Consider the following 56,607-nt stretch of genomic DNA (forward strand, 5'->3'; position numbering starts at 1 on the left):
GCCGGCGACCAAGAACCCACCATCAGCGAATCGCTGTCCGCCGACGACTTCGTCACCGCCCTACAGGCCGCGCAGCAGTCGCGGGTCGCGGTCGCGCGGCAGACCGATCGCCGGCGCGACGTGCTTACCCGCGCCGACCGGCGACGCGATCAGCAGATCGCCATCGATCACGACCGGGTGACCGCCGCGCGTCGGGCGGCCCGAGGCGCCTTCCAGGAGGCGCTCGCGAGCATGCGCCGGCGCGAGCGGGCGATCGCCACCGACGCGATCGAGGCCCTGACGCACCGGGCCACCGGCGTCCGCGACGCGGCGGTGACGTCGGCACGGCGGGCGGCGCAGGCAGAGCGCGCGCGGCTCGAGCAGGAGCTCGCCCACCGGCTGGCCCTGATCGAGCAGGCCCGCGAGTCGGCCCGCCGGACGCGGGACGCCGGCCTCCTCGCGATCGGCGACGCCGACCGGATCGCCAACCATCCGCGGGTGCGGTCCGTCGAGCGGACGTTCCGGCGCGCCGTCGACACCGCGATCGAGGCGGCGGCAGCGGCCCGCCGCGATGCCGCGCGCGAGCTGATCCGGGTCGCCGCCGACGAGCAGCGGGCGATCGCCGACGCCGACCTGGCGCGGGACCGGACGATCGCGCTGCAGCGCACGCCCCACGAGCACCGACAGCGCCGTGAGGTGACCCGGCTCGCGCGGCTCGCGGTGGAGCAGCGCGCGCACGCCGACCGCGTCGACCCGACCGCCGCTCTGCAGCGCCTGGACCAGGCGTCCGAGCGCCGCCTCGCGCACATCAACGAACGCTCCCTGCGCGAACGGATCGCGGCCACCGACCGCCGGGACGCGCGGCTCGCCGCGATCGAGCGCGCCGCCCGGGACCGCTGGTCGACCGCCGACCGCGGGTACCGCCGGAGCATCCAGCCGCAGACCAGCCGCAGCGAGCTCGACCGCCGGCTGCGGCTCTGGAGGCTGCTGCAGACCGGCGTCACCGTCACCGCTCAGCACGACTGGTGCATCTGGGATCCGGGTGCCGTCTGCACGTGCTCACGATCGGCGCCGACCGACTGCCCCCGCACTCCGGTGCCGCCGAGCACCCCCGCGCAGCCCCCGCGGCCCGCCGAACCGGGGCGGCGGATCCCGGACGGGTGCGCGTGGACGGGTCCGTCGTCCCCGCGCGCAGCAGCAGGCCACAGCGCTGGCCGGCGACCAACGCCTCGGTGATCGAGTTGGACGCGAGCCGGTTGGCGCCGTGCACCCCCGTCCGCGCGACCTCGCCGACGGCGTACAGGCCGGGCACGCTGGTGCGCCCCGTGAGGTCGGCGGCCACGCCGCCGCAGTGGTAGTGCGCGCCGGGCCGGACCGGGATCGGCTCGGTCACCGGATCCACCCCACGGTCGCGGCACATCCGCAGCACCGTCGGGAAGTGCCGCCGCCAGACCGGCTCCGAGAGCATCGTGCCGTCGAGGTAGACGTGCGAGACAGCGTGCCGCTGCAGGTGGTCGTGCAGCGCCGCGGACACGACGTCGCGGGGCGCGAGGTCGGCGGACGGGTGCACGCCCGGCATGACGCGGCGACCGTCCTGGCCGACGAGGACCGCGCCCTCGCCGCGCAGCGCCTCGGTGATCAGCACCGCCGCATCCCCCGGCACCGCGGCGGCGGCGAGCAGGGTGGGGTGGAACTGCATGAACTCGATGTCCCGCAGGACGGCGCCGGCGCGGGCGGCCAGCGCGAGGCCGTCCCCGGTGGCGGTGACGGGGTTGGTGGTGGCCGACCACAGCCGCCCGATGCCCCCGGTCGCGAGCACCAGCGCGCCGGCGGGCAGCGCGCCAGGGCGGCCCGCCGCGTCCATCACGCGGACGCCGGTCATCGACCCGCGGTCGTCGTGCAGCGCGTCGAGCGCCCAGGTGTGCTCGAGGACGGTGAGCTGCCCCGCGTCGGCGCGGCGCCGCACCGCCCGGGCCAGGACCCGCGCGACCTCGGCGCCGCTGGCGTCTCCGCCACAGTGCACGATGCGCCGGGTCCGGTGGCCGCCCTCCAGGCCGAGGTCGAGCTCGCCGTCCCCGGTGCGGTCGAAGCGCGCGCCCAGGCGCACCAGCCGCTCGATGGCGGCCGGTGCGGCCTCGACGAGGTCGCGGACCGTCCGTTCGTCGCACAGCCCACCGCCCGCGCGCACGGTGTCCTCGACGTGGCCGATGAAGGAGTCGTCCGCGGCGCTGACCGCGGCGAGCCCGCCCTGTGCCCAGGCCGTGGCGCCGTCGCCGAGCGTCCCCTTGGTGACCACGGTGACCGGCCGGTTACCGGCGAGGACGAGTGCGGTGCTCAGGCCGGCGGCACCGCTGCCGACGACCACCACCGGCGAGCGGTTCACTCCCCGCCTGCCGGGTTGCCGATCGCGATCATCCGCTCGACCGCGCGGCGGGCGCGATGCGCGATCGCGGGCTCGACCGTGACCTGTTCCCGCTCCTCGCGCAGCGCGCGCAGCAGCTTCGGCGGGGTGATCATCTTCATGTAGTGGCACGCGGCCTGCGGGTTCACCGGCACGAACTGCGTGCCGCTGTTGACCTTGCGCAGCTGGTGCAGCATGCCGACCTCGGTGGCGACGAGGACCGTCGTGGCCTGTGATGTGCGGGCCGCGTCCAGCATGCCGCCGGTCGACAGCACGCGGGTGCGCTCCGCGGGCAGCTCGCCGGTCGACGCCAGCCACAGCGCCGAGGTCGTGCAGCCGCACTCGGGATGCACGTAGAGCTCGGCGTCGGCGCTCGCGCGGACGGCGGCGGTGAGGTCGGCCGGCGAGATCCCGGCGTGCACGTGGCACTCGCCCATCCACACGTGCATGTTCTCCCGCCCGGTCCGGCGCTTGACGTGCGCGCCGAGGAACATGTCGGGGCCGAACAGGATCTCGGTGTCCGCCGGGATCGACTGCACGACCTCGACGGCGTTCGCGGAGGTGCAGCAGATGTCCGTCTCGGCCTTCACCTCGGCGGTCGTGTTGACGTACGAGACGACCACGGCGCCCGGGTGCTCGGCCTTCCAGGCCCGCAGCTGCGCACCGGTGATGCTGTCCGCGAGCGAGCACCCGGCGGCCGCGTCCGGGATCAGCACCCGCTTGCCGGGCGAGAGGATGCTCGCCGTCTCGGCCATGAAGTGGACGCCGGCGAAGACGATCGTCGAATGCGGGACGGTGACCGCCAGCCGCGACAGGCCGAGGGAGTCCCCGACGTGGTCGGCGACGTCCTGGATCTGCGGGATCTGGTAGTTGTGCGCCAGGATCACCGCGTCCTTCCGGTCGGCGAGCTCGCGCACCTCGGCGCGCCAGTCCGCCCACTGCCCGGTGGTCCAGCCGGTCCACCCGTCGTCCGCTCGCTCTGTCATCGGAGCACCTCCCTCAGGTTTTCGCCTACCAGGCGAAAACATGCTGGCACGTTAGCATCCACGAGTGCCCGAAAGCCGGCAGGTCCCGCTCTACCGCAACGAGGCGGTCGCTGTCGTCTTTCGCGTGCGACCGGACCGGCCCGGCCCCGGCGGCCTCGAGGTGCTCGCCTGGCGACGGGAGCGCGCGCCGTACGACGGGCACTGGGCACTGCCCAGCGGCCCCCTGCTCGCGGACGAGACGATCGGCGAGTGCGTCGCCCGCCACCTGGCCGTCCGGGTCGACCTGACCCGCATCGCGCACCTCGAGCAGCTGGAGACCCGCAGCGACCCGGGGCGCGATCCCGCCCAGCGGACGGTCGCCACGGCCTACCTCGGGCTGGTCCCCATGACCGCCGCCACCGCGCTGCCGAGCCACGCCGACTGGCTCCCGGTCGGCGACCTGCCGCGGATGGCGTTCGACCACGCCTCGCTGGTCCGCTCCGGGCACGAGCGGCTGCGCGCGAAGATCTCCTACACGAACCTCGGGTTCGCGCTGGCCCCGGAGACGTTCACGATGGCGACGCTGAGCGCGGTGTACGGCGCCGTGCTGGGATACCGTCCGTCGACGACGAACCTGCAGCGGGTGCTCACGCGACGCGGCCAGCTCGTGCGGGCCGGCACCACGTCGCCGGGCTCGGGAAAGGGTGGCCGCCCCGCGCACCTCTACCGGTTCACCGAGCGGGTCGCCACCGTCACCGACCCGTTCGCCGTGCTGCGTCCCCGCCAGTGAGGCGTCGGCGCCGCTACTGCACGAACGGCTCGCCGGCCGCTCGGTCGACGTAGCAGTCGAACGTGCCGGTGAACGCGAACGCGACGGGCGTCGCCGCCTTCGCGGGCTTGCCGGCCGCCGGGAACGCCGCGCTCACCGCCTGCTGGCACAGCTGCGGAGTCTGGCCCGACGTGAAGGCGTCGTAGCCGGCCTTCGCTGCGTCGGCCGCCTGCTGCGTCAGCACGACGGTCACCAGGGACTGCGCGTTCACCTGCGGGTTGTCGCACGGCATCGGCAGATAGCCCTCGGAGGTCGCGTTCAGACAGGCGATCTGGTCGTCGGCGACGGTGCTCAGGTCGACCGCGGGCTTCTCGATCGGCACCGGGGCGGCGAACCGGTTGGCGATGTCGCACCTGATCCAGCGAGCGCCGCCGGCCCACTCCTCGCCGGTCGGCAGCCAGGCGTACGGGCGCAGGTTCGAGGACTTGTAGGCGAGCTCGACGTCGCCGCTGCCGGTGTCGACGGTGCCCGAGGCGAACGCCTTCGCGTGGGCGGCGGCGCAGGCCGGCGTCACGACCGATCGCCAGATCTGCTCGTGTCCGGGGTCGATCGCCTGCCCGGTCTCGGCGAGCGCGGCGACGCTGCCGAGCTGCTGGGTCGGGATGCCCACCACGCCGGCGGTGATCGCGTTGTGCTCGGTCGAGCAGTCCACCGACTGCTGGTCGGTCGAGGTGAGCGCCAGCGCGTCGTCGAGCTGCTCGGCGGTCATGCTCCAGCACAGCCCGGTCTTGGGCAACGTGGCGTTCCCGGCGTCCGGACCGGTGATGTCGTCCGCCTTCGGGATCACATCACTGGTGGCGGACGCCGACCCGGACGTCCGCGCCGGGGCGTCGTCGTCGACGCCCCGGTCGTCGGTGCACGCCGCCGCCGTGAGCAACGTCAGCAGCGCGATGAGCGTTCGAGCGGTACGCACGATGCCGGCTCCCCCTGGTCGATTCAGCCCGCGAACGCCTCGGCGGCGAGCTCGGCGATGGTGCGCACCTCGCGGCCGGCGAGCTGCGTGATCTGCGTCTGGCACGAGAAGCCGTCGGCGACCACGATCGCGTCGGGCTCGGCGGCCAGCATCGGCAGCAGCCGGTCCTCCGCGATCTTCTTGGACAGGTCGGCATGCTTGGCGTTGAAGCCGAACGAGCCCGCGAGGCCGCAGCAGCCGGAGTCGAGCACCTTGACGTCGTACCCGAGCGCGCCCAGGATCTCGACGTCCTTCTGGTAGCCGCCGTTGGCGTTCTGGTGGCAGTGCACCTGCAGGAGCACCCGCTTGCCGGCTCCCGCGCTCGGCACGACGGACTGCTTGGCCGCGAGCCATTCCGGCAGCGAGCAGGCGATCTCGCTGAGCACCTTCGCGCGCTCGTCGTCGGGGAACAGCCCGAGCAGCTCGTCCCGGAAGGTCGCCAGGCAGGACGGCTCGAGGACGACGACCGGCGTGCGCGCCTCGATCGCGGGCCGCAGCGCGCGCATGGTCTTCTCGAGGTTGCGCTTGGCCGAGTCGAGCATGCCGTAGTCGTACAGCGGACGCCCGCAGCACAGGTCCTCCTGCGGCACGACCACCTTGCCGCCCGCAGCCTGCATCACCCGCACGGCGGCGATCCCGGCCTCCGGACCGAGGTAGTTGGTGAACGTGTCGACCCAGAGGACGACGTCGCCGGCGGCGGCCGGCACGTTCTGCTTGAGCCACTTGCGCAGCGTCTGCTTCGCGAACACCGGCGCGGGCCGCGAGGTGGTCACGCCGGCGGCCGCCTTCAGGGGCTTGCCCACCGGCGAGGCGAGCACGCCGTTGGCCAGCGACGGCAGCTTGGAGGCGAACTTCGCGCCGTAGCGGATCATGCCGAGCGAGTACGCCTCCCGCGGGCGCGCCCGGCCCTTGTAGTAGTGCGAGAGGAACTCTGACTTGAAGGTCGCCATGTCGACGTTGGTCGGGCAGTCGGTCTTGCATCCCTTGCAGGACAGGCAGAGATCGAGGGCTTCCTTCACGTCCTCGTTGCGCCAGGTGGCCTCCGTGATCTCGCCGCGGAACATCTCCTGGAAGAGCTTCGCCCGCCCTCGGGTGGAGTGCTTCTCGTCGCGGGTCGCGCGGTACGACGGGCACATCGTGTTCGTGTCGGTGCGCCGGCATCGCCCGACGCCGACGCACCTGTCGGCCGCCTCCTGCAGAGAGTACCCCTCGTCGCCGAAGAAGAACGTCGTCCTCGTCAGTGGGTTGTGCGGGCGATCCGGCCCGTGCTTGAGGTTGGTGTCCAGCGGGAACGGGTCGATGAGCTTGCCCGGGTTCATCCGCCCGCGCGGGTCCCAGGCCTGCTTGAACTCCTTGAAGCCCTGCATCAGCCGCGGCGAGAACATCTTGCTCCACAGCTCGGCACGCCCCTGGCCGTCGCCGTGCTCGCCGGAGATCGAGCCGCCCAGCTCGGCGACCAGCGCGGCGCCCCGCTCGAGGTACTCGCGGTAGTCGCGCAGGCCCTCGATCGTCCCGGTGTTGAAGTTGGAACGGGTGTGCATGCAGCCATCGCCGAGATGCCCGTACCAGCAGCCGTGGTAGCCGTAGTCGTCCCAGATCGCCGTCATGCGGCGCAAGTACTCGCCGAGCTTCTCCGGCGGCAGCGCGGCGTCCTCCCAGCCCTCCACGAGCGGTTCCTCGCCGGGCGGGCGGGCGGTCGCACCGAGGCCCGACTCGCGCACCGCCCACATGGCCTTCTGCTCGGCCGGAGTGCGGCACACCAGCACGCTCGGGCTGCCGGGGGCGGCGGCGATCGCCTCGTCGACCATCGCGTCGACGTCTTCCTCGTCGAACGAGCCGAACTCGGCGAGCACCCAGCCCTTCCCCGGCGGCAGCGTCGCGAGCGACTTCGCGTGCATGTTCCGCTTGCGCATGTAGATCGTCAGCTGCTCGTCGACGCCCTCGCACCCGATGATGCCGCGCATCCGGCGGAACTCCGGGGCGTGGTCGGCGGCCTCGAAGATGTCGTCGTAGCCCAGCACGACCAGCCGGCGATGCTTGGGCCACGGCACCAGCTTCAGGGTCGCCTCGGTCACGACGACGAGCGTCGACTCGCTGCCGACCAGCGCCTTCGCGATGTGCGGGCCGCCGTCCTCGCTCAACGAGTCGAGGTTGAAGCCGCTGACCCTGCGCGGGATGTCCGGGAACTCGGCGCGGACCGCGTCGGCGTACCGGTCGCGGATGGCGCTGATCTGCGCGTAGATCTCCCCGGTGCGACCGGGCGTGCCGGCCAGCTCGGTGAGCTGCTCGTCGGTGATCTTGCCGACCTCGAACTCGTGCCCGTCGTAGGTGAGCACCTTCATGGAGATCATGTTGTCGACGGTCTTCCCGGCGTACACCGAATGGGTGCCGCAGGAGTTGTTGCCGATCATCCCGCCGATGGTGCAGTAGGCGTGCGTCGCGGGGTCCGGCGCGAAGGTGAGATCGTGCTGCTCGGTGACCGCGCGCAGGTCGTCGAGGACGATACCCGGCTGGACCCGCACCCAGCCCTCCTCGACGTTCAGCTCGAGGATGGCGTTCATGTGGCGGGAGAAGTCGATGACCAGCGCGACGTTGCAGGTCTGTCCCGCGAGGGCGGTCCCGCCGCCACGCGAGACGACGGCCGCGTCGACCGCGCGGGCGCACTCGAGCGCGAACGCGACGTCCCCCGCGGTGCGTGGGAAGACCACGCCGAGCGGGGTCTGCCGATAGTTGGACGAGTCGCTCGCGTAGGCCGCGCGCGTACCGCTGCCGAACTCGATGTCACCGCTGAATCCCTTGCGCAGCAGGGACTCCAGCTTCAGGCGACCGGTCTCGTCGACGGTGCTGCGATCGATCTTCGTGCCGGGCATCCCCGGCATTCCCAGCTCGACGGTCATGCCGCTCCTCCTTGTCCGAGACCCCGGGCGCTGGCGACCTGCCAGAGCGTGACCGAGGCCGCGACCGACGCGTTCAGCGACTCGGTGCTGCCCGACATCGGGATCGAGACGATCTGGTCACACTTCTCGGCGACCAGCCGTGAGAGCCCCTTGCCCTCCGAGCCCACGACGATGCACAGCGGATCGCCCGTGACGTCGAGGTCCTGCAGCTCGACGTCGCCGTCGGCGGCGAGGCCGACGACGAAGACCCCCGACTTCTGCAGCGCCAGCAGCGTGCGCGAGAGGTTGGTGACCTGGGCGATCGGCAGCCGGGCCGCCGCGCCGGCCGACGTACGCCAGGCGGTGGCCGTCATGCCCGCGGCGCGGCGCTCGGGCACGATCACGCCGTGCGCGCCGAAGGCCGCGGCCGACCGGACGACGGCGCCGAGATTGCGGGGATCCTGGACCCCGTCGAGCGCGACCAGCAGCGGCACCAGGCCGGCGTCGACCGCCGCCGCGACCATGTCGGCGGGGTCGGTGTAGCGGAACGGCGGCACGGCGATGCCGATGCCCTGGTGCAGCGCCCCGCCGGTCAGCCTGTCCAGCTCGCTGCGGCTGACCTCCTGGATCGGGGTGTTGGTGTCGGAACAGATCTTGATCGCCTCGCGCACGCGGTCGTCGATCTCCGTGCGTTCGGCGATGTAGAGGGCGGTCACCGGGATCTCGGCGCGCAGCGCCTCGACGACCGGGTTGCGGCCCACGAGCAGCTCGGGGCCGCCGCTGGTCTTGCGCCCGGTGGTCTGCTTGCCCGCGACCCGCTTCACCGCCTGCGACCGGCGGTAGGCCTTGTGGTTGGGACGGTCCTCGGCGCGCGGCGTGGGGCCGCGACCCTCGAGCCCCTTGCGGCGCTGGCCGCCCGATCCGACGACCTGGCCCTTCTTGGTGCCGCTCTTGCGCATAGCGCCCTTGCGCTGTGAGTTGCCAGCCATCACATGCTCCACTTCGGTCCGTCGGGAGTGTCCTCGATGGAGATGCCCCGCGCGGCGAGCGTGTCGCGGATCTCGTCGGCGCGCGCGAAGTCCCTGGCCTTGCGGGCGGCGGTGCGCTGCGCGAGGAGGTCGTCGACCGCCCAGCCGAGGTCGGCGCTCGACCCGTCGGCCCAGTGCGGGTCGAGCGGGTCCAGCCCGAGGACGTCGAGCATCGCGCGGACCTGCATCGCCAGGGCCGCGGCCTTGTCCTTCTCGCCGGCGCCGAGCGCCGAGTTGCCCTGCCGCACGGCGTCGTAGACGACGGCGAGCGCGCCGGAGACGCCGATGTCGTCGTTCATCGCCTCGACGTACGCGGCCGGCAGCTCGACGTCGCCGACGTCGCCGCTGACCCCGGAGCGCTCGATGAAGCCCTCGATCCGGCCGTACGCCGCCCGAGCCTCGCCCAGCGACGAGTCGCTGAAGTCGACGGTGGAGCGGTAGTGCACGGTGGCCAGGTAGAAGCGCAGGTCGACCGGGCGCGCGGTCTTGGTCAGCTCGTCGATGGACAGCGTGTTGCCCAGCGACTTGGACATCTTCTCGCCGGCGAGGGTGACCCAGGCGTTGTGCATCCAGTACTGGGCGAAGTCGTCGCCGGCGGCGCACGACTGCGCGATCTCGTTCTCGTGGTGCGGGAAGCGCAGGTCGATCCCGCCACCGTGGATGTCGAAGCGCGGGCCGAGGTAGCGCCGGGCCATTGCCGAGCACTCGAGGTGCCACCCGGGACGGCCGCGGCCCCACGGGGTCGGCCAGGACGCGCTCTCCGGCTCGGAGCTCTTGTAGCCCTTCCACAGCGCGAAGTCGCGCGGATCGCGCTTCTTGGCCTCGGCGGCCGCGTCGGTATCGCCGGCCGGCTGCAGCTCGTCGACCTTGGTGCCGGTGAGCTCGCCGTACCGCGGCCAGGAGTGCACGTCGAAGTACACGTCCCCGCCCGAGGCGTACGCGTGCCCGCGCTCGATGAGCTGCCCGATGAGATCGATCATCTCGGTGATGTGGCCGGTGGCGCGCGGCTCGTAGGACGGCGGGAGCACGCCGAGGGTGTTGTACGCGTCGGTGGCCACGAGCTCGTAGCGGTAGGCCCACTTCCACCAGTCGACGTCGTGCTCGGCGGCCTTGATGAGGATCTTGTCGTCGATGTCGGTGACGTTGCGGATCATGGTCACGTCGTACCCGCTGCGCGTCAGCCAGCGGCGCACGACGTCGAACGCGACGGCGACCCGCATGTGCCCGATGTGCGGCGGGCCCTGCACGGTGATGCCGCAGACGTACATCGAGACCTCGCCGGCGCGGTCGGGCACGAAATCGCGGACCGCACGGGTCCGGCTGTCATAAAGGCGAAGGCTCACTCGGTCGATCTTACGGGTGGGCCTTGTATCCTGTTGGGTGCACAGGGACCCCTGGCGCGACCTGATGGGCGGGTAGGCGCGCCGCGCACTGGCCGCTATCCCCATCGAGGTCCTCATGTCCGCTGTCGCCGCCTACCGCCGGCTGTTCGCCATCTCCGGGATGTCGTACGTCGTCGTCGCCTTCCTCGGGCGGCTGCCGCTGGCGATGAGCCAGATCGGCACCCTGCTGCTCGTGCAGGATGCGACCGGGTCGTACGGCGCGGGCGGGTTCTGCGCCGGGGCGCTGGCCGTGGCCAACGCGACCGGGGCGCCGTACTTCGGGGCGCTCGCCGATCGGATCGGGCAACGTCCCGTGGTGCTCGGCCAGTCGCTGCTCGGGGCAGCCGGATTCGCCGGCGAGGTGGCGCTCGTGTGGGCCGGCGCGTCGTGGCCGTGGCTCGCCGTCGTCGCCGCCGCCGCCGGGCTCGCTTGCCCGCAGATCGGGCCGCTCGCGCGGGTGCGCTGGCGGCCGCTCACCGAGGGGACGCCGGATCAGGGCCGACTGGTCAGCACCGCGTTCTCGTACGAGGGCGCCGCCGACGAGGCGACGTTCGTGTTCGGCCCGGCCCTGGTCGGCGTCTGCATCGCGGTCGTCTCGCCGCGCTTCGCGATGCTGCTCGCCGCCGTGATCCTGGCCGTGTTCGGTACCGCGTTCGCGGTCCACCGCTCGGCCAGGCTCGTCGGGGCCCGCTCGCACGGCACCGGCAGCACCGGCCGGCTGCTGACCGCGGGCCTCGCCGTCCTGTCGCTCGCGCAGCTCGCCATCGGCATGCTGTTCGGCTCGGTGCAGACCGGCAACTCGGTGATCGCCACCGCCGCCGGGCAGGCCGGCATGACCGGGCTCCTGCACGCGTTGTTCGGCGTGGGGAGCGTCATCGCCGGTATCGCGGTCGCGGCGCTGCCAGAGGCGCTCCCACTGGTACGGCGGATGCGGATCTTCGCCGTCGCGCTGCTGGTGCTGTCGCTGCCGCTGCTGCTGGTCGACTCCATCGCGTGGACGGTGCCGGCGCTGATGGTGCTCGGCTGCGCCGTGGCGCCCTACATGATCACCACCTTCTCGCTCGCCGAGCGGATCACCGCCCCGGCCCGCACCGGCGCCGCGATGACGCTGCTCGCCGCTGCCACCGGCCTCGGCTATGCGATCGGGGCGGCCATCGCGGGGCGCCTCGCCGACGCCGGCGGCGCCACGCCGGCGTACGCCGTCACGGTCGCCGCCTGCGCGCTGGCGGTCGCGATCGCGACGCTCGCCGGACCGCGGATCCTCCCACGGGAGGAGGCGGACCGCCCGCGCGGATGAGGTACCGCCGGACGCGGCCGACGAGCATCGGGGTATGACGAAACGAACCGCGCTCGCGTCCTTCCTACTCCTCGGAGCCCTCACCGTCCTCGCCCTCTGGGGCGACCCGTTCGCACTGCAGCTGGTCGGCTATCTGCCGATGCTGCTGATCGGCTGGATCGCCGGCAGCGACGACGTGCCCAGCGCGTCGACCATCCTGAGCGACTGGGCGTTGTGGCGCTCGGTGCTCGTGCTGCTGGGCGCCTCGGCCCTGCTGTGGGGAGCGCGGCGGGCGTGGCCGCGCCGACAGCTGCTCGGGGAGGTGCCCCCGCCGCGGCTGCACCGGCTGCTGAGGTGGTCGGTCGCGGTCGCCGCGGCCTGCCCTCTGCTGTACGCCGGCACCCGCCTCGCGTGGGTGCTCGGCATTCCGCTCGGCCTCGACCGCGCCTTTCTGGCGCAGATCCAGGGAATCGTCCTGAACGGCCTCGGGCTGGGGCTGTTCGCGCTGCTGGGGGCGGTGCTCACGATCGGCCTCGCCCGCCCGTGGGGATCGCGGTTCCCGGGCTGGTTCCCGTTCATCGGTGGCCGAGCGGTGCCGGTCGGCCTGGCGCGCAACAGCGCTCTCGTGGTGGCGTTCCTCGTCGCGGCCGCCGGGGCGTACTTCGTCCGGGTGATGCTGCAGGGCGAGGGGATCCCGATGGCGCCGCGGGGCGCGGAGAGCCAGTGGGGGGCCTGGTTGCCGGAGATGGTGTGGCCGTTGTGGGCGGGCGCCCTCGCCGTCGCGGCGCTCGCGTACGCCGAGCGGCGCCGCCGCGCCGATAAGGTCGGTGCGTGACGACCGTGCCGCGCATCTCGCCCGTCGCCGTGGACCTGTGCGTCGCCGCGGTGCTCGCGGCGGTGCTGCTGCCCAGCGGCTGGCGGATGGCCGGCTCGCTGGGCGGGGGCGCCTCGGCGTGGGCGCTCGCCGCGTTGGTCACGCTGCACCTCCTGCCGCCGGCCGGACGGCGCGCGCCCGAGGCCACCTTCGCCGTGGCGTGTGCCGCCGCCGCGGTGCTCGCCCTGCTGCCGGTCTCCCGGTACCAGGGGCAGCCGGTGCCGATGGTGCTCGCGCCGAGCATGATCTGCTTCTTCGTCGCGCTGTACTGGTGCGCGCGGGAGCGTTCGGCAGCCGTCGGGCGGGTGGCGCTCGCCGTCGCGCTGGTGGGCGGCGCCGGCGTGCTGGCGCGACTGGTGCTGACCGACGGCTGGTGGGGCGAGCTGCCGGTCGACGCCGCCGGCTGGGTGCTGCTCGCGCTGGTCCCGTCCGCCGGGTCCGTCGCGGCGTGGGCCATCGGCCGGCTACATCGCCGGGCCCTGGACGATCGCGCGGCAGCGCTCACCCGCGCTGCCGAGGACGAGCGGGCCCGGATCGCCGGGGACATGCACGACGTCGTCTCGCACTCGCTGGCGGTGATCGTCGCCCAGGCCGAGGGCGGGCGGATGACGACGCCCGACCGCAGCGCCCGGGAGGTACTGCAGGTCATCGGGGACACCGGCCGGGCGGCGCTCGCCGACATGCGCTCGATGCTCGGCGTGCTGCGCGAGACGCCGGCATCGAGGGCCGACCCCCAGCCGGGGGTGCCCGACCTCCGGGCGCTCGCGGAGCGGTCCGGGGCGAGCTTCACCGAGTCCGGGCACGCCCGGGCCATCCCTGCCGGGGTCGGCCTGGCCGCGTACCGGATCACCCAGGAGGCGCTGACGAATGCGCTCAAGCACGGCGTCGGCCCGGCGACGGTGCGGCTCTCGTGGGAGGCCGGCCTCAGCATCACGGTCGCCAATCCGGCAGCTGCCACCGGTGGTGACGGGTCCGGGAGCGGACTGCAGAGCATGCGGCAGCGGGCCGAGTCGGTGGGCGGCACCGTCGAGGCCGGACGCCGCGGTACGGAGTGGGTGGTGCGGGCAGTGCTCCCGGTGAGGGGCCGATGATCCGGGTGGCGCTGGTCGACGACCAGCCGCTGCTGCGCAGCGGGGTCGCGATGGCACTGGGCTCGCAGGCCGACCTCGAGGTCGCGTGGCAGGCGGACGACGGAGCCCAAGCCCTCGAGCACCAGCGGTGCGACCCGGTCGACGTCGTGGTGATGGACGTGCGGATGCCGGTGCTCGATGGCATCGCCGCCACCGAACGGATCTGTGCGGGGTGGCCGGGCACCCGGGTACTGGTGCTGACGACCTTCGACCTCGATGAGCACGCGCTCGCCGCGCTGCGCGCGGGCGCCAGCGGCTTCCTGCTCAAGGACGCTCCCGCCGAGCAGCTCATCACCGCCGTCCGGCACGTCGCGGCCGGAGACGCCGTGCTGGCCCCGGCGATGACCGCGCGCCTGCTGCGGCAGTTCGTGGCGGCGGCGCCCAGGACGGGCACGGCCGCGCTCGCCTCGCTGACCGCGCGCGAGCGGGAGATCACCCGGCTGATCGCGCAGGGGCTGACCAACCCGGAGATCGCCGCGTCGCTCTACCTCTCGCTGACCACGGTCAAGACGCACGTCCGCGCGATCCTGCGCAAGCTGCGCGCCCGTGACCGGGTGCAGATCGTCATCGCCGCCTACGAGGGCGGACTAGCGGATCAGCAGCGGTAGCGAACGCGGTCCGCGGATCTGGCCGAGGCTCCAGGTGGTCTGGTCCCCCTCCTTGGGCAGCGAGAAGTCCGGGAAGCGGTTCACGAACTCCTCGATCGCCACCCGCAGCTCGAGCCGGGCGAGGTTCGAGCCCAGGCAGCGGTGGATGCCGAGGCCGAACGCCGAGTGCCGGTTGACCCGGCGGTCGATGATGAACTTGTCGGCGTTCTCGATGAACTCCGGGTCGCGATTGGCGGCCGGGAACGGCAGCAGGACGAAGTCCTCCTCCTTCATGGGGCAGCCGCCGATCTCGACGTCCTTGGCGACCAGGCGCGCCATGGTCACCGGCGCGTAGGCGCGCAGGAACTCCTCGAGCGCGAAGATCATCACGTCCGGGTCGTTGCGCAGCCGCTCGACGTCCGCCGGGTTCTGGGCGAGGTGCCACAGCGATGCGCCGATGGCGCTCCACGTGGTGTCGATGCCCGCGATCAGCAGCAGCAGCATCGCGCCGCGCACGGTCTCGTGCGGCAGCTTCTGCCCGCCGATCTCCGCCTCGAGCAGGTACGATGTGAGATCGTCCCGCGGGTTCTGCTTGTGGTCCTCGATCTGCGCGTCGAGGTAGGCGTTGAACTCCAGACCGACCGCCAGCTTCTCCTCCGGCGAGCCGTCGATGTTCTCGATCACGTGGTGGATGAAGTAGCGGAACTTGTCGTCGTCGCCGGGCGGGAAGCCCAGCATCCGGGAGATGACGGCCGGCGGGATGTGCTGCGCGTACTGGGTGGCCGCGTCGATCACGGTCTCCCCCGGGACGATCTCGCCAAGGTCGTCGAGCCGCTGGCGGCAGATCGCGCGGATCTCGCCCTCGAGCGGGTCGATCTTGTTGGGCCGGAACTGCGAGAGCAGCAGCTTGCGCGCGTGCTGGTGGTACGGCGGGTCGCTGGTGATCGGCGGGGCCTGGCCGACCGGGCTCATCTCCGGGTCGGCGCGACCGTTGACGACGATGACCTGGCGGCTCGTGAAGTTCTCGGTGTCGTAGGCGATCTTGCGGACGTCCTCGTGGCGGGTGGGCAGCCACGTGCCGCCGTACCGCTCGCTGTGCGCCACCGGGCACCGCTCGCGCAGGTCGTCCCAGATCTCGTGCGCGTGCTTGTTGTACTCGGGGTCGGCGTGGTCGAAGTCGGTCGCCCAGTCGGCGACGGGGATGCCGTGGCTCGACGGGTACATCTTGTAGATGCCCTCGGCCATCTCGACGCCGTCGGCGGCCAGCAGCGGCTCGCCGCGTCGCGCGCCGGCATGTTCCTGGGCGTGATCGGTGGTCATCGGTCAGTCCTCCTCGAGCGACAGCGCGAACTCGGGGCAGTTGTCGACCGCCAGCTGCGCCTTGCCGCGCAGCTCCTCGGGGACCGTGCCGTCCCCCTTGATCACCGCATAGCCCTCGTCGTCCACGTCGACGAGCTCGGGGGCGAGCACCTTGCAGCGGTTGTGGCCCTGGCAGACCTCGTTGTCAACTTTGAGTCGCATGACCAACACGCTAGACCGCGGTGACCACGATCACAAGAAGATGCCCACCGAACCCGCGTTTTCGCGGGCCGGTGGGCATCTCGGGTCGGCGCTTCTAGCTGCCGGTCCACTTCGGAGCGCGCTTCTCGGCGAACGCGGTGGCGCCCTCGATGGCGTCCGAGCTCTTGAAGACGGGATCGATGATGCCCGCCTGCCAGGCGAGCAGGTCCTTGTCCATCCACTTGATCGAGCCGCTGACCAGCTGCTTCGAGGCCTTCACGGCCAGCGGGCCGTTGGTGGCGATCTTCTTCGCCAGCGCGAGCGCCTCGTCGAGCGCCTTGCCCTCGTCGGCGATGCGGGTGACCAGGCCCAGCTGCTGGGCGCGCTCGGCCGGGATGAAGTCACCGGTCAGCGCCAGCTCCATCGCGGCGCCATACGGCATGGTCTTGGCGAGCTTGAGCACGCCGCCGGCCGCGGCGACCAGGCCGCGCTTGACCTCGGGGATGCCAAACTGCGCGGTCTTCGCGGCGACGATGATGTCGGCGGCGAGTGCCAGCTCGCAGCCGCCGGCGAGCGCGTAGCCCTCGACCGCCGCGATCAGCGGCTTGGCGATCTCGGCCTCGGTCACGCCGGCGAAGCCGCGGCCCGGGATCGAGGGGCGCTTGCCCTGCGCGAAGGCCTTGAGGTCCATGCCCGAGCAGAAGGTGCCACCGGCGCCGGTGATGATCAGCGCGACGACCGAGTCGTCGGCCTCCAGCTTGTCGACCGCCGCCGCGACGCCCTCGGCCACCTCGAGGTTGACGGCGTTCTTGGCCTCCGGACGGTTGATCGTGATGACGCCGACGCCATCGGTGATGTCTACCTTGACGATTTCTTCCGACATGGGCACTCCCGAGATAGTTAGCAGGACGAACTCTTCCCTGCACGATAGCCGGTCACCGCCCGACTTGACCAAGGTGTCAACTCTTCGGGTAGACGAGTGCGACGGCATGCGCCATCCGGCCCTCGCCGCGGCCTGGATAGCCGAGCCCGTCGGTGGTGGCGGCGGCCACCGAGACCGGCGCGCCGACGACCTCGCCCAGGAGCTGCTGGGCCTCGTCACGCCGCGCACCGATCTTGGGCGTCGCGCACACCACCTGAACGGCGGCGTTGCCGATCTCGAACCCCGCGGCGCGCACCAGCCGGGCGGTCTCGGCCAGCAGCGCGACGCCGGCCGCGCCGCCCCACTCGGGGCGGTCGGTGCCGAACACCGCCCCGAGGTCGCCCAGCTGGGCGGCGCTCAGCAAGGCGTTGCACAGGGCGTGGCACGCGACGTCGGCGTCGGAGTGGCCGGCGCAGCCGTCCACGCCGTCCCACTTCAGGCCGGCGAGCCAGCACTCGCGACCGGCCTCGATCGCGTGGATGTCGGTGCCGGTGCCGACCCGGGGAATGAGCATGCTGCCCAGCGTAGGGGCCGGAGGCCGGGGCTACCCTCGGCAGGCTATGAGTCAGACAGTCGCAGTGGTGCTCGCCGGGGGCCGCGGCCGCCGGGTCGGCGCCGATCGCAACAAGGTGCTGCTGGAGGTCGCCGGGCGGCCGGTGATCGCGTGGTCGATCGCGGCGTTCGCCGGGCATCCGGCGATCGACCGTGTCGTCCTCGTCGGCCACCGCGACGACCTGGCGGAGCTGGCGGCGATCGCGGCACCGTACGGCGTGCGCGACGTGATCGAGGGCGGCGCCGAGCGGGCGGACAGCGAGCGCTGCGCACTCGAGCTGCTGCGGACCGAGATCGTCGCGGCGACCGTGGGTGTCGTGCTCATCCACGACGGCGCCCGGCCCTGCGTGTCGCCGGGGCTGATCGCCGCCGCGGCCCGCACCGCGGGCACGAGCGGCGTCGTCCCGACCCTCGAGGCGCCGCCGCTGGTGCTCGACGACGGCGCGCGGATCACCGCCGCCCCGGGCCACCTGATGCGCGCGCAGACACCGCAGGGCGGACCGGGCGCCCAGCTGCTGGCGGCGTACGACGAGGCGCGGCGCACCGGGTTCACCGGCACCGACACGGCGTCGTATCTCGAGCACGCCGGACACGCGGTGCGGGCGATCCCCGGCGAGCCGGCGAACCTGAAGGTGACGTACGCGGCCGATCTCGCTACAGCCGCTGCAGCTCTCGGCCGCTAGCGACGGTCCGGCGCAACAGGTCGTCGGGATCGCTTGCGGCGCAGGCGATCTCGACATCGACCACCACCGGGAACGTCACGATCGACAGCGTCCCGCGGGGCACCGTTCCGCGGACGAGGTCGTCGTCGCCGACGTCCTTGACCGTCTCGGGCATCGGCGCCGTGGTGACCCAGACGCCCTCCCTGGCCACTATCCGCTCGAGCCCGCGCGGCTCGACGCCAATCGCCACCTGTCCCGAGAACGCGAGAAGGTCGCCCGCGGCGCGCAGCCGGTGGGCGACCTTCACGTCTGCGGTGGCGTACCAGAGGTCAGACCACTGCATAGGAAATCATCGATGCTACGAGGCGAGGACCTCATCGAGCAGGACCTCAGCCTTGTCCTCCGAGGTGGCCTCTGCGAGCGCGAGCTCGGAGACCAGGATCTGGCGAGCCTTCGCCAGCATCCGCTTCTCGCCGGCGGACAGGCCGCGCTCCTTGTCGCGCCGCCACAGGTCGCGAACGACCTCGGCGACCTTGTTGACGTCGCCCGACGCCAGCTTCTCGACATTGGCCTTGTAGCGCCGGGACCAGTTCGTCGGCTCCTCGGTGTGCGGGGCACGCAGGACCTCGAACACCCGATCGAGCCCCTCCTGCCCGACGACATCGCGAACGCCGACGATCTCGGCATTGTCTGCAGGGACTCGGACAGTCAGGTCGCCCTGCTGAACCTTGAGAACCAGATAGGTCTTCTCTTCGCCCTTGATGGTGCGCTTCTCAATCGCTTCGATCAGTGCTGCCCCGTGGTGAGGGTAGACGACGGTTTCACCGACGTTGAATTCCATATTCGTTGATCTCCTATCGGGTTGTGTCAATTCTAACACGCCACGTACGACGAGAAAAATTGGGCCGATTGACGTTTCCGCAGGTCAACAGGGATATTTGTCGGTGAGCAGGGTTTGACATCCGGCGCAAAATTTGCTCAGCACTGCTAACGACCCGTGCCGGTGACATCTTCGTGAGCCCGTCGCACTAATCTATCCGCAGGCAATTGCACCCACTTCGAGGAGATCTGTCGTGAGCCTCAACGCCGCATCGCGTCGCCCCGTACGCCGTACCCGACTGGCCGCCGCCGCGATCGTCCTGCCGCTGGCTTTCGGCGCCGTGCTGACCGGTTGCTCGGCCGGTCAGATCACCCAGACCGCCGAGAAGCGCCCCGGCGTCGCCGGCTCCCAGGCGAAGGTGGGCGATCTGAAGGTGCTCAACGCGTTCTTCGCCGCGCCCGAGCAGGGCAAGTACGAGTCCGGCGACACCGCGGAGCTCGAGATGCTCGTGACCAGCATGGGCGCGGGCGACGAGCTCACCTCCGTCAGCGTCGACGGCAAGGACGCCACCATCTCCGAGAGCCGCGGCTCGTCCTCTTCCTCCTCGGGGTCCGCCGGCGCCTCGTCGTCGGCCTCCGCCTCGTCCTCGAGCGCTCCCGCGTCCGGCTCCGCCGGCGCCTCGTCCTCGTCCTCCGCCTCGTCCGGCTCCGCCTCGTCCGGCTCTGCCTCCTCCGGCTCCGCGTCCTCCGGGTCGTCGAGCGCCTCGATCAAGATCCCGGCCGACGGCAGCGCCTACTTCTCCAGCTCCGACAAGGGCGTGGCCACCATCGAGGTCACCATGCCGAAGCAGGTCTACCCGGCGACGCTGATCCCGGTGAAGCTCACCTTCAAGAACGCCGGCGAGCTGACCTTCGACGTGCCCGTCGCGACCTCCCTCGACGAGGTGCCCCGCGACAAGGACCAGAACTACTCGCCCAGCGAGGGTGCAGAGCACGGCTAGGCCGGCCGGGAAACCTGTCCGGCCCGTCGGGCAGAGTTGACCGCATGGCTGGAAAGACCAAGCAGAGCTACCGGTGCACCGAGTGCGGCAACGAGACGCTGCGCTGGGTGGGTCGCTGTCCGGAATGCCAGGCGTGGGGAACGGTCGAGGAGTCCGGTGGCGCCGTCGCGCTGCGCAAGGTGAGCGCGGGGCCGGTGACGTCCGCCGCCCGCCCGATCGCCCAGGTCGATCTCGACGCCGCGCGGGCCCGACCCACCGGCGTCGACGAGCTCGACCGGGTGCTCGGTGGTGGGCTGGTCCCCGGCTCGGTCGTACTGCTCGCCGGTGAGCCGGGTGTCGGCAAGTCGACCCTGCTGCTCGAGGTGGCCAGCCAGTTCGCCGCGGCCGACCGGACGGCGTTGATCGTCACCGGCGAGGAGTCGGCCTCGCAGGTCCGGCTGCGTGCCGAGCGCACCGGCTCGCTCGCCGAACGCCTCTACCTCGCCGCCGAGACCGACCTCTCCGCGCTGATCGGGCACGTCGACGCCGTCCAGCCGGGGCTTCTGGTGGTCGACTCGATCCAGACGCTCGCCTCCGCCGCCGTCGACGGCTCCGCGGGTGGCGTCACGCAGGTGCGGGCCGTCGCGGCCGCCGTCATCGCGCTCGCCAAGGAGCGCGGCATCGCCACCGTCATCGTCGGGCACGTCACCAAGGACGGCTCGATCGCCGGCCCGCGGCTGCTCGAGCACCTGGTCGACGTGGTGCTGCACTTCGAGGGCGACCGACACTCGACGCTGCGCATCGTCCGGGCGATCAAGAACCGGTTCGGTGCGTCCGACGAGGTCGGCTGCTTCGAGATGGTGGACGACGGCATCCGCGGGCTGCCCGACCCCTCGGGCCTGTTCATCAGCGACCGCAAGGAGGCGGTGGCCGGCACCTGCATCACCATCACCGTCGAGGGCCGGCGTCCGATACCGGCCGAGATCCAGGCGCTCGCGACCAAGAGCCCGCTCGCGTCACCACGCCGCTCCGTCAGCGGGCTGGACGGCGCCCGGGTCGCGATGGGGCTGGCGGTGCTGGCCAAGAACGGCGTGAGCTTCTCCGACCACGATGTATTCGCCGCGACCGTCGGTGGCATGAAGATCACCGAGCCCGCCGTCGACCTTGCCGTCGCCCTCGCGCTCGCCTCGGCGTCGGCGAACAAGCCGCTGCCCAAGGCGTTCGCGGCGATCGGGGAGGTGAGCCTCGCCGGTGACATCCGCCGCGTGACCGGCATGGCACGGCGGCTCGCCGAGGCGGCGCGCATGGGGTTCACGACGGTCGTCGTCCCGCCGGATCCCGGCAAGGTCCCGCCGGGTCTGCAGATCGTCGAGGCGCACAACCTGCTCGAAGCACTTCTGGCGGTCGGTCTTCCCCCGGACCGGACGGGGGTCGATACGATGAACCGGCCACCAGCATCCGTCACGCCCTTGCAGCGCCCGTAGCGATAGGACCCAATGCTCCGCTCGATCCTCGCCACCATGGCGCCCGGCACCGCACTGCGCGAAGGCCTCGACCGCATCCTCCGCGGGCGCACCGGCGGGCTGATCGTGATCGGCTGGAACCGCTCGGTCGAGGCGCTGTGCACCGGCGGCTTCCCCATCGACGTCGAGTTCTCGGCGACCGGGCTCCGTGAGCTGTGCAAGATGGACGGCGCGGTCGTGCTCAATGCGGACGGCACGCGCATCATGCGGGCCGGGGTGCATCTGATGCCGGACGCGGCCGTGCACACCGACGAGTCCGGGACGCGGCACCGCACCGCGCAGCGCGTCGCCAACCAGACCGGGTTCCCGGTGATCGCCGTCAGCCAGTCGATGAACGCGATCACCCTGTACATCCGCGACGACCGCCACCAGCTCGAGCACCCGACGACCCTGCAGGACCGCGCCAACCAGGCGCTGGCCACGCTCGAGAAGTACAAGTTCCGCCTCGACGAGGTCGCGGGCACGCTCTCCGCTCTCGAGATCGAGGACCTGGTGACGGTGCGCGACGTGGTCGCCGTCAGCCAGCGCCTGGAGATGGTCACCCGCATCTCCCAGGAGATCGCCGGTTACGTCAGCGAGCTCGGGACCGACGGCCGCCTGTCGGCGCTGCAGCTCGAGGAGCTCATGGCCGGCGTGATCGACGAGCGGGCGCTGATCGTTCGTGACTACCTTTCCAACGGCCGGCGCACCCGCAGCGCCGAGAGCGTGCTCGAGCAGCTCGAGCAGATCCCGTCGGCCGAGCTCATCGACCTGTCGGCGATCAGCACCGTGCTGGGCTTCTCCAGCAGCCCGGACGCGCTCGACGAGGCAGTGAGCCCGCGCGGCTACCGCCTGCTCGCCCGGGTCCCGCGGCTGCCGGCCGCCGTCATCGACCGGCTGGTCGATCACTTCGGGTCCCTGCAGCGGCTGCTCGCCGCCTCCAGCGACGACCTCATCGAGGTCGAAGGCGTCGGCGAGATGCGGGCGCGCGGGATCCGCGAGAGCCTGTCGCGGCTCGCCGAGACCACCATCCTCGAGCGTCACCTGTAGGGCCGCCCGTCCGAGGTGCCGGGCGGCGTCCGGGTCAGTGCAGCAATGCGTCGCGGCCCTGCAGGATGTGCTCGGCCATCAGGTTCCCGGCGCGCCGGTCCTCCCCGGTCGCGATCGCCTCGACGATCATGCGGTGGAACTGCGCAGAACGGCGCCGCTCGTCGAGGTCGTACCTGCGGAATGCGGCGAAGACCAGGGGCGCGTCGACCGCCTGGCCGAGCAGCTGCGCGAGCCTCGGATGCCGGGCCGCCTCGACGATCCGCCCGTGCAGCTTCTTGTTGGCCGCGTTCACCAGCCGGATCGACTCGGTGGTCGCATCGCTCGACTCGACGACCTGCTCGAATTCCGCCGCGTCCGCGCGCAGCAGCTCCACGAGCTCCGGCGTCGCGCGTTGCGCCGCGAGCTCGGTGGCATAGGCCTCGAGCCGGCAGCGCATCTCGTAGAAGTCGTGGATCTCCTCCTCGGAGACCGGCCGCACTATGGCGCCCCGGTTCGTCTTGCTCTCGACCAGCCCCTCGGCCTGCAACCGGCGCAGCGCTTCGCGGATCGGCGTCCGCGACAGGCTCAGCTCTGCGGCCAGCCGCTGCTCGATGAGGCGCTCCGAGGGCGGGATGCGTCCTTCGACGATCGCGTCGCGGATCCGGTCGTACGCGTCACGCGCCTGGTTCATGTGCCCTCTGCGGAATCAGGAGGTCGCCGCCCCGATGTCGACGGCCGAACTGCCCTCCGGGGCGTCGATCTCGACGATCGGCTCCTCCCGGTCATCGTACTCAAGCCGAAGCGCACGGCTGATCACCGCGTGCATGTCATACATGGCCGTGATGTAGGTGAGCTCGAAGATCTCGACGTCGCTCAGGAATCCCTTCAGGGCGGTGAAGACGCCGTCGGCGATGCGGCCACCGCTGCCGACCAGCCCATCGGTGTAGGCCAGGACGGCGCGCTCCTCGGGGGTGAACTCGTCGGAGGTCTGCCACGAGGGAATCGCGGCGATCTTCGCTTCGCTCATCCCGAGGCTGCGGCACGACTTGCAGTGCTGGGAGAACACGAACTGGCTGCCACGCAGCCAGCCGGCGCGCGTCTGGCCGAGCTCGCGCAGGATCGGCGAGAGCTTGCGATCCGGATTCGCGTAGAGCCGGAACCCGAGGACCGCATGCTCGAGCACGTCGGGGGCGAGGGCGAAGACCGTCCACCAGTTCCCCGGCGTGCCGGTCGCCGTGCCGGGGGTGTCGACGGGGTCGACTCCGTCTCCGAAGAGCCGGTCGTACATGCGGTGGACGATGGGGGCGGCGGTGTCGGTACGTCGAACCTGGCTCAGGCGGGGCATCGTGGCCTCTTCTCTCGTTGCGGGCTTGTCGGTGTGGTTACGGGGTTCGGAATTCGGTCTCGAGATCTCTCATCCGGTCGAGCCCGAGAAGCTCGGTGACGCCGTCGAAGGTCGCCATGACGCTCGCGGAACCGGCCGTCGACCGGGTCGCGCGTAGCCCGGCGAGCATCGAGCGCACGCCGTGCATGGCAGTCAGCAGCGTGCTGATCGGGAAGATGACGACGTTGTAGCCGAGCCGCCGTACGAGGTCGACGCTCAGCACCTCGGTCTGGCCGCCCTCGACCCAGTTGAACAGCAGCGGGTAGCCGGCGAGGCGGGTCGCGACGAGCTCGATGTCGGCCTCGGTACGGGGCGCCTCGACGAACAGCACATCGGCGCCGGCGTCCGCGAAGGCCTTGGCGCGGTCGATGGCATCGTCGACCCCGTTCACCGCCAAGGCGTCGGTGCGCGCGACGACGAGCAGGTCGGGATCGGTACGCGCGGCGGCGGCGGCGCGGATCTTGGCGACCGCGTCGCTCCGGTCGATGACCGCCTTGCCGGCCATGTGGCCGCAGCGCTTCGGATACACCTGGTCCTCGAGCTGGATGCCGGCGACGCCCGCCTGCTCGTAGTCCTTGACCGTGCGGACGACATTGATCTCGTTGCCGAACCCGGTGTCGGCGTCCGCGATCACCGGCTGGGACGTCGCCTGGCAGATCCGACGCACAGCATCGAGCATCTCGGTGCCGGTCACCAGACCCACGTCCGGTCTCCCGAGCAGGCTGGCCGAGACACCGAACCCCGATACGTAGCAGCCGTCGAAGCCGGCCTCCTCGACGAGGCGCGCGCTCATCGCGTCGTACGCCCCGGGGAGGATGACGGTGCCGCCCTGCACCTGCGCACGGAAGTCCGCGCGGCTGGGCGGCCGGCGATTGAGGAAGTCAGACATCGGAGCTCCGTGGTGTCGCGGGAGGATCGGACGCAAGAACGGTATCGCTCCCGATCCTCGCCATGAGTGGCTTTGCGGCGATGAAGGCGAGCCCTGCCACTGGTCCGGCGATTGTGGCAGCCCAGCGGAGCCACGCCGCCGGGTCCAGGCCGATCAGCTGGTCGAGCGCGAACCGGCCGGGTCCTGCGAGAGCCACGCAGGCGGCGACGGCCGCCAGCAGTGCGGGCAGCTCGATACCGTTCTTCGAGCCCCACAGACCGTTCTTCCAGTGCACCGACGCGGCAACCACCAGCGTGCCCGCGAGCGCAGCCGCCGCGAACGGTGTGATCAGGCCGAGCACGAGCAGCGCCCCAGCAACGAGCTCGAGAGCGATGGCGACGGCGACATTGGTGCGGGCCGGCCGGAATCCGACGCGATCGAAGATCGCGACCGTCCTGTCGAAGCCCTCACCGCTGAACGCTCCGGTGAGCTTCTGCATCGCATGGCCCGCCATGAGCAGGCCGAGGACCACTCGAAGAAGTAGCAGCGCCGTGTCGAGTGTGTACGCCACCCGCGCTAGTCCTTGATCGCGACGCCGCGCTGAGTCGGCGCGTCGTAGGACGGTTGCTCGACGTTCGACACGTTCGTGCCGTACGCCGACGCCAGGTGCAGCAGGCAGATCGGAACGATCTGGGTCTGGTGGTCGAGCATGCTCTGGGCGACCTTCTCGTACAACGGCTTCCGCTCAGCGGGGTCGACCGGGCCGGCCGCCTGCTTCGCCAGATCGATGGTCTCCTGGGAGGCCGCCTGCCCGATGTTGAAGGGATGGCCCGGCATGAAGTAGGCCATGGCGCCGTTCGGATCGGGGGTGCCGACGTACGGCAGCGCCGCCGCCTCGACGGTCTGGTCTACGGCGAACTCCTGGCGCAGCTGTGCAGAGGGAACCGGTTTCACGCTCGCTGCGATCCCGACCTCGGCGAGCTGCGCCTGCACGACCTCGGCCAGCTGGGTGAACATGGTGATGTTCGGTGCGAGCAACGAGATCTCGACCCCGGCGGTCGCGCCGGCCTCGGCCAGCAGCGCCTTTGCCTTCTTCGGGTCGTGTGGGTAGGTCTGCAGGCCGTCGCCTACCTTATCGCTGTAGCCGACAGAGGTCCGCGGAACGGCCTGGATGCTGGGCGTACAGTGGCCGTCGAACAAGCCCTGGGAGATCTTCTCGCGGTCCAGGGCGTACTGGATCGCCAGCCGGGCCTTCTCGTCGTCGAACGGGGCCTTCGCCGCGTTCACCGCCAGGTAGAGGAAGTTGTTCGCCTCGCTGGCGACGACCTTGTAACCCTTCGCGACGGCTTGGTCCACCTGGCCCGGCTGCAGGTAGATGCCGTCCAGCTCGCCGCTCTGCAACGCGTTGTACCGAGTCTGGTCGTCGATCATCACGCGATAGGTCATCGTGGCGACGTTCTGCGCACCGGAGTCCCAGTAGCCAACAGACTTCGCGAACTCGGCGCGTTCGCCGGGCACGAACTCGGTCAACGTGTATGAACCGATACCGACCGGTCCTTGATCGAGCGCTCCCGACTGGGCCGCGGTGGGCGAGACGATGATTCCGGAGCGCACGCCGAGGGCGGTCAGGTACGCGCCGAGTCCGCCGGAGACGTTGATCTTGATGGTCTTCGAATCGATCACCTCGGCAGACGCGAACGCCGCCGACTCGGCCGCCAGCAGGCTGCCCTTGGCGGCGTTGCGTTCGAGGTTGAACTTCACCGCCTCCGCGTCGAACGGCGTGCCGTCGGCGAAGGTCAGTCCCTCGCGCAGGCTCAGCGTGACGGACAGGTTGTCGTCGGCGACCGTCCAGTCCGTGGCCAGCATCGGCTGCAGCTGCGCCTTCTGGTCCAGATCGAACAGCCGGTCATACACCGGGCGGAATACCGGCAGGTCGCCACCGCTGAGGCTCTTGACCGGGTCCCAGCTCGCTGGGAAGGCGATCGTCGCCCACCGGAAGTGCGCGTTCTTGTCGAAGCCCTGCTCGAGCTTGAAAGCGGTGGGCAGGGAGCCGGTCGCAGTGTCCTCTCGCGGGATCGGCGCATTGCCGCACGCCGATATCAGCAGGGCCAGCGAGAGCCCGGCGACCCCGGCTCCGATCCTCGACTTCATGACGGTCCAATCTGCAGCTCCGGGCCGTTGGCGCGTCCAACGGCGTACGTAGGTTGTACACAATTACGCAAGAAATTCCTAGTGTGTTCGCTGGACAGCGGCCAGATCATCTGTTGATGTACACAATTCATTGCACCCACCGGTGACGTGTGCAACAGTGAGGGCATCTTGAGCGTTGCGCTCGACGTATCCGCGTCCACGTCACCTGGAGGAGACCGCCATGGCCACGAACCCCGATCGACCGTTCGAAGTAACCGGCATCAACCACCTCGCCCTCGTCTGCTCCAACATGGAGAAGACCGTCGAGTTCTACGAGGACGTGCTCGGCTTCCCGCTGATCAAGACCGTCCAGCTTCCGGGCGGCCGCGGGCAGCACTTCTTCTTCGACATCGGCGGCGGGAACCATCTCGCGTTCTTCTGGTTCCCCGATGCGCCTGCTCCGGCGCCGGGTGTCGCGGCCGCCGCAGGCATGCCGGGCACCGGCGACCTCACCAGCGCCGTCGGTTCGATGAACCACGTCGCGTTCACGATCCCGCTCGACAAGTTCGAGGAGTACCGCGACAAGCTCATCGAGGCCGGCGTCAACACGGGCGTCATCCTCAACCACGACGACAGCGAGTCCACCGTCGCGCAGGAGATGCACCCCGGCGTGTTCGTCCGCTCGCTGTACTTCATGGATCCCGACGGCATTCTGCTCGAGTTCGCCTGCTACACGCGCGAGATGACCGACGACGACGTGAAGCACGCTCCGTCCAAGCAGACCGCGGGAGCCTAGCCGGAAAAGGGACTCGGGCGTCTCGCGGTCAGTAGAGGCTGAACGGGGTGCGGCCGCTGACGACGGCGCCCTGGTGCGCCTCGAGCCAGTAGTCGCCCGCCCCCAGCAACGGCCGCGGGCCCGCGCAGCCCGGCTCCGATACCTTGCCGGACCACAACAGCGAGAACTCGACCTTCTCCCCGGGCGCCAGCACGCGGGTGTCGACAGAGGTCCCCGGATAGCAGTCGTTGCTCGACCACCGACGGGTCCCGTCGGCGTCGAAGATCAGGATCTCCTGCGTCGCCGCGTCGAGGTCACGGACGCACGGCTCGCCGCCGGCGTTGACCACGCTGAGCGAGAGCTTCGGCTTGTCGCCGACGGCGAAGACGTTGTTGGTCGCCGAGGCGACGACCTGCAGCTGCGCGTCCTGGCAGGCGGCGGGGGCGGCCGGCGGCGTCGGGCTCGTCCCCGTCGCCGGCGAGGTGACCACTGGCGCGGACGACGCGGTGGCCGGTGCCGAGGACGTGAGCGGCGCGGCGGACGACGTCGCGGGGCTGGTAGCGGTCGACGGGGTCTCGCCCGCCGCCGAGCCGCCGTCGCCGCCGTCGAATACGGCGAGGACCAGCGTCACCACGAGAGCGACCGCGGCGACCAGGACCGCCACCGCTGCCAGCCGGCGGCGCCAGTAGACCGCCGGCGCCAGGGGTCCGACCGGATTGAGCACGGTCTCAATCTAGGTGCGCCCCGATGTGAAGCCGAGGCAAAACGCCGAGGCAACGGCCAAGGTGCCGCTTTGGCACGATGGACGTCATGTCTGTCGAGTACGACGCCATCATCGACGCGGTGAGCCGGTGGTACGGCGACCACGCCCGCGACCTCCCGTGGCGCGGCGCGCACGTGAGCCCGTGGGCGGTGATGGTCAGCGAGTTCATGCTGCAGCAGACACCTGTCGCGCGCGTGCTCCCGGTCTTCGAGGCGTGGCTCGAGCGGTGGCCCGAGCCGTCGTCGCTCGCGTCCGCGACCACCGGTGACGCCGTGCGGATGTGGGGAAAGCTGGGGTATCCGCGACGGGCGCTGCGTCTGCACGCGGCGGCGGTCGAGATCACCGGGCGGCACAGAGGGGTGGTCCCGGAGGACCTGACCGCGCTGAAGGCGTTGCCGGGCGTCGGTGACTACACCGCGGCCGCGGTCGCGGCCTTCGCATTCGGACGTCGGGTCGCCGTGGTCGACACCAATGTGCGCCGGGTGGTGCACCGCTCGGTGCTCGGCGCGGCGGACGCCGGCCGGTCGACGACGAAGGCGGACTTCGCGCTCGTCGAGGCCATGCTGCCGACGGATGCGACGTCCGCGGCGCGCGCCTCCATCGCGCTGATGGAGCTCGGGGCACTGGTGTGCACCGCCAAGGATCCGCGCTGCGCCGACTGCCCCTTGGTCGAGGACTGCGCCTGGGTCCACGCGGGCCGACCGGCGTACGACGGGCCCGCCCGGCGCATCCAGCGGTTCGCCGGCACCGATCGCCAGGTGCGGGGTCTGCTGATGGACGTCCTACGAGCCAGCGACTGCGCCGTCGAGAAGGCGGCCCTCGACGTGGTCTGGTCCGACGAGGCCCAACGCGGACGGGCGCTGCAGGGCCTGCTGGACGACGGCCTGGCCGTGCGCCGCGAGGACGGACGCTACGCGCTTCCCGGGTGAGCGCTTGCCGACCGCGGCAGCGAGGACTAGAACTGTTCTAGAATCCCATTCGCTTACAGGAACGAGCTCGCATGACGTCGCCGGGCGCGAGCACACCCCGCTCGTCCTGGCTGACACTGTCCGCCGTCTGCCTGGTCAGCGTCCTCATGTCGCTGAACATGAACACGCTCAACATCGCGCTCCCGATCCTGACGCGGCACTTCGACGCCTCCCCGACCGCGGCCAGCTGGCTGCTGCTGTCGTACATGGTCACCAACTGCGCGCTGCTCGTGCCGTTCGGCAGGCTCGCGGACAGCCTCGGCCAGCGGCGCGTCTACCTCTGGGGCCTCGGGACGTTCATCATCGCCGGCTTCCTGTGCGGGCTGGCACCCGACATCGAGACGCTGATCGCCCTGCGCGCCTTGCAGGCGGTGGGCTCGGCAGCCCTGCTGGCCAACGGCGCGACCCTCATCCACGACGCCTTTCCGGCGTCGCGGCTCAGCAACGCCATGGGCTTCTACACGGCCTCCTTCTCGGTGGCCGCGCTCATCGGTCCGACCCTCGGCGGCTTCATCGCCGAGCTCGGCGGCTGGCAGTGGGTCTTCTGGTTCAGCCTGCCGCTCGCGGTACCGGCGTTCCTCTGGGGCGTCCGGCAGATCGCCGGACGCCCGCCGGCGCAGACGCGGGCGTCCCTGGACGGCGCCGGCAACGGCGTGCTCATGACGATCCTCATCCTGGCCACCTTCGGCATCTCGAGGGCCTCGGACCTGGGCTGGACGCATCCGCTGATCATCTGGACGCTGGCTGTGAGCGTTGCCCTCGTTCCGGCACTGGTCGCGATCGAGCGCCGGGCGACCAACCCGATCCTGAACGCGGAGGTGCTGCGCAGCAACGGAGTGGCGTCGATCTACACGGCGGGATTCCTCAACGGCGCCGCCCGCTTCCCCATCGTGATCGTGATGGGGCTGTACTTCCAGGCCGTTCAGGGCCACAGCGCCGCAGTCGCGGGACTCTACCTGCTACCCGTCCCGGCGGGCATGATCAGCACGGCGATGCTGCTCGGCCGGTTCGCGAAGCGGTACGACCCGCGCCTACTGGCGACCGTCGGCTCCCTGATCGGCATGGTCGGCCTCGGCATCGTGCTGGCCAGCTCGTTGCTGCAGCACGACGCCCTGCTGCTCGGCGGCCTGACCCTCACCGGAGCGGGCACCGGCGTGTTCATGGGATCGAACACGACCGCGCTGCTGACCGCCCTCCCCGAGCAGGCCATCGGAGTGGGCAACGCCGTCCGCCTGATGCTGCAGAACGTCGGGAACCTGCTGAGCGTCGCCGTGTCGCTCGCGCTCATCGCCGGCGTGCTGCCCCGCGAGAAGCGCAGCGTGGTGATGCAGGCCGACGCGGACGGCGTCGCGGGCGTCACCCCGGCCGAGCTCGCGCCCGGCTTCCACGCCGCACTGGTGTTCCTGCTGGCCCTGTCGCTGTTCGGCGTCCTCAGCTGCGCGCGCGGCCAGCGCCTCGCGACCCGCGCCGCGCGCTGCGCTACTCCCGCGACGTCCGCCACGTAACCAGCGCGTCGAGCGCCTCGACCCCCCGCGAGGTCGCCCGGAGCGGGTTGACCTCGATGGACTCGAGGTCGTCACCGAGCGCCTGGGCCAGCTGCACGAGCCGCGCGATCACGTCGGTCAGCTCGTCGAGGTCTACCTCGTGCGCGCCGCGCGCACCGGAGAGCACCCCGATCCCGCGAAGCTCGCCGAGCGCGTCCCTGATGGACCGCCTGCTCACCGGGAGCACCCGCAGCACGCTCTCACCGAGCAGCTCCACCCAGATGCCGCCGAGGGCGACGGCCAGGGTCAGCCCCCACTGCGCGTCGCGGACGACGCCCACCAACAGCTCCGGGCCCGGCGCGCTCATCGGCTGCACGATGACGGCGTCGGCCGGGGTCCCGCTGCTGTGCACCGCGTGCAGGATCTCCGTGAACGCCGTCTGGACCGCCGCGGCGTCGGCGAGCCCGAGCCGCACACCGCCGATGTCGCTCTTGTGCGCGATACCGTCGCCGGCCACCTTCAGCACCACCGGGTAGCCGATCTCGGACGCCGCCGCGACCGCCGCGTCGGCGGAGCCGGCGAGCCGGGTGGCGACGACGGGGATGCCGTTGCGGCGTAGCAGCTCGCCGGCGCGCAGCTCGCTCCAGACCCCCTGCCGGGCACCCGCGGGCCACTGGACGTGCGGCAAGGCGCTCAGCCCCGGCTCGCCGACGTGCGCGACCAGCGCGTGGTAGCGCGCGGCGTTGCCGACCGCGGTCATGGTGTGCTCGATGCCGCCGAAGACCAGCGGAAACCCTGACCGCTCGCGCAGCAGCCGGCCAATGTCGGTGATGTCGGTGAGGCAGTTGCTGACCGGGATGACCGGCAGTGGGGAGCGGGCGATGCGCTCGGCGTTCGCCGTCCACACCTCGACCGCCGCCTCCAGATCCGGCGGCGGCGTCCGCGGCACCTCGGTGAGCAGCATGACCGCGTCGATGCCGGGGTCCTGCGCCACGATGTCCAGCGCGCGCCCCAGCAGAGTGCGATCGAGCAGCACGTAGCCGGTGACGTCCAGCGGGTTGTTCGCGCTCGCGAAGCCGGGCAGGATCTCGACCAGCCGCCGGGTCGTCTCCGGCGCGAAGTCGACGAGCTCGAGTCCTTCGTCGTCGGCGCGGTCGCAGATGATCTCCGAGGCCCCGCCGGACGGCGTCACGACCCCGAGCCGGCGTCCGGCCAGCGGCCCGATCTCCGAGAGCAGCGACGCGGTCGTCAGCAGGTCCTCCACGGAGGTCACGCGCAGCACCCCGAGCTGGCGGAACACCGCGTCGACGACGGCGTCGTCCCCGACGAGCGCTCCGGTGTGCGCCTGCGCGGTGTGCGAGGCCTTGGCGCTGCGGCCGATCTTCAGCGCGACGATCGGCTTCCCGGCGTCGCGGGCCGCCCGGGCAACCGCGATGAACTCCTCGGGGCGCCGGATGCTCTCCAGGAACAGCGCGATGCACTTCGTGCCGGGATCGTTCACGAGGTGGGCGATCACGTCGGTCACCGAGATGACCGTCTCGTTGCCCATGCTGGTCAGGAAGCTCAGCCCGATGCTGCGGGCGTGCGCGAAGGCCAGCACGCTGCTGGCGAGGGCTCCCGACTGCAGCACCACCCCGACTCCGCCGGAGACCATCGGCCGCGGAACGGGCAGGCCGTACGGCGTGATGGACTCGGTGGCGTTGATGAAGCCGTTGCCGTTCGGCCCGAGCACGAGCAGGTCGTTCTCCTCGGCGAACGCCGCGAGCTCTCGCTCGCGCGCCGCGCCCTCCGCCCCGACCTCGCCGTACCCCGCGGTGAGGACGACGTAGTTGCGGATCCCCCGGTGCATGCCCTCCTGCATCACCGGCACCACGGCGTCGATGGGCGTCATGAGATACGCCAGGTCGACCGGGACGGGAACGTCGGAGAGCGAGCGGTGCGTCGGTACGCCGTGCGCGGGCGTGCCCTTGGGATTGATCAGATGGACCTCGCCGTCGAAGTCGCCGGTGACCATGTTCGCGTAGGTGGCGATCGACCATCCGGACTTGTCGGTGGCGCCGACGAGCGCGATCGACCGCGGCCGGAAGAAGCTGCTCAGGTCTTTCACACGACCTCCAGGACGGCTGCTTTTGGAATCACGCTCTAGAACTCTTTCGGTCACTGTGGTGCAATACCCGCAACGCGTCAAGGCAGCAGCGGCGCCCAACCCGAAGGAGCGGCGCGTGAGCCTGGACCATGACCTCGTCGGATCGCCGAGCGAGCCGGTCACCGCTCGCTGGAGCGACACCGAGACCCTCCTCTACGCGCTCTCGCTGGGATACGGGCACGACGACCAGCTGGTCGACCTGCGGTACACGAGCGAGAACACCGCCGGTGTCGAGCAGGTCGTGGTGCCGACGTACGGCGTGATCATGGCCTCGGGCGCCGGCCGTGGGCGCAGCCTCGGCGACTTCGACCGGGCGCTGCTGGTGCACGCCGAGCAGGGCCTGCAGATCCACCGTCCCATCCCCGCCGCGGGAGAGGCACAGGTGACCTCCACGGTCATCGGCATGTACGACAAGGGCAAGGCCGCGATCGTGACGACGGAGGCGCGGGCGGTCGATGCGCGGACCGGCGAGCCGCTCGTCACGTCGACGTCCTCGGTGTTCATCCGCGGCGAGGGCGGGTTCGGCGGTGAGGCCGGCCCCAGGTCGGACTGGCAGCGTCCTGACCGCGAGCCGGACTTCACCGCCTCCACGACGACGTGGCCCGGACAGGCGCTGCTGTACCGGCTCAACGGCGACCGCAACCCGCTGCACGCCGATCCCGAGTTCGCCGCGCGGGGCGGCTTCGGCAAGCCGATCCTGCACGGGCTGTGCACCTACGGCATCAGCGCGCGGCTGCTGCTGGGCCTGGAGGGCGCCGGCGAACCGGCGGAGATGCGCGAGTTCAACGCCCGGTTCAGCTCGCCGGTGATCCCCGGCGACACGCTGACGCTGCACGCCTGGGACGTCGGCGACGGAGGATTCGCCTTCCAGACGACGGGCTCCGGCGGCCGCGTCGTCCTCGATCACGGCGTGAGCCGCTTCGGAAGCGACCCCGCGTAGGCAGCCGTGGCGCGCAGCGAGCACCGTCGCTGGGGCAAGACCGCCCAGACGCAGGCCGACATCCTCGACGCGGCGGTCGCCGTGTTCGCTGAGCGCGGCTACACGACGGCGACGATCGCCGACGTCATCGAGCGGGCCGGCTCGAGCGTCGGGAGCATCTACCACCACTTCGGCGGGAAGGCCGAGCTGTTCCATGCGCTGTGGGCCGAGCACACCCAGGGGCTCGAGCGGTCCGCGGCGGAGGCGGTCGCGAAGGCCCGGGAGGACGGCGTCAGCACGCCGATCGCGCTGTTCGAGGCCGGGGGCGCCGCCTACCTGCGCGCGGTATGGCGCGACCGGCGGGTCGCCCGGATCTTCTGGACCGGCGACGCGCCGCCCGGCTTCGAGGTGCTCCGGCGGCAGCGGGGCCAGGCGTGGATCGAGAACAACCTGAAGCTGCTGGGGCTCGCCGGCTCGCTCGAGGACCGGTTCGTGGCGGCGGTGTTCACCGCGATCATGGGCGAGGCCGCGCGGACCGTGATCGGCTGCGCCCGGTCCAAGCAGGCCGAGGCGATCATCGCGGAGGCCGTGCGCGTCAGCCGCGCCGTGGCCGAGAGCCGCGGCACGCCGGATTGACCCCGGCATACGAATCTGCGGTGGAGCGGGACACGCTATCGGGTCGATAGCGTGCTCCACTCCACCGCAGAACGTGGGTGCCGGAGCGCCTGCCGCTAGGCGGTCGCGCCTCCCGACGCGGCGTCGCCGGACGGCGTCCCGTGCTCGGGCTGCGCACCGGGCGTCGCCTCGGGGACGGCGCCGGTGCCCGACACGTGGTCGATACCGGTGCCGATCTCGTCGGCGGTGACCGCCACCGGTTCCTTGCGCGCCTCGGCGCGGAAGGAGAAGTGGAAGTCCGGCAGCTTGTTCTTCTCGGCCGCGAGGATCTGCTCCGTCGGGAGCGTCTTCCCGTCGGCGTCGATGACGTCGACCTTGATGACCGAGCCGCTCGGGATCTCGCCGTACAGGATCTTCTCCGACAGCTGGTCCTCGATCTCGCGCTGGATCGTCCGGCGCAGCGGGCGGGCGCCCATCACCGGGTCGAAGCCCTTGCGAGCCAGCAGGTTCTTCGCGGCGTCGGTCAGCTCGATCGTCATGTCCTTCGCGGCCAGCTGGACGCCGACGCGGGTGATCATGAAGTCGACCATCTCGACGATCTGCTGCTGGGTCAGCTGGTGGAAGACCACGATGTCGTCGATGCGGTTGAGGAACTCCGGACGGAAGTTCTTCTTCAGCTCATCGTTGACCTTCAGCTTCATCCGGTCGTAGTTCGACGAGTCGTCGTTGCCGCTCTGGAAGCCCAGGCCGACCGCCTTCGCGACGTCCTTGGTGCCGAGGTTGGTGGTCAGGATGAGCACCGTGTTCTTGAAGTCCACGATGCGGCCCTGGCCGTCGGTCAGGCGACCTTCCTCGAGCACCTGCAGGAGCGTGTTGAACACGTCCGGGTGCGCCTTCTCGATCTCGTCGAACAGCACGACGGAGAACGGCTTGCGGCGCACCTTCTCGGTCAGCTGTCCGCCCTCGTCGTACCCGACGTACCCGGGAGGGGCACCGACGAGCCGAGAGACGGTGTACCGGTCGTGGAACTCCGACATGTCGATCTGGATGAGCGCGTCGGCGTCCCCGAACAGGAACTCCGCGAGCGCCTTCGCGGTCTCGGTCTTACCGACGCCGGACGGGCCGGCGAAGATGAACGAGCCACCGGGCCGCTTGGGGTCCTTCAGGCCGGCGCGGGTACGGCGGATCGCCTGCGACACCGACTTGATGGCCTCTTCCTGGCCGATGATCGTCTTGTGGAGCTCGTCCTCCATGCGCAGCAGGCGGGTCGTCTCCTCCTCGGTGAGCTTGAAGACCGGGATGCCGGTCCAGTTGGCCAGCACTTCAGCGATCTGCTCCTCGCCGACCTCGCTGATGACGTCCAGGTCGCCCTGGCGCCACTGCTCCTCACGAGCGGACTTCTTCTCCTGCAGCTTGCGCTCGTCGTCGCGCAGCTTCGCGGCACGCTCGAAGTCCTGCGAGTCGATGGCCGACTCCTTCTCACGACGCACCGACGCGATCTTGTCGTCGTACTCGCGCAGGTCCGGCGGGGCCGTCATCCGCTTGATGCGCATGCGGGCGCCGGCCTCGTCGATGAGGTCGATGGCCTTGTCGGGCAGGAACCGGTCGCTGATGTAGCGATCGGCCAGCTGCGCGGCGGCGACCAGCGCGTCGTCGGTGATCGAGATGCGGTGGTGCGCCTCGTAGCGGTCACGCAGGCCCTTGAGGATCTCGATGGTGTGCGCCAGCGACGGCTCGCCGACCTGGATCGGCTGGAACCGGCGCTCGAGCGCGGCGTCCTTCTCGAGGTGCTTGCGGTACTCGTCGAGCGTGGTCGCGCCGATGGTCTGCAGCTCGCCGCGGGCCAGCATCGGCTTGAGGATGTTCGCCGCGTCGATCGCGCCCTCCGCGGCACCCGCGCCGACGAGGGTGTGGATCTCGTCGATGAACAGGATGATGTCGCCGCGGGTGCGGATCTCCTTGAGCACCTTCTTCAGGCGCTCCTCGAAGTCACCGCGGTAGCGGGAGCCGGCGACCAGTGCGCCGAGGTCGAGCGTGTAGAGCTGCTTGTCCTTGAGCGTCTCGGGGATCTCGCCCTTGACGATCGCCTGGGCCAGGCCCTCGACGACGGCGGTCTTGCCGACGCCGGGCTCACCGATCAGCACCGGGTTGTTCTTGGTGCGACGGCTCAGCACCTGCATCACGCGCTCGATCTCCTTCTCGCGCCCGATGACCGGGTCGAGCTTGCCCTCGCGGGCGGAGGCGGTGAGGTTGCGGCCGAACTGGTCGAGCACCAGGCTGCTGGACGGCGTCCCCTCGGCGGGAGCGCCGGCGGTCGCGGTCTCCTTGCCCTGGTAGCCCTGCAGGAGCTGGATGACCTGGGTGCGGACCCGGTTGAGCTCGGCACCCAGCTTGACCAGGACCTGCGCGGCGACTCCCTCACCCTCACGGATCAGGCCGAGCAGGATGTGCTCGGTGCCGATGTAGGTGTGGCCCAGCTGCAGCGCCTCGCGCAGCGACAGCTCGAGGACCTTCTTGGCGCGCGGGGTGAACGGGATGTGCCCGGACGGCGCCTGCTGCCCCTCGCCGATGATCTCCTCGACCTGCGAACGGACGGCCTCGAGCGAGATGTTCAGCGACTCGAGGGCCTTCGCGGCCACTCCCTCGCCCTCGTGGATCAGGCCGAGCAGGATGTGCTCGGTGCCGATGTAGTTATGCGAGAGCATGCGGGCTTCTTCTTGTGCGAGTACGACGACTCGGCGGGCCCGGTCAGTAAAGCGTTCGAACATGCGTCAGTCTCCTTCAAGGCCGCTCCCGTAGGAAGCAGCGCACCAGGCGCCGGAGCGGTTATCCCATTAAACGACGCCTCAGCCCGGGTTTCTTCCTCTCAGGGCCTCCGATCGGTACGCCGAGGGCGAACAGCGAACGTGTCGGGCGTCACCGGCGCGATAGTCTGGCTGCCCGAGCCGGCGACGAAAAGAGACGCGAATGAAGTTCGAACTGCGCACCTACCGTGCGGCCGAGGGCAAGATGGCGGCCCTGCAGACCCGCTTCCTCGACCACACGTTGAGCATCTTCCCTCGACACGGCATCCACAGCGTCGGCTACTGGGTTCGCGAGGACGACCCCTCGCTGCTGGTCTACCTCATCTGGCACGAGGGCGACGCGCGCGCGAACTGGGACAACTTCAGGGCCGACCCCGAGTGGGTTGCCGCCCGCGCGGCCTCCGAGGTGGACGGCTCGCTCACCGACTCGATCGAGTCGGTCTTCCTGGACCCGGTCGAGGCCCTCGCCGTCGGCGACCTGCCCGCCACGAACTGACGCCGACTCGGCTCGATAGGCGCTACCGCTCGTTGAGCACGGCAACCAGTCGCTCGAGCGGGCCGACGGCGCGCAGGATCGCCGCGCGGTCCTTGCTCGGCAGATGCTCGAGGGCGTCGGTGAGCCGCCGCTCGTGAGCGCTCATCCACTGCCGCAGCTGCTGCTGCCCCTGCGAGGTGAGCTGCACCAGAGCCACCCGCTTGTCCTCGGGATGCTTGGTTCGTTCGGCGCGTCCGGCCGACACCGCCTGCTCGACGAGGCTGCTCACCGTGTTCGGCGCCAGCAGCATGAGGTCGGCGAGGTCGCCCACGCGCGTCGCGCGATGCTCGTCGAGATGCTGCATGAGCTCCACCTGCGCCATCGGCAGCGACTCCCACGAGTACTCCGTCCGAATGCTGCGCCTGAGCGCCCTCCGCAGCCTGGTGATGACCTCGGTGAGCGTGGCGACGTCGGACGGCGGGGGTGGCATGGAAGCGATCATAGCCTCGGCGCAGATCTGTCGGTGACAGATATAAAACGGTAGAGTGACGCCTCATGGGACCCGCACGATCTGGCCCGCGGCTCCACGTCGCCGCGGATGACGACGAGCACCGCGACCAGCTGCTGCAGGCTCGGCATCCGATCTTGTCCAGGATCTTCCGCGAGCGGCCCGCCGCCGCGTGGGTCCGCGCTTCCCCGCGCGCCCATTGGATCGCGGTGGCCACGGTCTGTGCGGGCGCATTCATGGGCCAGCTGGACGCCAGCATCGTCTCGCTGGCGCTGCCTGCGATGCAGAAGGGCTTCCAGGAGTCGGTCAGCGCGGTGCAATGGGTTGCGCTGAGCTACCTGCTCACGCTGGTCGCGCTGGTCGCCCCGATCGGACGCTTCTCCGACTGGCTCGGGCGCAAGGCCGTCTACGTCTACGGGTTCGCGGTCTTCACCATCGCGTCCCTGCTGTGCACGCTGGCGCCCAGCCTCTACGTCCTCATCGCGTTCCGAGTCCTTCAAGCGCTCGGCGCGGCAATGCTCCAGGCCAACAGCGTCGCGCTCATCGCCACCGCGGTACCGCGCGAGCTGCTCACCAAGGCCATCGGCATCCAAGGAGCGGCCCAGGCGATCGGCCTGGCGCTCGGACCGACCGTCGGCGGCCTGCTCGTCGGCGTAGGAGACTGGCGGCTCATCTTCGCGGTGAACGTCCCGGTCGGCCTCGTCGCCATCGTCGCCGGCTGGTACCTGCTGCCGCGCAGCACGTCGTTGACGGCACCTGGCCGGCTCGACGGACGCGGCCTCGCGTTGTTCCTCCCGTCGATCCTGCTCGGGATGCTTGCGTTGTCGTTGGTCGCGGATCACGGGATCGATCGAGTGTGGATCATCGTGACGGCACTCGTCTCCGTGGTGTGCGCGGGCCTGCTGATCCGGCACAGCAGACGAACCCCGGACCCGGCCATCAATGTCGCACTGTTCTCCTCGCGTCCGTTCGCCGTGGGGATCGGCAGCGGCCTGTTGTCCTACGCGGTCCTCTTCGGCGTGCTGTTCGCCGTCCCGATGGCGATGGCTCGCACCCAGTCGGCGGTGACCACCGGACTGGTGCTCACCTCGCTACCGGTCATTCTCGCGCTCGTCGCGCCGGCCGCCGGCTACCTGTCCGATCGGGCCGGCCCGCGCCTCGTCACGGGCACCGGCATGCTCGTCGCCGCGGCGGGACTCGTCCTGATCGCGCTCGAGGGCGACGCACTGTGGGGCCTCGTCAGCGGGCTGGCCGTCCTGGGCATCGGATCGGGGCTCTTCACCCCGGCCAACAACGCGTCGATCATGGCCTCGGCCCCGCGGGCGCAGGCCGGCGCGGCCTCCGGGACGCTGAACATGACGCGCGGGCTCGGAACCGCACTGGGTATCGCCACGGCGACGCTGATCGTGGGCTCCAACGGGCAGTCCGCCCTGGCCGTGGACCGGCTTCCGGTGGCGATGCTGGTGTTCGCGGCCTGGGCTCTCATCGCCGGCGTGCTCTGCCTCGGCAGCCGGACGCCGCGGTCCCTGGCTACCTAGCCCAGCGGTCGGTACCCGCCTTCCTCGATCAGCTCGGTGAGGCGGAACTTCTGCAGCTTGCCCGAGCCGGTCATGGGATAGGCGTCGGTGACGTACCAGGCCGTGGGCGTCTTGTGCGGCGCCAGGTGCTCGCGGCAGTACGCGTGCAGCTCGGCGGCGGTGACCGCCGCGCCGCCGCGCAGCTGGACCACGGCCGCCACGGTCTCGCCCCAGCGCTCGTCCGGTACGCCGACGACCGACACCTGCGCGATCGCCGGGTGCGCGAACAGCAGCTCCTCGATCTCGCGCGGGTAGATGTTCTCCCCGCCGCGGATGATCATGTCCTTCAGCCGGCCGGTGACGGTGAGGTAGCCGCGGGCGTCCATGGTCCCCAGATCACCGGTGTGCACCCACCCGTCGGCGTCGATCGTCTCGGCGGTCCGCTCGGGCATGTTGTAGTAGCCCAGCATCCGCTGGTAGCCGCGGGCGCAGATCTCGCCCTGCCCGCCGACGTCGAGCGCTTGGCCGGACGCGGGGTCGGCGATCTTCACCTCGACGTTCCACAACGGTCGTCCGGCGGTGTGGATCCGGTCCTCGACCGAGTCGTCCGGCCCGGTCTGCGTCACGATCGGGCTGAGCTCGGTCTGCCCGTAGACCGTCGACAGGACGACGCCGAAGCGGTCCTCGATCCGACGCGCGACCGGCGCGGGCACGGCCGAGCCGCCGGAGACGGCCACGATGCACCGGCTGAGGTCGCGCCGGTCGATCGTCGGATGGTCGAGCATCGCGATGAACATCGTCGGTACGCCGTACACCAGGGGCCGCGGCGCGCGCTCGATCACGTCGAGCATCAGGCCCGGCTCGAACATCTGCAGCAGGTGCACGGTGCCGCGCAGGTGCGCCGTCCCGAGGATGGTCATGCCGCAGCCCGCGGTGTGGAACAGCGGCATCGCCGACACGACGTCTCCGCCGCGCACCGCGCCACTGCGCAGGCCGATGTACTGGGCGTTCGTCACCAGCCCTCGGTGATGCAGCAGCGCGCCCTTGGGCCGGCCGGTCGTACCGGAGGTGTACTGGATCTGCGCGGCGTCCCCTGCGGCGACGGACGGCAGGTCCACGTCGGCGGGCCAGGTCCGGACGGCGTCCGCCCAGTCGTCCATGCCGATCAGGACCGGCTTGCGCTCCAGCGGATCGACGGCCGCTTCGGCGATCGCCGCCATGTCGCTGCCGCGGAAGGTGGAGACGTACAGCAGTGCCGCGCACTGCGACTGCTCGAGCACGTACCGCAGCTCCTCGGCCCGCATCGCCGGGTTCGCCGTCACCAGCACCAGCCCCGCGAGCGCCGCGCCGTACTGCGCGATCACCCACTCGGGCACGTTCGGCGCCCAGACGACGATCCGCTCACCGGGGCGGAACCTGCTCGCCAGGTATCCGGCGCAGCGGACGGCGTCGTCGAGCAGCTCGCGGTAGGTCCAGCGCCGCTCGATGCTGCTCGCGCCGGTCAGCGCTGGGCTGCCCGGCAGCGCAACCTCGACCAGCGCGGTCACGTCGCCGCTGTCCGCGACGCACTGCCGCAGCAGGTCGCCCGCGGTCAGGTCGAGCACCGGATACGTCTCGTCCGCCGGCCAGTAGGACGACTCCAGCGCGGTCATCGCTTGCCCTTCCAGCCGCGGGCCTCGGCGACCTCCTGCGCGCGCTCCGGCGCAGGCAGCTCGCCGCCGCCGTCCGGGATGAGCTGCCCGGAGTCGCGCCATGCGACCGCCGCATGGAACCCGTCGCGCTCGGCGAACTCCTTGAACCACTTGCCTTCCGGCGAGTTGCGGGTGATCCCGTCGAAGATCGTGGCGATGGTCTGGGTGCTGTTCAGCCCCATGTTGTCGTACGCCTGGTTGATCATCAGCTTCTGCATCACGAGCTGGTTGGTCGGCATGCCGCTCATCCGGTCGGCCAGCGCCTCGACGGCCTCGTCAAGGCGCTCGGCCGGCACCGACTCGAGCGCGAGCCCCCACTCGGCGGCCTGCGCGCCGCTGATGGTGTCGCCGGTCAGCAGCATCCGCTTCGCGCGCTGCGCACCCAGACGGTACACCCACATCGCCGTGGTGGGACAGCCCCACACCCGCGCCGGCGGATAGCCGATCCGGGCGTCGTCGGCCATGATCAGCACGTCGGCACACAGCGCGATGTCGCTGCCGCCCGCGATCGCGTAGCCGTGCACCTTGGCGATGGTCGGCTTCAGCGAGCGCCACAGGCTGAAGAACTGGTCGGTGTTGCGGCGCATCTCGCGGTAGTCGCGGATCGGGTCCCAGGGGTCGGTCTGCCGCCAGCGGCCCTGGCTCTGGTCCTGCTCGGCGAACTGCTTGAGGTCGTACCCGGCACAGAACGAGTCCCCCGCGCCCTGCAGCACGATCACCCGCACGTCGTCGTCCTCGTTGGCGCGCTCCACGGCGGCCGCGAGCTCGCCGGGCAGCTCGTCGTTGATGGCGTTCTTGCGCTCGGGCCGGTTCAGCGTGATGTACGCCTTCCGGTCCCGGCTCTGGTAGTCGATGGTGGTGAAGTCGCTCAAGGTGTCGCTCCCTGCGTCGTGGTGTGCAGCATGTCGCGGGCGAGCGCGGACCACTGGCGAATCGCGGCGTCCGTGCTCGCGGTGGACCGGCGGAGCACCTGGCCGATGCTCAGCCCGCGGACGAGCGCGAGGGTCATCGCGCTGACCAGCGGAAAGGACGGATGCGCCGCGAGGTCGGGACCGAACGCGCGGCTGAGCACCCGCTCGAGATCGCGGCCGGCCGCCCGCTCGGCGGTGACCAGGTCCGCGCGCAGCTCGGGGTTGGTACGGGCGGCGAGCCACATCTCCATCTCGACCATCGCCGAGTCGGACTGCGCCGCGGTCAGCAGCGCGCGCACCGCACGCTCGACGACGTCGCCGTCTGCGGTCCGCGCGAGTGCCGCCTCGACGGCGGCCTCGTTCGCGTCGACGATGCGCCCGATCACCTCACGCAGCAGATCGCCGCGGGTCGGGAAATGATGCAGCATCGCGCCGCGGCTCGCACCTGCCGCCTTTTGGACGGCGAGCGTCGAGAGCTGGCCGACGCCGTTCGCGCGCAGCACGTCGAGCGCTGCGGACAACAGCCGCTCATGGGTGGCGGCACGTTGCTCGGCGCGGCTTCCCGGAGCAGGCATGCCCGGAGATTTTCACAGTCAGCATTGACTGTCAACCGCGCCCGCGGTGGTTGAACGGCGGCCGCCCCCGCCCGACGCGGTGGGTTGCACCCCGGTAACGCGTGACGCGGTGGCTCCTACCCCGCTATCGCGTCGATAGCGGGGTAGAACCCACCGCATCCGGCGTCGGTGCGGCATCTGGATCAGAGGGGAAGGCGGGTCAGAGGGCGCGGAGCTTCTCCAGCAGCGGCTGCGCCGCCTCGCGCAGGAACGCCTCCTGGGTCTCGTCACCGACCTGCACCAGCGCGACGTCGGTGAAGCCCGCGTCGACGTACGCCTTCACCGACTCGGCGATCTTGTCGAGGTCCGGACCGCACGGGATCGACTCGGCGACGTCCTCCTCGCGGACGAACTGGCTCGCGGCCGCGAATCCCTGCGGCATCGGCAGATCCGCGTTCACCGCCCAGCCGCCGCCGAACCACCGGAACAGCTCGTGGGCGCGCTTGACCGCCTGCTCCTCCGACGGTCCCCAGGAGATCGGGATCTGGCCGATCGCTCGGGCGCCGTTCGGGATCTGCGGCGCGTCCGGCACCGCGTTCCACTGCCGCACCAGGTCGACCTCGGGCTGGACGGCGATCAGGTGGTCGGCCAGCGGGGCGAACCGTTCGATGCCCTGCCCGCCACTCACCGCGACGCCAATGTCCAGCCCCTGCTCCGGCACGTCCCACAGCTTCGCGGTGTCCACGGTGAAGTAGTCGCCCTCGTGGGTGAGCGTCTGTCCGCCGAGCAGGGCGCGGATGATCTCGATCGCCTCGGCCAGCATCTCCTGGCGCGCCTGCGCACCGGGCCAGCCCTCGCCGACGACATGCTCGTTGAGCCGCTCACCGCTGCCGAGCCCGAGGGTGAACCGTCCGTCGGCGAGGAGCTGCGTCGTCGCGGCCTTCTGCGCGACGACTGCCGGGTGGTATCGCGTCGTCGGGCAGGTCACGTAGGTCATCAGGTCGACGCGCTCGGTGGCGTGCGCGACCGCTCCGAGCACGCTCCACGCGTACGGCGCGTGCCCCATCTCGTCCAGCCAGGGGAAGTAGTGGTCGCTCATGACCTCGAAGTCGAAACCGGCCCGCTCGGCTCCCTGCGCATAGCCGACCAGCTGCTTCGGGCCGCTCTGCTCGGTCATCAGCGTGTATCCAAAACGCGTCATCCGGTTCTCCTCATGTTGGTCGGCACTGCCTGATCGTCGGTTATCCCCGTTGTCTTGTTGCGACTTCGGCCGACGTCGCCCGAAGTCGCCACATCACATCGGCGGGACGTCGGCGGCGCGGGCTGCCGCCTCCAGTCGCGCGCGGTACGCGGCCCAGGCGTCGGCGTCCAGGTCCGGGGTGTTCAGGGCGTCGGGGCGCAGGCCGGCGGCGCCGTCGATGAGCTCGCGGACGACGTCCGCGTGGCCGGCGTGCCGGTGCGTCTCGGTGGCGAGGTGGGTCAGGATCCGACCCAGCGTCACCTCGGCCCGCTCGTCCGGCCAGTGCGCGACGCGGCCCCGGGCGTCCAGCTCGAGCGCCGCGACCGTCGCGTCGGCGTGGGCCCACGCGCGCCGGTACAGCCCGACGATGTCCGCGCGGGACTCCTCGGGCGTGGCCCACATGTCGGCGTTGTCCTCCGCGCCGTCCTCGAACCAGGGCAGCGGGATGCCGCTGGGGCGGTCGAAGGTGTCCCCCAGATACCCGAGCTCGATGCTGGCCAGATGCTTCACCAGTCCGAGCAGGTTGGTCCCGGTCGGGGTGAGCGGCCGGCGGACGTCGTACTCCGAGAGGCCCTCGAGCTTCCACAGCATGGCCTCCCGGCCCTGCTGCAGGTAGCGCAGCAGCCAGCCTTTGAGGTCGTCGGGCGCGGGAAGCGGCGGTGTGCTGCGCCGCGCGGTCGCCAGGAAGACGGGGTAGCCGCCCCCGGACTTCTCGATCCGCGTGCAGTCCTCGACGCGCACGTCGCCGAACCCGGCCCGCTCCAGGCGGCTCGCGAGGTCGGCGCGATCGAAGCCGGAGTGCCCGTCGAAGCCGGGCACGTGCGCGTGGAACGAGCCGTCCTCCTTGTCCAGGTCGGCGATGGCCAGGTAGCCGCCGTCCTCGAGCAGCGCGGCGAATCCTGCCAGCACCCGCTCGAGGTCGTGGACGTGGTGCAGCACCATCGAGGACACGATCACGTCGAAGCGCTCCGTCGGCGGGGGCTGCCGCTCGAGATCGAGGTCCCACACGCGCGTCCCGGCCGGAAGCGCACCGGCGGCGACCTTCTGCCCGATCACCGCCCGCATGCCACTCGAGCTGTCGGCGAGGGTGATCGCGGAGAAGCGGTCGACCAGCGCCTGCGACACCAGGCCGGTGCCGGCGCCGTACTCGAGCAACCGGGCACCGGCCGTCGCCGGGATCGCCCGAGCGACGCCCGTCGCCACGGCGGCCGCTCGCTCGACCTTCGCGGGATCGTCGTCCCACGTGGAGGCGTGCTCGTCGAAATGCTCGTTGCCCATACGCCTCACCCTGCCACGGTAGGGCGCCCCCGCGCAGCGCCGATCGAGCGGCTCCGCCGGCGCTTCTCGGATCTACGGCGGATGGTGTCGCCGGTCACATCCGGCCTAATTAGTTGTCTTCTCAACTAATTCGCCGTAGGTTAGTTGTATCAACAACTAAATGCGGTTCCGCTTCCCACCAAGGAGAGACACATGACCACCGTCAGCATCATCGGCTCGGGCAACATGGGCTCGGCGATCGCCGGAGTCGTCGAGAAGGGCGGCAACACCGCTCAGGTCCTCGGCACGGACGCCGTCGACCAGGCCGTCACCGGCGACATCGTCGTCCTCGCCGTCCCCTACCCGGCGTTCGGCGAGGTCCTTGCCCAGCGCGGCGACCAGCTCGCCGGCCGCGTCGTCGTCGACATCACAAACCCGCTGAACTTCGAGACCTTCGACTCGCTGACCGTCGCGGCCGACGGCTCGGCGGCCGCCGAGCTCGCCGAGAAGCTGCCCAGCTCGAAGGTCCTCAAGGCGTTCAACACCAACTTCGCCGCGACGCTGTCCTCGGGGCAGGTCGCCGGGTTGCAGACCACGGTCACCATCGCCGGTGACGACGCCGACGCCAAGGCCGCGCTCGCCGCGGTCGTCACCGCCGGCGGCCTGCGCGCCATCGACGCCGGGGCGCTCAGCCGCGCCCGCGAGCTCGAGGCGATCGGCTTCCTGCAGATCACCCTCGCCGCCGCCGAGAAGATCAGCTGGGCCGGCGGCTTCACCCTCCAGCCGTAGTTCCTCCCGTGTGGGGCGGCGGTAGCCGCCCCACACGCATGTCCAGACCCCGTACCGCTGCCGCACGCTCGGCATCGCTCACCCGAAAGGCTTCACTCCCCTATGCGTACCCTGCTCCGCCCGGCCACCGGCCGCCCTGCCCTCACCGACATCGCACTGCTGATCACCCGGGTCGCGCTCGGCGTCATCCTGGTCGCCCACGGATGGCAGAAGTACCACGAGTGGACGATCGCCGGGACGGCCGGTGCGTTCGAGGGGATGGGCATCCCGGCCCCGACGGCCGCGGCCGTGTTCGCCACCATCGTCGAGATGGTGGGCGGGACGCTGCTGATCCTCGGGCTGCTGACCCCGGTGGTCGCCGTCCTCAACGGCCTCAACCTGCTCGGCGCGCTGGTGCTGGTGCACATCTCCAACGGCGTCTTCGTGGGCGAGAACGGATTCGAGCTCGTCCTCGCGCTGATCGCAGGACTGCTGGTGCTCGCGATCCACGGCGGCGGCAAGTACGGCCTGGACGCGCTGATCGTCCGCAAGAAGGCTGCGCTCGCCTAGCCGTACTCACCCCTCGCCATTCTGCGGGGCAGCCAGGAACGCTCGGGGCCTCCGATCGTCACTGGCTGCCCCGCAGAACCGTCGGCGCGGCGCCGGCTCAGACCGAGGCGGCCATCCCGTCGGTCGCCCGGTCGGCGCCGCCGTCCCAGCGGCCGTCATCACCGATGCGGATGGCATGCACCCAGGCGAACTTGAACGCCTGCGGGTACCGGCGGGTCGGGTAGCCGAGGGCCTGCAGGTCGCGCTCGGTGGACCGCAGGACGCGGTTGGTCAGCTCGATCGTCTCCGACAGGGCGGCCACCCGCGGGGCGTCGATCGCCTCCTGGGCGCTCATCCCGAAGTCGATCACGTTCAGGATCACCTGCAGGTTGCCGACCGTGATGTAGGTGGCGCCTGGGGCCCCGAGCACCAGCACCGGGCGATCGTCGCGGAAGACGATCGTCGGCGACAACGCCGAGAAGCGCGCCTTGCCGGGCGCGAGCGATCCCGCCCGACCCGGCCGCGGGTCGAACACCGACATCGCGCCGTTGTACATGAACCCCAGCCCCGGCGTGATCACTCCCGACGGCTGGCCCAGCGTGTGGGTCATCGTCACGCAGGTGCCGTGCTCGTCGACGGCAGCGACCTGGGTGGTGTGCTTGTGCTCGCCGCCGCCGGAGTTGAAGCGCGGCACCTCCGCCTTGACGCCGTCCCTGATCTGCTGGGCCTTGCCGGCGGCGTACTCCTTCGACGTGAGCTCCTCGACCGGTACCTCGACGAACCGCGGGTCGCCCACCTTGGCATCCTTGTCCGCGGTGGCGATCTTCATCGCCTCCGCGAGGATCCGGATGTACTCCGGGCTGTTGTGGCCGAGCGACGCCAGATCGAAGTTCTCCAGGATGTTCAGCATCTCGATCAGCTGGATGCCGCCGCCGGGAGGGTTGTTGGTGGCGATGCGGTGCCCCCGGTACGTCCCCCACAGCGGTGCGTTGTCCTCCGGGGCGCACGTCGCGAGGTCGTCGGGACCGAGCAGTCCTCCGTTCGCCCGCATGTCCTCCACGATCCGCTCGGCGATCGCGCCGCGGTAGAAGTCGTCGGTGCCGTGCTCGCGGATCCGCCGCAGCGTCGCCGCCATGTCCGGGTTGCGCAGCACGTCGCCGACGTCGAGGGTGGCGCCGTCGCCTTTCCCGTAGATCGCCCGCGCCGCGGGGTTCTTGGTGACGAGCCCGATGTTCGGGTCGCGACCGGCCCCGGCGGGCTCGTTCCAGAACTCCCACATGTGGGGTCGTACGGCGAATCCGTTCTCGCAGTAGGCGATGGCCGGATCGAGAAGCTCGGTCAGCTGCCGGGTGCCGAACCGCTGCAGGGCGACCTCGAGGGCCGCGAGCGTGCGCGGGGTGCTGATGGCGCCGTACCCCTTCTCGTTGACGCGGCCCTTCAGGATGAAGCCCCACCCGTCCTCGGCCTCCCGCTCGATGAGGTGCTCCCACATGTCGGGGCGCACCGCCAGCGGGGAGCGGCCGTGGAAGTCGAGCGTCGTGTGCACACCGGCCTGCGGCTGGTACACGTGGAAGGTCCCGAATCCTGCTATACCGCACATCTGGGGATCGACCGCGGTCTGCGTCAGTGCCGTGGCTACCGCCGCGTCGACCGCGTTGCCTCCTGCGGCGAGGACGTCGAGGCCCGCTTCCACCGCCTCCGGCTGCGGTGCGCTGATCATGCCGTGCGTCATCGTGGGATTCCTTCCGTTCGCGCGTCGATCGCCAGCGTGTCAGACGACTCCCGCGTCGTACAGCGCCTGGACGTCGTCGGGTGACATGCCGAGCAGCTTCATGAGCACCTCGGCGGTGTCCTCTCCGTAGTTGGGACCGTTGCGGCGCACCGGCCCGCCCACGTGCGGCGGCGTCTCGCTCATCTGCACCGGCAGCTGCTTGACCGGCCACGTCCCGTTCTCGGTCTGCGGCAGGTCGACCAGCCATTGCCGGTGCTGCAGCTGCGGGTCGTGCTCCACCCGGTCCTCGGCGTTCTGCGCGACGCCGGCCGGGACGCCCGCGTGCTGCAACGCGTACATCAGCTCGTAGCGGTCCCAGCCCGACGTGGCCTCCTCGAGGAGCGCATCGAGCTCGTCCTGCCGTTGCAGGCGCCGCGGCAGCGTTGCGAACCGCTCGTCACTCACCCACTCCGGACGCCCGAGGACGGCGGCGGTCGCCGCCCATTGGTGGTCCGTGAAGCAGGAGATCGCCACCCACCGGTCGACGCCGGCGGCCCGGTAGATGCCGTGCGGCGCGGCCAGCTTGTCCGGTGAACGGTTGCCGCGGCGGGTGAACCGCCGGCCGTTGACTGTGTAGTCCAGGAACGCGGTGCCGGCCAGGTACATGCCGGTCTCGACCTGTGACGCGTCGATGTGGCAGCCCTCGCCGGTGCGGGCGCGCCGGTGCAGCCCGGCGAGGATCGCGGTCGCGGCGTTGTACGCGCCGAACCAGTCCAGGTAGCTGTATCCGATCCCGGCCGGTGGCCACGGATCGGGCAGGCCGGACATCTCGGTGAGCCCGGAGAACGCCTGCGCGGTCGGCCCGAACGCCTTCGCGCGCCCATAGGTCCCGCGATCGCCGAGCCCCGACTGCTGCACGTAGACGATGTCCGGCTTGAGCTCCTTGAGCCGCTCGTAGCCCAGGCCCATCCGCTGCATGGTGCCCGGCGAGTAGCCCTCGATCACGACGTCCGCCTTGCTGATCAGCTGCTCGAGGATCGCGCGGCCGCGCGGGTCCTTCAGGTTCAGCGAGATGGCGGACTTGCCGCTGTTGATCTCCATGAAGTTCGCGGACTTGTTGACGGTGTCCAGCGGCGGCGGCACCATCGGCAAGCTCGCGGCATCGCGCTCGGCGCGCCCACCGGTCGGGTACACCACCTCGGTGAACCGCATGCCGTCGAGCCGCGACTCGTGCTCGACCTTGATCACCTCGGCACCCATCGCGGCCAGGAACTTGCCGGCGCCCGCCGACGCGAGCATCCAGCTGAGGTCGACGACCCGCAGCCCAGCCAGCGCGAACGGCTTGCCGTGCATCGAGTGCTCGGCCGCTTCCTCGCGGGCGGTCGGCTGCGGGCCGGCCCGGCGAACCGACCACGCCTCGAGGACGGCGCCGTTGTGCTCGCCGACCATCGGCGCGCGGGGTCCGGTCACCCAGTCGGCCTGGTCGCACACCCATCGCGGGCCGATGTCGACGAACGACTCCCCCAGCTCGGGATACTCGACCGCGGCGAAGGTGCCGCGGATCCTCCAGTGCTCGTCCGACAGGTTCTCCTCCGGGCTGCGCACGGGCGCCCACGAGAGCCCGCGGTCGAGCATCTCGCGCCAGAAGCCCTTGTCGTAGGTGAAGCGGCGTACGAGACGGTCCATCGCGGCGGTGAGGTACTCCCGCCGCTGGAGCCGGTAGTCGGCGTCCTGCCACTCGGCGCCGTCGAGCTCGCCCTGCATGCCGTACTGGCGCAACGCGGCGAGGTCGCCCTCCCAGCTCGACGGGAAGTTGCGGACGTAGGTCGCGTACGGCAGCAGATAGCGGCCGTCCTTGGTCTGGCTGAGAGCCTTCGGAGTGGGCACCGGGGAGCTGTGCCGGCCGGTCTGACGGTGGTGCGGCCGGCGCAGGGCCAGCCAGTTGGGCAGGTCGATCTCGGTGTTCACGGCGTTGGCCTGATGGACCGAGCAGGACAGGTACTGGCCGCGGCCGGTGCGCTCGCGGTGCAGGAGCGCGCCGAGCAGCGCGATCACGCCCTGCTCGCCGGCCACGTGGTAGGCGTGCCACATCTGCGGCGCGATCGGCGGCGTGTCGTAATGCCCGTCGGGCTCGGGGTCGTACCCGGAGTTCATCGCCATCCCGCCAAGAGCCAGATGCACCAGATCGCTGCCGAGGAACCCGGCCCAGGGGCCGTCCTCGCCGAACGGGGTGATGCGCAGGTACACGAGCCCTGGGTTCGCCCGCGACAGCGCGTCGTGGCCCAGCTCGCGGTCGGCGAGGTAGCTGCCCGGACGCGCATCGATCACGACGTCCGCATGCTCGGCGAGGCGGGCGAACGCCTGCCGACCCGCCGGCGTGTCGAGATCGACGCTGACCGAGCGCTTGGCGACGTTGTAGTGCCAGAAGTAGAGGCTGCGCTCGGGGTGCGGCTCGTCGCGGTAGAAGGGGCCGTACCGGCGGGTGTGCTCACCGCCGAGCGGCTCGATCTTCACGACGTCGGCCCCGAGGCCGGCCAGCAGCTTGCCGGCGTACTCGCCCGCCTCGTCGGCGAGCTCGAGGACCCGCAGGCCGCCCAGATAGGTGTCCGTCGCCGGCCGCGCCTCGCTCATCTGCCTGCCTCTCCCGATCTCGTCCCTGCCCCGAGCCGACTACGCCCCGGGGAAGATGTCAACGTCATCCCACGGACGTGATGCCGCCCACAAGGGTTGGCGATCCGCGAATCGTCGTTTACTGTTCAACGAGGTCACGAGAGTCGCCGTCAAGCCCTGGCTCGGCGACCAGCAACCCCCGTCTCGCGGAGGGGTGCTCCAGGTGAGGACCGGGCCGGATCGCACGAGCGATCGGCAAGCGCGAGATCGCCGATGCGGAAGGAGAAGCCAGTCATGGACGCCACGTCTGGTATCCACGCCGCACACTCCCGGCCGCTGGCCGGTCACGAAGCCGCGTGGCGGCTGTACGTCGACCTGGCACTCGTCGCCAGCATGCGCTGTCCGCGCTAAGAGCGCGTTCCAGCCCGACGTTCGCTTCACACATCACCTGAGGGACACCTCCGTCCCGTCGCAGCCGCGGCACCGATTCCGCTTGCGCGCTCGACACGCCTTCCTTCTGCGGCGGTGATGTGCCCTTTCACCACGAGGTGCCTCCACCATGTCCACCAACCCCCCAACTCTTTCGCGCCCTTCCGAGAACATCGGGCTATCCGTCGCCCTCGACGGCGCTGGCTGGCATCCGGCCGCCTGGCGCGAGCCGGCGGCACGGCCCGCGGACCTGTTCAGCACCGCCTACTGGGCCGACCTCGCGGCCGAGGCGGAGCGCGGTCTGCTCGACTTCGTCACCATCGAGGACTCGCTCGGTCTGCAGTCCGATCACTTCGGCGGCCCACCCGACTCCCGAACCGACCAGGTTCGCGGCCGTCTCGACGCCGCCCTGATCGCCGCCGCACTCGGGCCGGTCACGTCCTCGATCGGCCTGGTGCCGACGGTCACGACCACCCACACGGAACCCTTCCACGTCTCGAAGTCACTCGCCACGCTGGATTTCGTCAGCCACGGCCGTGCCGGCTGGCGCGTCCAAGTCTCCAGCAAAGCACACGAAGCTGAGCATTTCGGACGGCGCCAGATCCCCGCTATAGGTCGGAACTGGGAGTCTGACGATGCGTCCCGTCGCGTGGTGCGCGAGCTGTTCGACGAGGCGGCCGACGTGATCGAGGCGGTTCGCCGGCTGTGGGACAGCTGGGAGGACGACGCGGAGATCCGCGACATCGCCACCGGCCGCTTCATCGACCGCGGCAAGCTGCACTACATCGACTTCGAAGGGCCGGCCTTCAGCGTCAAGGGGCCGTCGATCACCCCTCGACCGCCACAAGGCCAGCCGGTCGTCACCGCGCTCGCCCACGCCCAGATCCCCTACGAGCTGGCGGCCCGCGGCGCCGACCTCGTGTTCGTCACGCCCCAGACCGTCGACGAGGTGCCCGGGATCATCGAGCAGGTCCGGTCGGCCGAGGCGTCCGTCGCGCGCACGGGCACACCGCTGCTGATCAACGCCGATCTGCTCGTGGTGCTGGACCACACCGAGCAGGCGGCACGCGACCGCCGCCACCGTCTCGACGACCTGGCCGGCTCGGCGCTGCAGTCCGACGCCGCGATCATCGCCACCACGCCCGAGCGGCTGGCCGGCCTGCTGATCGAGTGGGCCGACGCCGGCCTAGACGGCTTCCGCCTACGCCCGGCCGCGCTGCCCACCGACCTCGTCGCGATCACCCGCGGCGTCGTCCCGCACCTGCAACGAGCCGGCGCCTTCCGCAGCGGCTACTCCACCACGTCCCTCCGCGAGCATCTCGGGCTACCCGTAGCCGTCAACCGCTACGCCGCAATCGCCTAACGGAAAGAAAAGTAGACATGAGCAACCAAACGACTCGTAAGCAGATCATCCTCGGCGCGCATTTCCCCGGCGTCAACAACACCACCGTCTGGCGTAACCCGGCTTCGGGCAGCCAGATCGACTTCGCCTCCTTCAGGCACTTCGCGCAGACAGCCGAACGCGGCAAGCTCGACTTCCTGTTCCTCGCGGAGGGGCTCCGGCTGCGTGAGCAGCGCGGCCTGATCCATGACCTCGACGTCGTTGGTCGGCCCGACACGTTCGCCGTGCTGGCGGCGCTGTCGTCGGTTACCACGCAGCTCGGGCTCGCCGGCACCATCAACGCCACCTTCAACGAGCCGTACGAGGTTGCCCGCCAGTTCGCCACGCTGGACCAGCTTTCCGGCGGCCGGGCCGCCTGGAACGTCGTCACGAGCTCGGATGCCTTCACCGGCGAGAACTTCCGGCGCGGCGGCTTCCTGCCGCACGCGCAGCGCTATACCCGCGCACGGGAGCACGTCCAGACCGCCCGGGAGCTGTGGGACTCCTGGCGCAGTGACGCGATCGTCGCCGACAAGGAGGCCGGGCAGTTCCTCGCGGACGGCACGGCCGGGGCGTTCGCGCATGACGGCGAGCACTTCAAGATCAGCGGCCGGTTCAACGTCCCGCGCAGCCCGCAAGGGCATCCGGTCGTCTTCCAGGCCGGCGACTCGAGCGACGGAAGGGAGTTCGCGGCACAGTCCGCCGACGCGATCTTCACCCGCCACGGCACCCTGGAGGAGGGCGTCGCGTTCACTCGTGACGTCAAGGCTCGCGCGCGCCGCTACGGGCGCGACCCCGACGACCTGAAGGTGCTGCCCGGAGTGGGCTTCATCCTCGGCGATACCGATCAGGAGGCCGCCGAGATCGCCCGTGAGGTGCGCTTCGAGCAGGTGAGCCCGCAGACCGCGATCCTGCTGCTCGAGCAGGTCTGGAACCGCGACCTGTCGTCGTACGACCCGGACGGGCCGCTGCCCGCGGAGGACCCGGACGTCGAGTCGATCTCGATCATCCAGGGCCGCGCCCGGCAGGTCGACGGCATCCTGGAGACCGCGCGTCGCTACCGCCGGATCGCCGAGGAGAAGAACCTCAGCATCCGCGAGCTCATCGTCGAGGTGACCGGCCGTGGGCTGTTCGTCGGCAGCGCCCGGACGGTCGCCGACGAGCTCGACCGCTTCGTTCTCGCCGGCGCGAGCGACGGCTTCATCCTGGTGCCGCACATCGTCCCGTTCGGCCTCGACGGCTTCGTCGACCAGGTCGTGCCGCTGCTGCAGGAGCGCGGCGCCCTGCGAGAGGACTACGTCCCCGGTGCGACCTTGCGCGAGAACCTCGCCCTACCCCCTGCCGCACCCGCAGCACACTGGGCCGCTCGGGTCCGCGACAACGCCGAGGAGGTGGCCTCGTGAGGGCCAGCACGCATCGTTCATCAGGCCGCCGGCTCATCCCCGTCGCGCTGCTCGCGACCGCGAGCCTGGCCCTGGCCGCCTGCGGCGGCGGCGCCGGAGCGCAGGCGCCGGCGGGATCGCCCACCAGCGGCGGAAAAGCGACCATCGCGGTGGCCTCCGACGCCGGCTGCGTGGATCCGCAGCAGGTGGCCAGCAACGACACCATCTGGTCGACGCGCCAGATCGTCGACTCGCTCACCGACCAGAACCCCAAGACCGGTGAGATCGTTCCTTGGCTCGCGGAGTCGTGGGACATCAGCCCCGACTCCACGGCGTTCACCTTCCACCTCCGTAAGGGCGCGACATTCTCCGACGGCTCGGCGGTGGACGCCGCGGCGGTGAAGGTCAATCTCGACCGCGCTGTGACCCTGGGGGCGCGCGCCGGCCTGATCCGCGGTTACCTCAGCGGCTACGCGGCCAGCACCGTGGTCGATCCGCAGACCGTCACGGTGTCCTTCAAGCAACCCAACGCGCAGTTCCTCCAGGCGACATCCACGCACAGCCTGGGCCTGCTGTCGCCGGCCAGCGTCCCGCTCAGCGACGACGAACGGTGCAAGGGCGTCATCGGATCCGGCCCGTTCGTGCTCGGCTCCTACACGCCGAACCAGTCGGTCGTGCTCACCAAGAGAGCCGGCTACAGCTGGGGATCCTCGCTGTGGAAGCACAAGGGCGCGGCCTACCTCGATCAGGTGACCTTCCAGGTCGTCCCCGAGTCGGGGGTGCGAGCCGGCAGTCTCCAGTCCGGCGAGTCCGACGTGATCAGCAGCATCGGCCCGCAGGACGAGGCGGCCTTCAAGGGCACCAACGTGGTCCTGCAGGCCCGGTCCAACCCCGGAGTCGTGTTCAACCTCGGCTTCAACCACCAGCGCCCGCTCGGCGCCGACCCGGTGGTGCGCAAGGCGCTGTCGCTCGCCCTCGATCGCCAGCAGATCGTGGACACGGTCTACACGTCGCAGACGAAGCCGGCGACCAGCATCCTGGCCTCGACGACACCGATGTACGCCGAGCAGAAGAAGGCGCTGGGCAGCGATCCGAAGGAGGCGGGCAAGCTCCTGAAGGACGCAGGGTGGGTCCGCGGCTCCGACGGCATCTACGCCAAGGACGGCCGCAAGCTGTCGCTGACCGTCAGCTGGTCGGCGGTGATCGGGACCAACAAGCCGGCCCTGGAGCTGATCCAGCAGCAGGCGGCCGCGTCCGGCATCGACCTGCAACTCAAGGAGCTCCAGGTGGCCGAGTCGGCGTCGGTGCTCGCGTCGGGAGACTTCGACATCTACTGGAGCAACCTCACCCGAGCGGATCCCGACATCCTGCGTTCGAGCTACTCGACCGCGCTGGCCAACAACTACCGCCTACCGGCGTCCGACCTCGACGCGGCGCTGGCCGCCCAGGCGGCGGACTCGGACCCGGTGAAGCGCGCCGGGGCGGCGGCGCAGGCGCAGCAGCTGATCGTCGACAGCTACGACGTGGTCCCCGTCGTCGAGCTGACCACGGTTCTGGCGCACAGCCCGAAGATCCACGACGTCACGTACGACGCGTCGTCGCGCATCCAGCTCTTCGACACCTGGACCACGGGCGGCTGACGCAGCGATGACCAGATATCTGCTCCGCCGCACCGGGCTGGCGCTGGGCGTGCTGTGGGCGGCGTTCACCGCGTCGTTCGTCGTGCTCTACCTGATCCCGGGCGACGCGGTCGAGGCGATGGTCTCGGCGCAGGACGTGCCCCCGTCGGCTGCCGAGCTCGCCCGGCTACGGGCGACGTACGGCGTCGACGAGCCACTGATCGTGCAGTACGGCGAACGGCTCTGGGCGGCGCTGCACGGCGACTTCGGCGACTCCATCCAGACCGGGCGCTCCGTGACCTCCTCGATCCTGGACGCGCTGCCGAGCACCGCACTGCTGGCCGGCACGGCACTCGTGCTCGCGATCGTCGGCGGCGGGTCGCTCGCCGTCGTCGCGACCGGGACCGAGTCCCGGTGGGCGCGCCAGGTGCTCCTGGCGCTCCCGCCGCTGGCGGTGTCGCTGCCGACGTTCTGGGTCGGTCTGGTGCTGATCCAGGTGTTCAGCTTCCAGCTCGGCCTTTTCCCGTCGATCGGCGGCACCGGCCTGAGCGGCCTCGTGCTGCCCGCGGTGACGCTGGCACTGCCTATCGGCGCCGTCATCGCCCAGATCCTGGCGAAGTCGCTGACCTCGGCGCTCGACGAGCCGTACGTCACCACGGCCCGCGCGAAGGGCGTGGGCCGGACCGGCATCCACCTCCGGCACGCCCTGCGCAACGCAGCGTTGCCCGCACTCACGGCGATCGGGCTGCTCGTCGGACAGCTGCTGGCCGGATCGGTGGTGGTCGAGACGGTGTTCGCGCGCGTCGGCGTCGGTCGGCTGACCGTCCAGGGCGTGACCGCCCAGGACATCCCACTCGTCCAGGGAATCGTGGTGTTCGGCGCCCTGGTGTTCGTCACCGCGAAC

50 protein-coding genes and 1 riboswitch (1 of these 51 only partly in view) are annotated in these 56,607 nt (G+C 70.9%); of the genes, 22 read left to right on the forward strand and 28 right to left on the reverse strand.

Going from position 1 to position 56,607, the window contains the following annotated elements:
• Positions 1-985: 985 nt before the first annotated feature.
• Both F8A92_RS05125 and nadA read right to left on the reverse strand, forming a co-directional pair.
• Entirely contained in the window at positions 986-2,362 is a 1,377-nt protein-coding gene (locus F8A92_RS05125) for an L-aspartate oxidase (RefSeq protein WP_153503990.1), read from the reverse strand.
• On the reverse strand, positions 2,359-3,366 hold the full coding sequence (gene nadA, locus F8A92_RS05130; RefSeq protein WP_228389221.1) for a quinolinate synthase NadA: 1,008 nt from the start codon (positions 3,364-3,366) through the stop codon (positions 2,359-2,361). The genes F8A92_RS05125 and nadA overlap by 4 nt, the downstream gene beginning before the upstream one ends.
• A gap of 64 nt (positions 3,367-3,430) precedes the next feature.
• Here nadA and F8A92_RS05135 point away from each other — a divergent pair, with 64 nt between their 5' ends.
• Positions 3,431-4,135, forward strand: coding sequence for an NUDIX hydrolase (locus F8A92_RS05135; protein ID WP_153503994.1), 705 nt, complete (start codon positions 3,431-3,433; stop codon positions 4,133-4,135).
• Positions 4,136-4,148: 13 nt separating this feature from the next.
• On the opposite strand, the gene F8A92_RS05140 is transcribed toward F8A92_RS05135, so the two are convergent.
• From F8A92_RS05140 to cysS, 4 genes are read right to left on the reverse strand one after another with little or no spacing between them, the layout of a single operon-like run.
• Positions 4,149-5,087 carry a hypothetical protein gene (locus F8A92_RS05140; RefSeq protein WP_153503996.1) on the reverse strand — a complete coding sequence of 313 codons (939 nt, stop codon included), beginning with the start codon at positions 5,085-5,087 and terminating at the stop codon, positions 4,149-4,151.
• 23 nt (positions 5,088-5,110) lie between these two features.
• Complete coding sequence (locus F8A92_RS05145) at positions 5,111-8,023, reverse strand: FAD-binding and (Fe-S)-binding domain-containing protein (protein ID WP_153503998.1); 2,913 nt, start codon at positions 8,021-8,023, stop codon at positions 5,111-5,113.
• On the reverse strand, positions 8,020-8,991 hold the full coding sequence (rlmB, locus tag F8A92_RS05150; protein ID WP_153504000.1) for a 23S rRNA (guanosine(2251)-2'-O)-methyltransferase RlmB: 972 nt from the start codon (positions 8,989-8,991) through the stop codon (positions 8,020-8,022). Before rlmB ends, F8A92_RS05145 begins: the two co-directional genes overlap by 4 nt.
• Complete coding sequence (gene cysS / locus F8A92_RS05155) at positions 8,991-10,373, reverse strand: cysteine--tRNA ligase (RefSeq protein WP_153504002.1); 1,383 nt, start codon at positions 10,371-10,373, stop codon at positions 8,991-8,993. The genes rlmB and cysS overlap by 1 nt, the downstream gene beginning before the upstream one ends.
• A 115-nt stretch (positions 10,374-10,488) precedes the next feature.
• Here cysS and F8A92_RS05160 point away from each other — a divergent pair, with 115 nt between their 5' ends.
• The 4 genes from F8A92_RS05160 to F8A92_RS05175 are packed head-to-tail and all read left to right on the forward strand — an operon-like array spanning position 10,489 to position 14,300.
• The gene (locus F8A92_RS05160; protein ID WP_153504004.1) at positions 10,489-11,709 is read left to right on the forward strand and encodes an MFS transporter; all 1,221 of its coding nucleotides are present in this window, start codon (positions 10,489-10,491) and stop codon (positions 11,707-11,709) included.
• A gap of 34 nt (positions 11,710-11,743) precedes the next feature.
• Positions 11,744-12,523, forward strand: a complete 780-nt coding sequence (locus F8A92_RS05165; RefSeq protein ID WP_153504006.1) for a hypothetical protein — start codon at positions 11,744-11,746, stop codon at positions 12,521-12,523.
• The gene (locus F8A92_RS05170; protein ID WP_153504007.1) at positions 12,520-13,653 is read left to right on the forward strand and encodes a sensor histidine kinase; all 1,134 of its coding nucleotides are present in this window, start codon (positions 12,520-12,522) and stop codon (positions 13,651-13,653) included. The genes F8A92_RS05165 and F8A92_RS05170 overlap by 4 nt, the downstream gene beginning before the upstream one ends.
• Positions 13,650-14,300, forward strand: coding sequence for a response regulator (locus F8A92_RS05175; protein ID WP_153504009.1), 651 nt, complete (start codon positions 13,650-13,652; stop codon positions 14,298-14,300). The genes F8A92_RS05170 and F8A92_RS05175 overlap by 4 nt, the downstream gene beginning before the upstream one ends.
• Here the strand turns inward: F8A92_RS05175 and F8A92_RS05180 are convergent.
• From F8A92_RS05180 to ispF, 4 genes are all read right to left on the reverse strand, one after another.
• Complete coding sequence (locus tag F8A92_RS05180) at positions 14,280-15,599, reverse strand: cytochrome P450 (protein WP_228389222.1); 1,320 nt, start codon at positions 15,597-15,599, stop codon at positions 14,280-14,282. The genes F8A92_RS05175 and F8A92_RS05180 overlap by 21 nt on opposite strands.
• 3 nt (positions 15,600-15,602) lie before the next feature.
• On the reverse strand, positions 15,603-15,800 hold the full coding sequence (locus F8A92_RS05185; RefSeq protein ID WP_153504011.1) for a ferredoxin: 198 nt from the start codon (positions 15,798-15,800) through the stop codon (positions 15,603-15,605).
• 94 nt (positions 15,801-15,894) lie between these two features.
• Positions 15,895-16,662: a crotonase/enoyl-CoA hydratase family protein gene (locus F8A92_RS05190; RefSeq protein WP_153504012.1), complete on the reverse strand. Its 768-nt coding sequence runs from the start codon at positions 16,660-16,662 to the stop codon at positions 15,895-15,897.
• A gap of 76 nt (positions 16,663-16,738) precedes the next feature.
• Complete coding sequence (gene ispF, locus F8A92_RS05195) at positions 16,739-17,215, reverse strand: 2-C-methyl-D-erythritol 2,4-cyclodiphosphate synthase (protein ID WP_153504014.1); 477 nt, start codon at positions 17,213-17,215, stop codon at positions 16,739-16,741.
• Between the two features lie 46 nt (positions 17,216-17,261).
• Here ispF and F8A92_RS05200 point away from each other — a divergent pair, with 46 nt between their 5' ends.
• A complete protein-coding gene (locus F8A92_RS05200; protein ID WP_153504016.1) occupies positions 17,262-17,936 on the forward strand; it encodes an IspD/TarI family cytidylyltransferase in 675 nt (224 codons plus the stop codon).
• Here the strand turns inward: F8A92_RS05200 and F8A92_RS05205 are convergent.
• Positions 17,908-18,258: a hypothetical protein gene (locus F8A92_RS05205; protein WP_153504018.1), complete on the reverse strand. Its 351-nt coding sequence runs from the start codon at positions 18,256-18,258 to the stop codon at positions 17,908-17,910. The genes F8A92_RS05200 and F8A92_RS05205 overlap by 29 nt on opposite strands.
• A 15-nt stretch (positions 18,259-18,273) precedes the next feature.
• Complete coding sequence (locus F8A92_RS05210; protein ID WP_153504020.1) at positions 18,274-18,756, reverse strand: CarD family transcriptional regulator; 483 nt, start codon at positions 18,754-18,756, stop codon at positions 18,274-18,276.
• Positions 18,757-18,988: 232 nt separating this feature from the next.
• Here F8A92_RS05210 and F8A92_RS05215 point away from each other — a divergent pair, with 232 nt between their 5' ends.
• From F8A92_RS05215 to disA, 3 genes are read left to right on the forward strand one after another with little or no spacing between them, the layout of a single operon-like run.
• On the forward strand, positions 18,989-19,735 hold the full coding sequence (locus F8A92_RS05215; protein WP_153504022.1) for a hypothetical protein: 747 nt from the start codon (positions 18,989-18,991) through the stop codon (positions 19,733-19,735).
• Positions 19,736-19,779: 44 nt separating this feature from the next.
• Positions 19,780-21,198, forward strand: a complete 1,419-nt coding sequence (gene radA / locus F8A92_RS05220; protein WP_153504024.1) for a DNA repair protein RadA — start codon at positions 19,780-19,782, stop codon at positions 21,196-21,198.
• Positions 21,199-21,210: 12 nt separating this feature from the next.
• Positions 21,211-22,266 carry a DNA integrity scanning diadenylate cyclase DisA gene (gene disA / locus F8A92_RS05225; protein WP_153504026.1) on the forward strand — a complete coding sequence of 352 codons (1,056 nt, stop codon included), beginning with the start codon at positions 21,211-21,213 and terminating at the stop codon, positions 22,264-22,266.
• Between the two features lie 34 nt (positions 22,267-22,300).
• Here disA and F8A92_RS05230 read toward each other — a convergent pair whose 3' ends face one another.
• From F8A92_RS05230 to F8A92_RS05250, 5 genes are read right to left on the reverse strand one after another with little or no spacing between them, the layout of a single operon-like run.
• Positions 22,301-22,936 (reverse strand): GntR family transcriptional regulator, encoded by a 636-nt coding sequence (locus F8A92_RS05230; protein ID WP_153504028.1) that lies wholly within the window; start codon positions 22,934-22,936, stop codon positions 22,301-22,303.
• A 15-nt stretch (positions 22,937-22,951) separates the two neighbouring features.
• Positions 22,952-23,590, reverse strand: coding sequence for a carboxymuconolactone decarboxylase family protein (locus F8A92_RS05235; RefSeq protein ID WP_153504030.1), 639 nt, complete (start codon positions 23,588-23,590; stop codon positions 22,952-22,954).
• A 37-nt stretch (positions 23,591-23,627) separates the two neighbouring features.
• The gene (locus tag F8A92_RS05240; protein WP_153504032.1) at positions 23,628-24,518 is read right to left on the reverse strand and encodes an isocitrate lyase/PEP mutase family protein; all 891 of its coding nucleotides are present in this window, start codon (positions 24,516-24,518) and stop codon (positions 23,628-23,630) included.
• A complete protein-coding gene (locus F8A92_RS05245; RefSeq protein ID WP_153504034.1) occupies positions 24,511-25,068 on the reverse strand; it encodes a DoxX family protein in 558 nt (185 codons plus the stop codon). The genes F8A92_RS05240 and F8A92_RS05245 overlap by 8 nt, the downstream gene beginning before the upstream one ends.
• Before the next feature lie 5 nt (positions 25,069-25,073).
• Positions 25,074-26,648 (reverse strand): ABC transporter substrate-binding protein, encoded by a 1,575-nt coding sequence (locus F8A92_RS05250; protein ID WP_153504036.1) that lies wholly within the window; start codon positions 26,646-26,648, stop codon positions 25,074-25,076.
• Positions 26,649-26,868: 220 nt separating this feature from the next.
• On the opposite strand from F8A92_RS05250, the gene F8A92_RS05255 reads away from it, so the two are divergent.
• Positions 26,869-27,423 (forward strand): VOC family protein, encoded by a 555-nt coding sequence (locus F8A92_RS05255; protein WP_153504038.1) that lies wholly within the window; start codon positions 26,869-26,871, stop codon positions 27,421-27,423.
• Positions 27,424-27,451: 28 nt separating this feature from the next.
• Here the strand turns inward: F8A92_RS05255 and F8A92_RS05260 are convergent, their stop codons facing one another.
• The gene (locus F8A92_RS05260) at positions 27,452-28,126 is read right to left on the reverse strand and encodes a MucR family transcriptional regulator (RefSeq protein WP_153504040.1); all 675 of its coding nucleotides are present in this window, start codon (positions 28,124-28,126) and stop codon (positions 27,452-27,454) included.
• A gap of 86 nt (positions 28,127-28,212) precedes the next feature.
• On the opposite strand from F8A92_RS05260, the gene F8A92_RS05265 reads away from it, so the two are divergent.
• Both F8A92_RS05265 and F8A92_RS05270 read left to right on the forward strand, forming a co-directional pair.
• A complete protein-coding gene (locus tag F8A92_RS05265; protein ID WP_153504042.1) occupies positions 28,213-29,094 on the forward strand; it encodes an HhH-GPD family protein in 882 nt (293 codons plus the stop codon).
• Positions 29,095-29,165: 71 nt separating this feature from the next.
• A complete protein-coding gene (locus F8A92_RS05270; protein WP_153504044.1) occupies positions 29,166-30,638 on the forward strand; it encodes an MFS transporter in 1,473 nt (490 codons plus the stop codon).
• Here F8A92_RS05270 and F8A92_RS05275 read toward each other — a convergent pair.
• On the reverse strand, positions 30,613-32,724 hold the full coding sequence (locus F8A92_RS05275) for an acetate--CoA ligase family protein (protein ID WP_153504046.1): 2,112 nt from the start codon (positions 32,722-32,724) through the stop codon (positions 30,613-30,615). The genes F8A92_RS05270 and F8A92_RS05275 overlap by 26 nt on opposite strands.
• Positions 32,725-32,839: 115 nt before the next feature.
• Here F8A92_RS05275 and F8A92_RS05280 point away from each other — a divergent pair, with 115 nt between their 5' ends.
• Together F8A92_RS05280 and F8A92_RS05285 are read left to right on the forward strand one after the other, a co-directional pair.
• A complete protein-coding gene (locus F8A92_RS05280; RefSeq protein WP_194291368.1) occupies positions 32,840-33,703 on the forward strand; it encodes a MaoC family dehydratase in 864 nt (287 codons plus the stop codon).
• 6 nt (positions 33,704-33,709) lie between these two features.
• On the forward strand, positions 33,710-34,318 hold the full coding sequence (locus tag F8A92_RS05285) for a TetR/AcrR family transcriptional regulator (RefSeq protein ID WP_153504050.1): 609 nt from the start codon (positions 33,710-33,712) through the stop codon (positions 34,316-34,318).
• Positions 34,319-34,413: 95 nt separating this feature from the next.
• On the opposite strand, the gene F8A92_RS05290 is transcribed toward F8A92_RS05285, so the two are convergent.
• Positions 34,414-37,065, reverse strand: a complete 2,652-nt coding sequence (locus F8A92_RS05290) for an ATP-dependent Clp protease ATP-binding subunit (protein ID WP_153504052.1) — start codon at positions 37,063-37,065, stop codon at positions 34,414-34,416.
• Between the two features lie 199 nt (positions 37,066-37,264).
• On the opposite strand from F8A92_RS05290, the gene F8A92_RS05295 reads away from it, so the two are divergent.
• The gene (locus tag F8A92_RS05295; protein ID WP_153504054.1) at positions 37,265-37,597 is read left to right on the forward strand and encodes an NIPSNAP family protein; all 333 of its coding nucleotides are present in this window, start codon (positions 37,265-37,267) and stop codon (positions 37,595-37,597) included.
• Positions 37,598-37,619: 22 nt separating this feature from the next.
• Here F8A92_RS05295 and F8A92_RS05300 read toward each other — a convergent pair whose 3' ends face one another.
• Positions 37,620-38,066 (reverse strand): MarR family winged helix-turn-helix transcriptional regulator, encoded by a 447-nt coding sequence (locus F8A92_RS05300; protein ID WP_228389223.1) that lies wholly within the window; start codon positions 38,064-38,066, stop codon positions 37,620-37,622.
• Positions 38,067-38,131: 65 nt separating this feature from the next.
• Here F8A92_RS05300 and F8A92_RS05305 point away from each other — a divergent pair, with 65 nt between their 5' ends.
• Positions 38,132-39,622, forward strand: a complete 1,491-nt coding sequence (locus F8A92_RS05305; RefSeq protein ID WP_153504058.1) for an MFS transporter — start codon at positions 38,132-38,134, stop codon at positions 39,620-39,622.
• Here F8A92_RS05305 and F8A92_RS05310 read toward each other — a convergent pair.
• From F8A92_RS05310 to F8A92_RS18930, 5 genes are all read right to left on the reverse strand, one after another.
• Positions 39,619-41,253 (reverse strand): AMP-binding protein, encoded by a 1,635-nt coding sequence (locus F8A92_RS05310; RefSeq protein ID WP_153504060.1) that lies wholly within the window; start codon positions 41,251-41,253, stop codon positions 39,619-39,621. The genes F8A92_RS05305 and F8A92_RS05310 overlap by 4 nt on opposite strands.
• On the reverse strand, positions 41,250-42,164 hold the full coding sequence (locus F8A92_RS05315) for a crotonase/enoyl-CoA hydratase family protein (RefSeq protein WP_153504062.1): 915 nt from the start codon (positions 42,162-42,164) through the stop codon (positions 41,250-41,252). Before F8A92_RS05315 ends, F8A92_RS05310 begins: the two co-directional genes overlap by 4 nt.
• A complete protein-coding gene (locus tag F8A92_RS05320; RefSeq protein WP_153504064.1) occupies positions 42,161-42,778 on the reverse strand; it encodes a TetR/AcrR family transcriptional regulator in 618 nt (205 codons plus the stop codon). The genes F8A92_RS05315 and F8A92_RS05320 overlap by 4 nt, the downstream gene beginning before the upstream one ends.
• Positions 42,779-42,977: 199 nt before the next feature.
• Positions 42,978-43,958 (reverse strand): TIGR03557 family F420-dependent LLM class oxidoreductase, encoded by a 981-nt coding sequence (locus tag F8A92_RS05325; protein ID WP_153504066.1) that lies wholly within the window; start codon positions 43,956-43,958, stop codon positions 42,978-42,980.
• Positions 43,959-44,051: 93 nt separating this feature from the next.
• Positions 44,052-45,275: a mycothiol transferase gene (locus F8A92_RS18930; RefSeq protein WP_228389225.1), complete on the reverse strand. Its 1,224-nt coding sequence runs from the start codon at positions 45,273-45,275 to the stop codon at positions 44,052-44,054.
• A gap of 192 nt (positions 45,276-45,467) precedes the next feature.
• On the opposite strand from F8A92_RS18930, the gene F8A92_RS05340 reads away from it, so the two are divergent.
• Entirely contained in the window at positions 45,468-46,043 is a 576-nt protein-coding gene (locus F8A92_RS05340; protein ID WP_153504068.1) for an NADPH-dependent F420 reductase, read from the forward strand.
• Between the two features lie 102 nt (positions 46,044-46,145).
• Positions 46,146-46,592, forward strand: a complete 447-nt coding sequence (locus F8A92_RS05345; RefSeq protein ID WP_153504069.1) for a DoxX family protein — start codon at positions 46,146-46,148, stop codon at positions 46,590-46,592.
• A gap of 97 nt (positions 46,593-46,689) precedes the next feature.
• Here the strand turns inward: F8A92_RS05345 and ggt are convergent, their stop codons facing one another.
• Together ggt and F8A92_RS05355 are read right to left on the reverse strand one after the other, a co-directional pair.
• Positions 46,690-48,303 carry a gamma-glutamyltransferase gene (ggt, locus tag F8A92_RS05350; RefSeq protein WP_228389226.1) on the reverse strand — a complete coding sequence of 538 codons (1,614 nt, stop codon included), beginning with the start codon at positions 48,301-48,303 and terminating at the stop codon, positions 46,690-46,692.
• A gap of 39 nt (positions 48,304-48,342) precedes the next feature.
• On the reverse strand, positions 48,343-50,913 hold the full coding sequence (locus F8A92_RS05355) for a CaiB/BaiF CoA transferase family protein (RefSeq protein ID WP_153504071.1): 2,571 nt from the start codon (positions 50,911-50,913) through the stop codon (positions 48,343-48,345).
• A 132-nt stretch (positions 50,914-51,045) separates the two neighbouring features.
• A riboswitch (SAM riboswitch) is annotated at positions 51,046-51,160 on the forward strand.
• A 291-nt stretch (positions 51,161-51,451) separates the two neighbouring features.
• Here F8A92_RS05355 and F8A92_RS05360 point away from each other — a divergent pair.
• The 4 genes in view from F8A92_RS05360 to F8A92_RS05375 are tightly spaced (at most 17 nt apart) and all read left to right on the forward strand, a layout consistent with a single transcriptional unit that may run on beyond the window.
• Entirely contained in the window at positions 51,452-52,684 is a 1,233-nt protein-coding gene (locus tag F8A92_RS05360; RefSeq protein ID WP_153504073.1) for an LLM class flavin-dependent oxidoreductase, read from the forward strand.
• A gap of 17 nt (positions 52,685-52,701) precedes the next feature.
• On the forward strand, positions 52,702-54,105 hold the full coding sequence (locus F8A92_RS05365; protein WP_153504074.1) for an NtaA/DmoA family FMN-dependent monooxygenase: 1,404 nt from the start codon (positions 52,702-52,704) through the stop codon (positions 54,103-54,105).
• On the forward strand, positions 54,102-55,724 hold the full coding sequence (locus F8A92_RS05370) for an ABC transporter substrate-binding protein (RefSeq protein WP_228389227.1): 1,623 nt from the start codon (positions 54,102-54,104) through the stop codon (positions 55,722-55,724). Before F8A92_RS05365 ends, F8A92_RS05370 begins: the two co-directional genes overlap by 4 nt.
• Positions 55,725-55,731: 7 nt before the next feature.
• A protein-coding gene (locus F8A92_RS05375; RefSeq protein WP_153504076.1) for an ABC transporter permease crosses the window boundary here: on the forward strand, positions 55,732-56,607 show its 5' portion. The gene runs 84 nt beyond the window's last position; the window shows 876 of its 960 coding nt (coding positions 1-876); it begins with the start codon at positions 55,732-55,734; its stop codon lies beyond the right edge, outside the window.

Origin of the sequence: Cumulibacter manganitolerans (assembly GCF_009602465.1) — a bacterium.
Taxonomy (GTDB): Bacteria; Actinomycetota; Actinomycetes; order Mycobacteriales; family Antricoccaceae; genus Cumulibacter; species Cumulibacter manganitolerans.

Bases quoted from the DNA above. Each gene is read 5' to 3' on its own strand.
- nadA (WP_228389221.1), bottom strand. From the start codon at position 3,366: ATGACAGAGCGAGCGGACGACGGGTGGACCGGCTGGACCACCGGGCAG.
- F8A92_RS05145 (WP_153503998.1), bottom strand. From the start codon at position 8,023: ATGACCGTCGAGCTGGGAATGCCGGGGATGCCCGGCACGAAGATCGAT.
- rlmB (WP_153504000.1), bottom strand. From the start codon at position 8,991: ATGGCTGGCAACTCACAGCGCAAGGGCGCTATGCGCAAGAGCGGCACC.
- F8A92_RS05160 (WP_153504004.1), top strand. From the start codon at position 10,489: ATGTCCGCTGTCGCCGCCTACCGCCGGCTGTTCGCCATCTCCGGGATG.
- F8A92_RS05165 (WP_153504006.1), top strand. From the start codon at position 11,744: ATGACGAAACGAACCGCGCTCGCGTCCTTCCTACTCCTCGGAGCCCTC.
- F8A92_RS05175 (WP_153504009.1), top strand. From the start codon at position 13,650: ATGATCCGGGTGGCGCTGGTCGACGACCAGCCGCTGCTGCGCAGCGGG.
- F8A92_RS05180 (WP_228389222.1), bottom strand. From the start codon at position 15,599: ATGACCACCGATCACGCCCAGGAACATGCCGGCGCGCGACGCGGCGAG.
- F8A92_RS05185 (WP_153504011.1), bottom strand. From the start codon at position 15,800: ATGCGACTCAAAGTTGACAACGAGGTCTGCCAGGGCCACAACCGCTGC.
- F8A92_RS05190 (WP_153504012.1), bottom strand. From the start codon at position 16,662: ATGTCGGAAGAAATCGTCAAGGTAGACATCACCGATGGCGTCGGCGTC.
- ispF (WP_153504014.1), bottom strand. From the start codon at position 17,215: ATGCTCATTCCCCGGGTCGGCACCGGCACCGACATCCACGCGATCGAG.
- F8A92_RS05200 (WP_153504016.1), top strand. From the start codon at position 17,262: ATGAGTCAGACAGTCGCAGTGGTGCTCGCCGGGGGCCGCGGCCGCCGG.
- F8A92_RS05205 (WP_153504018.1), bottom strand. From the start codon at position 18,258: ATGCAGTGGTCTGACCTCTGGTACGCCACCGCAGACGTGAAGGTCGCC.
- F8A92_RS05210 (WP_153504020.1), bottom strand. From the start codon at position 18,756: ATGGAATTCAACGTCGGTGAAACCGTCGTCTACCCTCACCACGGGGCA.
- radA (WP_153504024.1), top strand. From the start codon at position 19,780: ATGGCTGGAAAGACCAAGCAGAGCTACCGGTGCACCGAGTGCGGCAAC.
- disA (WP_153504026.1), top strand. From the start codon at position 21,211: ATGCTCCGCTCGATCCTCGCCACCATGGCGCCCGGCACCGCACTGCGC.
- F8A92_RS05230 (WP_153504028.1), bottom strand. From the start codon at position 22,936: ATGAACCAGGCGCGTGACGCGTACGACCGGATCCGCGACGCGATCGTC.
- F8A92_RS05235 (WP_153504030.1), bottom strand. From the start codon at position 23,590: ATGCCCCGCCTGAGCCAGGTTCGACGTACCGACACCGCCGCCCCCATC.
- F8A92_RS05240 (WP_153504032.1), bottom strand. From the start codon at position 24,518: ATGTCTGACTTCCTCAATCGCCGGCCGCCCAGCCGCGCGGACTTCCGT.
- F8A92_RS05250 (WP_153504036.1), bottom strand. From the start codon at position 26,648: ATGAAGTCGAGGATCGGAGCCGGGGTCGCCGGGCTCTCGCTGGCCCTG.
- F8A92_RS05255 (WP_153504038.1), top strand. From the start codon at position 26,869: ATGGCCACGAACCCCGATCGACCGTTCGAAGTAACCGGCATCAACCAC.
- F8A92_RS05265 (WP_153504042.1), top strand. From the start codon at position 28,213: ATGTCTGTCGAGTACGACGCCATCATCGACGCGGTGAGCCGGTGGTAC.
- F8A92_RS05270 (WP_153504044.1), top strand. From the start codon at position 29,166: ATGACGTCGCCGGGCGCGAGCACACCCCGCTCGTCCTGGCTGACACTG.
- F8A92_RS05290 (WP_153504052.1), bottom strand. From the start codon at position 37,065: ATGTTCGAACGCTTTACTGACCGGGCCCGCCGAGTCGTCGTACTCGCA.
- F8A92_RS05295 (WP_153504054.1), top strand. From the start codon at position 37,265: ATGAAGTTCGAACTGCGCACCTACCGTGCGGCCGAGGGCAAGATGGCG.
- F8A92_RS05300 (WP_228389223.1), bottom strand. From the start codon at position 38,066: ATGCCACCCCCGCCGTCCGACGTCGCCACGCTCACCGAGGTCATCACC.
- F8A92_RS05305 (WP_153504058.1), top strand. From the start codon at position 38,132: ATGGGACCCGCACGATCTGGCCCGCGGCTCCACGTCGCCGCGGATGAC.
- F8A92_RS05310 (WP_153504060.1), bottom strand. From the start codon at position 41,253: ATGACCGCGCTGGAGTCGTCCTACTGGCCGGCGGACGAGACGTATCCG.
- F8A92_RS05320 (WP_153504064.1), bottom strand. From the start codon at position 42,778: ATGCCTGCTCCGGGAAGCCGCGCCGAGCAACGTGCCGCCACCCATGAG.
- F8A92_RS05325 (WP_153504066.1), bottom strand. From the start codon at position 43,958: ATGACGCGTTTTGGATACACGCTGATGACCGAGCAGAGCGGCCCGAAG.
- F8A92_RS18930 (WP_228389225.1), bottom strand. From the start codon at position 45,275: ATGGGCAACGAGCATTTCGACGAGCACGCCTCCACGTGGGACGACGAT.
- F8A92_RS05340 (WP_153504068.1), top strand. From the start codon at position 45,468: ATGACCACCGTCAGCATCATCGGCTCGGGCAACATGGGCTCGGCGATC.
- F8A92_RS05345 (WP_153504069.1), top strand. From the start codon at position 46,146: ATGCGTACCCTGCTCCGCCCGGCCACCGGCCGCCCTGCCCTCACCGAC.
- ggt (WP_228389226.1), bottom strand. From the start codon at position 48,303: ATGACGCACGGCATGATCAGCGCACCGCAGCCGGAGGCGGTGGAAGCG.
- F8A92_RS05355 (WP_153504071.1), bottom strand. From the start codon at position 50,913: ATGAGCGAGGCGCGGCCGGCGACGGACACCTATCTGGGCGGCCTGCGG.
- F8A92_RS05360 (WP_153504073.1), top strand. From the start codon at position 51,452: ATGTCCACCAACCCCCCAACTCTTTCGCGCCCTTCCGAGAACATCGGG.
- F8A92_RS05365 (WP_153504074.1), top strand. From the start codon at position 52,702: ATGAGCAACCAAACGACTCGTAAGCAGATCATCCTCGGCGCGCATTTC.